This window comes from Bacteroidetes bacterium SB0662_bin_6 (assembly GCA_009839485.1).
Taxonomy (GTDB): domain Bacteria; phylum Bacteroidota; class Rhodothermia; order Rhodothermales; family VXPQ01; genus VXPQ01.
Window position 1 is genome coordinate 17,696 of the sequence record VXPQ01000047.1, and the last position, 57,671, is coordinate 75,366.

Annotated in this window: 57 protein-coding genes and 1 pseudogene (1 of these 58 cut by a window edge); 47 read left to right on the top strand and 11 right to left on the bottom strand. The window is 57.5% G+C overall.

What is annotated here, in order from left to right; translation table 11 throughout:
* Positions 1-112, bottom strand: a pseudogene (locus F4Y00_09220) (single-stranded DNA-binding protein).
* Between the two features lie 31 nt (positions 113-143).
* Here F4Y00_09220 and F4Y00_09225 point away from each other — a divergent pair.
* The 5 genes from F4Y00_09225 (at position 144) to F4Y00_09245 (ending at position 4,659) form a co-directional block, all read left to right on the top strand.
* A complete protein-coding gene (locus F4Y00_09225; protein ID MYE05134.1) occupies positions 144-806 on the top strand; it encodes an SCO family protein in 663 nt (220 codons plus the stop codon).
* A gap of 102 nt (positions 807-908) precedes the next feature.
* A complete protein-coding gene (gene coxB / locus F4Y00_09230; protein ID MYE05135.1) occupies positions 909-1,841 on the top strand; it encodes a cytochrome c oxidase subunit II in 933 nt (310 codons plus the stop codon).
* 48 nt (positions 1,842-1,889) lie between these two features.
* Positions 1,890-3,608, top strand: coding sequence for a cytochrome c oxidase subunit I (gene ctaD / locus F4Y00_09235; protein ID MYE05136.1), 1,719 nt, complete (start codon positions 1,890-1,892; stop codon positions 3,606-3,608).
* Between the two features lie 5 nt (positions 3,609-3,613).
* The gene (locus F4Y00_09240) at positions 3,614-4,285 is read left to right on the top strand and encodes a cytochrome c oxidase subunit 3 family protein (GenBank protein MYE05137.1); all 672 of its coding nucleotides are present in this window, start codon (positions 3,614-3,616) and stop codon (positions 4,283-4,285) included.
* Positions 4,286-4,317: 32 nt separating this feature from the next.
* Positions 4,318-4,659 carry an oxidase gene (locus F4Y00_09245; GenBank protein ID MYE05138.1) on the top strand — a complete coding sequence of 114 codons (342 nt, stop codon included), beginning with the start codon at positions 4,318-4,320 and terminating at the stop codon, positions 4,657-4,659.
* A 43-nt stretch (positions 4,660-4,702) separates the two neighbouring features.
* On the opposite strand, the gene F4Y00_09250 is transcribed toward F4Y00_09245, so the two are convergent.
* Positions 4,703-6,643 carry a T9SS type A sorting domain-containing protein gene (locus tag F4Y00_09250; GenBank protein ID MYE05139.1) on the bottom strand — a complete coding sequence of 647 codons (1,941 nt, stop codon included), beginning with the start codon at positions 6,641-6,643 and terminating at the stop codon, positions 4,703-4,705.
* Between the two features lie 32 nt (positions 6,644-6,675).
* On the opposite strand from F4Y00_09250, the gene F4Y00_09255 reads away from it, so the two are divergent.
* The 13 genes from F4Y00_09255 to F4Y00_09315 are packed head-to-tail and all read left to right on the top strand — an operon-like array spanning position 6,676 to position 19,000.
* The gene (locus F4Y00_09255) at positions 6,676-8,529 is read left to right on the top strand and encodes a hypothetical protein (GenBank protein MYE05140.1); all 1,854 of its coding nucleotides are present in this window, start codon (positions 6,676-6,678) and stop codon (positions 8,527-8,529) included.
* Positions 8,526-9,350, top strand: a complete 825-nt coding sequence (locus F4Y00_09260) for a cytochrome c (GenBank protein MYE05141.1) — start codon at positions 8,526-8,528, stop codon at positions 9,348-9,350. Before F4Y00_09255 ends, F4Y00_09260 begins: the two co-directional genes overlap by 4 nt.
* Positions 9,347-10,177: a cytochrome c gene (locus F4Y00_09265; GenBank protein ID MYE05142.1), complete on the top strand. Its 831-nt coding sequence runs from the start codon at positions 9,347-9,349 to the stop codon at positions 10,175-10,177. The genes F4Y00_09260 and F4Y00_09265 overlap by 4 nt, the downstream gene beginning before the upstream one ends.
* Positions 10,155-11,771, top strand: coding sequence for a c-type cytochrome (locus F4Y00_09270; protein MYE05143.1), 1,617 nt, complete (start codon positions 10,155-10,157; stop codon positions 11,769-11,771). The genes F4Y00_09265 and F4Y00_09270 overlap by 23 nt, the downstream gene beginning before the upstream one ends.
* A gap of 27 nt (positions 11,772-11,798) precedes the next feature.
* Positions 11,799-13,103, top strand: coding sequence for a radical SAM protein (locus tag F4Y00_09275; protein ID MYE05144.1), 1,305 nt, complete (start codon positions 11,799-11,801; stop codon positions 13,101-13,103).
* A gap of 32 nt (positions 13,104-13,135) precedes the next feature.
* Positions 13,136-13,930 (top strand): hypothetical protein, encoded by a 795-nt coding sequence (locus F4Y00_09280; protein ID MYE05145.1) that lies wholly within the window; start codon positions 13,136-13,138, stop codon positions 13,928-13,930.
* Between the two features lie 52 nt (positions 13,931-13,982).
* A complete protein-coding gene (locus tag F4Y00_09285; GenBank protein ID MYE05146.1) occupies positions 13,983-14,198 on the top strand; it encodes a ferredoxin in 216 nt (71 codons plus the stop codon).
* Entirely contained in the window at positions 14,195-14,791 is a 597-nt protein-coding gene (locus F4Y00_09290) for a hypothetical protein (GenBank protein MYE05147.1), read from the top strand. The genes F4Y00_09285 and F4Y00_09290 overlap by 4 nt, the downstream gene beginning before the upstream one ends.
* A gap of 14 nt (positions 14,792-14,805) precedes the next feature.
* A complete protein-coding gene (locus F4Y00_09295; GenBank protein MYE05148.1) occupies positions 14,806-15,210 on the top strand; it encodes a hypothetical protein in 405 nt (134 codons plus the stop codon).
* Positions 15,211-15,215: 5 nt separating this feature from the next.
* The gene (locus F4Y00_09300) at positions 15,216-17,150 is read left to right on the top strand and encodes a universal stress protein UspA (protein MYE05149.1); all 1,935 of its coding nucleotides are present in this window, start codon (positions 15,216-15,218) and stop codon (positions 17,148-17,150) included.
* A gap of 21 nt (positions 17,151-17,171) precedes the next feature.
* Complete coding sequence (locus tag F4Y00_09305) at positions 17,172-18,065, top strand: Mrp/NBP35 family ATP-binding protein (GenBank protein ID MYE05150.1); 894 nt, start codon at positions 17,172-17,174, stop codon at positions 18,063-18,065.
* Positions 18,062-18,541 (top strand): hypothetical protein, encoded by a 480-nt coding sequence (locus tag F4Y00_09310; GenBank protein ID MYE05151.1) that lies wholly within the window; start codon positions 18,062-18,064, stop codon positions 18,539-18,541. Before F4Y00_09305 ends, F4Y00_09310 begins: the two co-directional genes overlap by 4 nt.
* A gap of 6 nt (positions 18,542-18,547) precedes the next feature.
* On the top strand, positions 18,548-19,000 hold the full coding sequence (locus F4Y00_09315) for a hypothetical protein (protein MYE05152.1): 453 nt from the start codon (positions 18,548-18,550) through the stop codon (positions 18,998-19,000).
* 61 nt (positions 19,001-19,061) lie between these two features.
* Here the strand turns inward: F4Y00_09315 and F4Y00_09320 are convergent, their stop codons facing one another.
* Positions 19,062-19,544: a hypothetical protein gene (locus F4Y00_09320; GenBank protein ID MYE05153.1), complete on the bottom strand. Its 483-nt coding sequence runs from the start codon at positions 19,542-19,544 to the stop codon at positions 19,062-19,064.
* Between the two features lie 159 nt (positions 19,545-19,703).
* Between F4Y00_09320 and F4Y00_09325 the strand changes: the two genes are divergently transcribed.
* A complete protein-coding gene (locus F4Y00_09325) occupies positions 19,704-20,549 on the top strand; it encodes a GLPGLI family protein (GenBank protein ID MYE05154.1) in 846 nt (281 codons plus the stop codon).
* Between the two features lie 54 nt (positions 20,550-20,603).
* Complete coding sequence (locus F4Y00_09330) at positions 20,604-23,438, top strand: TonB-dependent receptor (GenBank protein ID MYE05155.1); 2,835 nt, start codon at positions 20,604-20,606, stop codon at positions 23,436-23,438.
* A 205-nt stretch (positions 23,439-23,643) separates the two neighbouring features.
* Here the strand turns inward: F4Y00_09330 and F4Y00_09335 are convergent, their stop codons facing one another.
* Positions 23,644-24,003, bottom strand: coding sequence for a hypothetical protein (locus F4Y00_09335; protein MYE05156.1), 360 nt, complete (start codon positions 24,001-24,003; stop codon positions 23,644-23,646).
* Positions 24,004-24,103: 100 nt separating this feature from the next.
* On the opposite strand from F4Y00_09335, the gene F4Y00_09340 reads away from it, so the two are divergent.
* From F4Y00_09340 to F4Y00_09435, 20 genes are all read left to right on the top strand, one after another.
* Positions 24,104-24,898 (top strand): hypothetical protein, encoded by a 795-nt coding sequence (locus F4Y00_09340; GenBank protein MYE05157.1) that lies wholly within the window; start codon positions 24,104-24,106, stop codon positions 24,896-24,898.
* Positions 24,899-25,006: 108 nt separating this feature from the next.
* On the top strand, positions 25,007-26,785 hold the full coding sequence (locus F4Y00_09345) for a cytochrome C oxidase subunit I (GenBank protein ID MYE05158.1): 1,779 nt from the start codon (positions 25,007-25,009) through the stop codon (positions 26,783-26,785).
* A 56-nt stretch (positions 26,786-26,841) separates the two neighbouring features.
* Positions 26,842-27,459 (top strand): heme-copper oxidase subunit III, encoded by a 618-nt coding sequence (locus F4Y00_09350; protein ID MYE05159.1) that lies wholly within the window; start codon positions 26,842-26,844, stop codon positions 27,457-27,459.
* Between the two features lie 39 nt (positions 27,460-27,498).
* Positions 27,499-27,816: a cytochrome-c oxidase gene (locus tag F4Y00_09355; GenBank protein ID MYE05160.1), complete on the top strand. Its 318-nt coding sequence runs from the start codon at positions 27,499-27,501 to the stop codon at positions 27,814-27,816.
* A gap of 2 nt (positions 27,817-27,818) precedes the next feature.
* Positions 27,819-28,028, top strand: a complete 210-nt coding sequence (locus F4Y00_09360) for a hypothetical protein (protein MYE05161.1) — start codon at positions 27,819-27,821, stop codon at positions 28,026-28,028.
* On the top strand, positions 28,025-28,315 hold the full coding sequence (locus F4Y00_09365) for a hypothetical protein (GenBank protein MYE05162.1): 291 nt from the start codon (positions 28,025-28,027) through the stop codon (positions 28,313-28,315). The genes F4Y00_09360 and F4Y00_09365 overlap by 4 nt, the downstream gene beginning before the upstream one ends.
* A gap of 80 nt (positions 28,316-28,395) precedes the next feature.
* Entirely contained in the window at positions 28,396-29,166 is a 771-nt protein-coding gene (locus tag F4Y00_09370) for a cytochrome c oxidase subunit II (GenBank protein MYE05163.1), read from the top strand.
* A 105-nt stretch (positions 29,167-29,271) separates the two neighbouring features.
* Positions 29,272-32,145: a DUF2723 domain-containing protein gene (locus tag F4Y00_09375; protein MYE05164.1), complete on the top strand. Its 2,874-nt coding sequence runs from the start codon at positions 29,272-29,274 to the stop codon at positions 32,143-32,145.
* A 205-nt stretch (positions 32,146-32,350) separates the two neighbouring features.
* Positions 32,351-32,647: a cold-shock protein gene (locus tag F4Y00_09380; protein MYE05165.1), complete on the top strand. Its 297-nt coding sequence runs from the start codon at positions 32,351-32,353 to the stop codon at positions 32,645-32,647.
* A 56-nt stretch (positions 32,648-32,703) separates the two neighbouring features.
* Complete coding sequence (locus F4Y00_09385; GenBank protein ID MYE05166.1) at positions 32,704-33,159, top strand: hypothetical protein; 456 nt, start codon at positions 32,704-32,706, stop codon at positions 33,157-33,159.
* The gene (ybeY, locus tag F4Y00_09390; protein ID MYE05167.1) at positions 33,033-33,629 is read left to right on the top strand and encodes an rRNA maturation RNase YbeY; all 597 of its coding nucleotides are present in this window, start codon (positions 33,033-33,035) and stop codon (positions 33,627-33,629) included. The genes F4Y00_09385 and ybeY overlap by 127 nt, the downstream gene beginning before the upstream one ends.
* A 120-nt stretch (positions 33,630-33,749) precedes the next feature.
* Positions 33,750-34,064, top strand: coding sequence for a ribosome-associated translation inhibitor RaiA (gene raiA / locus F4Y00_09395; GenBank protein MYE05168.1), 315 nt, complete (start codon positions 33,750-33,752; stop codon positions 34,062-34,064).
* Positions 34,065-34,067: 3 nt separating this feature from the next.
* Complete coding sequence (locus F4Y00_09400; GenBank protein MYE05169.1) at positions 34,068-35,228, top strand: DoxX family membrane protein; 1,161 nt, start codon at positions 34,068-34,070, stop codon at positions 35,226-35,228.
* 27 nt (positions 35,229-35,255) lie between these two features.
* A complete protein-coding gene (locus F4Y00_09405; protein MYE05170.1) occupies positions 35,256-37,694 on the top strand; it encodes an SAM-dependent DNA methyltransferase in 2,439 nt (812 codons plus the stop codon).
* Positions 37,695-37,738: 44 nt separating this feature from the next.
* Positions 37,739-38,908: a restriction endonuclease subunit S gene (locus F4Y00_09410; protein MYE05171.1), complete on the top strand. Its 1,170-nt coding sequence runs from the start codon at positions 37,739-37,741 to the stop codon at positions 38,906-38,908.
* Between the two features lie 525 nt (positions 38,909-39,433).
* Entirely contained in the window at positions 39,434-40,315 is an 882-nt protein-coding gene (locus tag F4Y00_09415; protein MYE05172.1) for a hypothetical protein, read from the top strand.
* Between the two features lie 20 nt (positions 40,316-40,335).
* Positions 40,336-40,854, top strand: a complete 519-nt coding sequence (locus F4Y00_09420; GenBank protein MYE05173.1) for a winged helix-turn-helix transcriptional regulator — start codon at positions 40,336-40,338, stop codon at positions 40,852-40,854.
* Positions 40,847-43,978: a type I restriction endonuclease subunit R gene (locus F4Y00_09425; GenBank protein ID MYE05174.1), complete on the top strand. Its 3,132-nt coding sequence runs from the start codon at positions 40,847-40,849 to the stop codon at positions 43,976-43,978. Before F4Y00_09420 ends, F4Y00_09425 begins: the two co-directional genes overlap by 8 nt.
* A 16-nt stretch (positions 43,979-43,994) precedes the next feature.
* A complete protein-coding gene (locus F4Y00_09430) occupies positions 43,995-44,702 on the top strand; it encodes a M48 family metallopeptidase (protein MYE05175.1) in 708 nt (235 codons plus the stop codon).
* A gap of 228 nt (positions 44,703-44,930) precedes the next feature.
* Complete coding sequence (locus F4Y00_09435; protein MYE05176.1) at positions 44,931-45,713, top strand: hypothetical protein; 783 nt, start codon at positions 44,931-44,933, stop codon at positions 45,711-45,713.
* Between the two features lie 166 nt (positions 45,714-45,879).
* Here F4Y00_09435 and rsmI read toward each other — a convergent pair whose 3' ends face one another.
* From rsmI to bshA, 5 genes are all read right to left on the bottom strand, one after another.
* A complete protein-coding gene (gene rsmI / locus F4Y00_09440; GenBank protein MYE05177.1) occupies positions 45,880-46,569 on the bottom strand; it encodes a 16S rRNA (cytidine(1402)-2'-O)-methyltransferase in 690 nt (229 codons plus the stop codon).
* A 33-nt stretch (positions 46,570-46,602) separates the two neighbouring features.
* Positions 46,603-48,036 carry a YjgP/YjgQ family permease gene (locus F4Y00_09445; GenBank protein MYE05178.1) on the bottom strand — a complete coding sequence of 478 codons (1,434 nt, stop codon included), beginning with the start codon at positions 48,034-48,036 and terminating at the stop codon, positions 46,603-46,605.
* Positions 48,033-48,674, bottom strand: coding sequence for an MBL fold metallo-hydrolase (locus tag F4Y00_09450; GenBank protein MYE05179.1), 642 nt, complete (start codon positions 48,672-48,674; stop codon positions 48,033-48,035). The genes F4Y00_09445 and F4Y00_09450 overlap by 4 nt, the downstream gene beginning before the upstream one ends.
* 223 nt (positions 48,675-48,897) lie before the next feature.
* Positions 48,898-49,707 (bottom strand): energy transducer TonB, encoded by an 810-nt coding sequence (locus F4Y00_09455; protein MYE05180.1) that lies wholly within the window; start codon positions 49,705-49,707, stop codon positions 48,898-48,900.
* 217 nt (positions 49,708-49,924) lie between these two features.
* A complete protein-coding gene (gene bshA, locus F4Y00_09460) occupies positions 49,925-51,058 on the bottom strand; it encodes an N-acetyl-alpha-D-glucosaminyl L-malate synthase BshA (GenBank protein MYE05181.1) in 1,134 nt (377 codons plus the stop codon).
* Between the two features lie 219 nt (positions 51,059-51,277).
* Between bshA and F4Y00_09465 the strand changes: the two genes are divergently transcribed.
* Together F4Y00_09465 and F4Y00_09470 are read left to right on the top strand one after the other, a co-directional pair.
* Entirely contained in the window at positions 51,278-51,883 is a 606-nt protein-coding gene (locus F4Y00_09465; GenBank protein MYE05182.1) for a PorT family protein, read from the top strand.
* Between the two features lie 42 nt (positions 51,884-51,925).
* On the top strand, positions 51,926-53,113 hold the full coding sequence (locus F4Y00_09470) for a 4-phosphoerythronate dehydrogenase (GenBank protein ID MYE05183.1): 1,188 nt from the start codon (positions 51,926-51,928) through the stop codon (positions 53,111-53,113).
* Positions 53,114-53,133: 20 nt separating this feature from the next.
* Here F4Y00_09470 and F4Y00_09475 read toward each other — a convergent pair whose 3' ends face one another.
* Together F4Y00_09475 and F4Y00_09480 are read right to left on the bottom strand one after the other, a co-directional pair.
* A complete protein-coding gene (locus F4Y00_09475) occupies positions 53,134-54,045 on the bottom strand; it encodes a GTPase Era (GenBank protein ID MYE05184.1) in 912 nt (303 codons plus the stop codon).
* Between the two features lie 38 nt (positions 54,046-54,083).
* On the bottom strand, positions 54,084-54,809 hold the full coding sequence (locus tag F4Y00_09480; GenBank protein ID MYE05185.1) for a pyridoxine 5'-phosphate synthase: 726 nt from the start codon (positions 54,807-54,809) through the stop codon (positions 54,084-54,086).
* A 225-nt stretch (positions 54,810-55,034) separates the two neighbouring features.
* Here F4Y00_09480 and F4Y00_09485 point away from each other — a divergent pair, with 225 nt between their 5' ends.
* The 5 genes in view from F4Y00_09485 to F4Y00_09505 are tightly spaced (at most 47 nt apart) and all read left to right on the top strand, a layout consistent with a single transcriptional unit that may run on beyond the window.
* The gene (locus tag F4Y00_09485) at positions 55,035-55,496 is read left to right on the top strand and encodes a hypothetical protein (GenBank protein MYE05186.1); all 462 of its coding nucleotides are present in this window, start codon (positions 55,035-55,037) and stop codon (positions 55,494-55,496) included.
* 47 nt (positions 55,497-55,543) lie between these two features.
* Complete coding sequence (locus F4Y00_09490) at positions 55,544-56,506, top strand: hypothetical protein (protein ID MYE05187.1); 963 nt, start codon at positions 55,544-55,546, stop codon at positions 56,504-56,506.
* Between the two features lie 20 nt (positions 56,507-56,526).
* The gene (locus F4Y00_09495) at positions 56,527-57,129 is read left to right on the top strand and encodes a methyltransferase domain-containing protein (GenBank protein MYE05188.1); all 603 of its coding nucleotides are present in this window, start codon (positions 56,527-56,529) and stop codon (positions 57,127-57,129) included.
* 12 nt (positions 57,130-57,141) lie between these two features.
* Positions 57,142-57,621, top strand: a complete 480-nt coding sequence (gene coaD, locus F4Y00_09500) for a pantetheine-phosphate adenylyltransferase (GenBank protein MYE05189.1) — start codon at positions 57,142-57,144, stop codon at positions 57,619-57,621.
* 35 nt (positions 57,622-57,656) lie between these two features.
* Positions 57,657-57,671, top strand: partial view of a pyridoxal phosphate-dependent aminotransferase gene (locus F4Y00_09505; GenBank protein ID MYE05190.1) — the beginning only. Its footprint extends 1,182 nt past the window's final position; only the first 15 of its 1,197 coding nucleotides appear in the window; it begins with the start codon at positions 57,657-57,659; its stop codon lies off the right edge, out of view.

Genomic DNA, 57,671 nt, shown 5'->3' on the forward strand with positions numbered 1-57,671 from the left:
GCCGGGGGCTGCGGCCGGCGCCCCGGCCCGGGCCCGGCCGGGGGGCCCCGGGCGCCGCCGCCGGCCGGCGCGCCCGGGGCGCCCCGCCGCCCCCCCCCCCCCCCCCCCGCGATCTTGTTTTTCGAAACGAAGAGGGGGACGAGGTGGCTCTCGGTCAATACTTCGACGGGAAACGCCCCGTATTGTTGACGCTGATTTATCACGAGTGTCCCACCATGTGCAACATGGTGCTGCACGGGCTGACCGAAACGCTGAAGGAGATGCCTTGGACGCCCGGCGATCAATTCGATGTGGTGACGGTGAGTTTCAATCCGCGCGAGACGCCGGCGCTGGCTGCGGAGAAGAAGGCCATGTACCTGAATATGCTGGGCAAGCCCGAAGCCGCGGACGGATGGCATTTTCTTACGGGAGAGGACGCTTCGATTGCGGCGCTTACGGAAGCAGTGGGGTTCCGGTATAACTGGATCGAGGACGAGCAGATATACGCGCACCCGTTCACGCTCATTTTTCTGAGCGGAGAGGGGACCGTGATGCGGTACATGCCCGGTATACAGTTCGCTCCCTCGGACGTGCGGGCTGCGCTCATCGAGGTGTCGGAAGGGCGTGCGGGCTCGCCGCTCAACCGGGTTCTGCTGTATTGTCTGCAGTATGACCCGAACGCGAATTCGTATGTGATCCATGCCGTCAATCTGATGAAGTTCAGCGGCGGCCTGGCTGTTGTCCTGCTGGGCGTATTCTTTGTTGCGATACGGCGCCGGGGGGCGCATCGCACATGGCCTACAACCACGCCCACACCCACGGCATAAATCCCCGGCCGGTTTTTCGCGCTCATACGGCGCTGCTCTTATTCAACGCATGAACATGTCCGCAGCAGGAGGCCCCGGCTCGGGAAACAGGAATCGGCAACCATGACCGGATCGTTTTGGCTGCCCGATGGCGCGTCGACCCTGTCGTCCGAAATCGACAGCCTGTTCTACTTCGTAAACTGGGCAAGCATCATCCTTTTCGTGGGGGTGGTGGTAGCTATAGCATACCTTGCGTATCGCTACCGGCGGCGGCGCGGCGGTCCCGCTCCGGTGCGTGTGAAGCCGAACAAGATGGTGGAAATCTCGTGGGTAGTGTTGCCTACGATCCTTGTGCTGATCGTTTTCAATTGGGGGTTCCGGTTGTTCATCGAGCAGAGCGTGGCGCCGCCGAACGCCTACGAGGTCTATGTGCGCAGCGCCATGTGGAGATGGGATTTCGAATATCCGACCGGCACCATCACGACCAACGAATTGCATGTGCCCGTAGACCGTCCCGTGCGCCTTGTCATGAGCAGCGACGACGTGCTGCACAGTTTTTTCGTGCCGGCCTTTCGCGTCAAGCAGGATGTATTGCCGGGCCGCTATTCTTCGGTCTGGTTCGAAGCCACGCGCGTGGATACGTTTCAGGTATTCTGTACGGAATACTGCGGATCGGGGCATTCCGTGATGCTGGCCTCGGTCATTACCCATTCGCAGGGGGATTTCGAGGCATGGCTGGCCTCGGCGGGCGTGGACGAGAACACCCCGCTTCCCGAACTGGGTGCGCAATTGTACCAGCAACAGGCTTGCTTCGCATGCCACAGCCTGGATGGGAGGCCGGGCGCTGGTCCGACCTTCACAGGATTGTACGGGAAGACCGAAACGCTCGATGACGGATCCACTGTGGTGGTCGACGACGACTACCTGCGCGAATCCATCGTCGAACCCGGCGCCAAGGTGGTGCAAGGGTATGTGGAAGGAGGAATGGCCCCCTACTTACATCTCAGCGAGCGGGAATTGTCCGCGCTGATCGCCTTTATCCGGGAGCAACAATAACGGGCGCACTCGGACGCCGCCGTGTACGAAGACGGATCGACGGAATCTATGACGGAAGACATTGATCGGAGCGAAGCAGCGCAGAGCGGGGATGCCGAAGAGCATTCCGGGCACGGCGACTACATTACCCATGCGAAGAGCATCGGGTCATGGATGTTTTCCGTGGACCACAAGCGCATCGGTATTCTCTATGCCGTTACCGTAGCGATCGCCTTTCTTGCGGGAGGCGTCTTCGCATTGCTGGTGCGCGCCGAACTGCTGCTGCCCGGCGAGACGTTTCTGTCCGCCCAGAGCTACAACCAGTTGTTCTCGCTCCATGGCATCGTCATGGTGTTCGGGTTCATCATCCCCGCCATCCCCGGTTTTCTGGGCAATTTTCTGTTGCCCCTTCATCTGGGCGCAAAAGACGTAGCGTTTCCCCGGCTTAATCTGTTCAGCTACTATCTGTATCTGCTGGGCGTGATTCTCATCATCGTGGCGATGGTGGTCGGCAGCGTGGATACGGGATGGACCTTCTACACGCCCTATTCGGCGCGCACGGGTCCCGCCGTGCTGTTTCTGGCCATGGCCGTGTTCATTGCGGGATTCGCCTCGATTTTCACGGGGATCAATTTCATCGTGACGGTGCACAAGATGCGTGCGCCGGGCATGACGTGGAACCGCCTTCCGCTTTTTGTCTGGAGTATCTATTCGACGAGCATCGTGCAGGTGCTCGCGACTCCCGTGCTCGGCATCACCGTATTGCTGCTGTTCCTGGAGCGTCTCCTCCAGATCGGCATTTTCGACCCGGCTCTTGGCGGAGACCCGATCCTTTTCCAGCATTTCTTCTGGTTCTACTCGCATCCGGCGGTGTACATCATGATTCTGCCGGGCTTCGGGATCATTTCCGAATTGATCGCGACGTTTTCGAGGCAGCGCATTTACGGATACATGGCCATTGCGTTGTCTTCCGTGGCCATTGCGATGCTTGGCTTTCTGGTCTGGGGGCATCATATGTTCGTCTCCGGGCAATCCGTTATCTCCTCGGTCATTTTCTCGCTGATTACGTACCTGATCGGCATTCCGTCAGGGATCAAGGTGTTCAACTGGATCGCCACCATGTACAAAGGGTCCATCTCATTCAAGACCCCGATGCTGTATGCGCTTTCGTTTCTGGTGCTGTTCACGATCGGGGGCGTGACCGGCATCATGGTGGGTGTGCTGGCCGTGGACATTCACCTGCACGACACCTACTACGTGGTAGGACATTTTCATTATGTGATGATGGGCGGCACGGTCATTGCACTCCTCGGCGGATTGCATTACTGGTGGCCGAAAATCACGGGACGCATGTACAACGAGGTGTGCGGGCAGATCGCTGTGTTCCTGATCTTCGTGGGGCTGAACCTGGCCTTTTTCACGCAGCTCGTGCTGGGATCGCGGGGCATGCCCCGGCGCTATAACGACTATCTGCCCGAGTTCACATCCCTGCATCAGCTTTCCACGATAGGTTCGTGGATCATGGGGCTCGGTCTTTTTCTGGTGCTGGGATATTTGCTGTTTTCCCTTTTCCGGGGAAAGAAGGCCGGCGCGAATCCATGGGGGGGCGCTACGCTGGAATGGACTCATACGGGACCGCGTCCGGATCCTCATAATTTCCATCGGACGCCGTTTGTCACCCGGGGTCCCTACGAGTTTGACCGGATCGGAATATCCCGTTCCGAAACCGCCGAAGCAGATCAGGGCGAGGATCCGCCGGATGACGTTCTGAACCAGGACCGGACGTAAGTATCATGGCTACTAATACGGGCACGGCAGAACAGACCGCACAGGAGCGCCCTATGGCGCATCTGAAGCATTACTTCGTTTCGTCCGATCAACAGTTCGATGCGGCGAAACTCGGGATGTGGCTTTTCCTCATCACGGAGATCCTCCTTTTCAGCGGGATGTTCGTAGCCTACGCCGTGTATCGGGTCTGGTACCCGGAGGTGTTTGCGGTCGCTTCCACCGAACTGAATCCCTGGCTGGGCGGCCTGAACACCGTGGTATTACTGGCCTCTTCTCTCACGGTGGCGCTGGCCATTCATGCGGCGCAGACCGACAACCGCAGGGCGCTGGTTACCAACCTGTTCATCACGGTGGCGCTGGCCGGTGTCTTCATGGTGGTGAAGTACTTCGAGTACACCCACAAATTTCATCTGGGCATCTTTCCCGGCGGCCATTTTGCGTATGCAGAGATGGACCAGCCCATCGTTCCGATCTTCTTCAGCATCTATTATGTGATGACCGGCATTCATGGGGTGCATGTGCTGGTCGGTATGGGCGTATTAAGCTGGCTGGGCGTGCGGGCGATGCGGGGGGATTTTCACAGCGGGTATTATACGCCTGTGGAGCTTTCCGGCCTGTACTGGCACCTTGTAGACATCATCTGGATATTTCTTTTCCCATTGCTTTATCTCATTTAGGTGCGAACCGGGCGCCGGTTCGTCTCGCGAGCATGAAAGGGCATCATATCACTCCACGAAAAACGCTGTTGAAGGTATTCGTCGCCCTGGTGGCGCTGACTGCTCTGACGGCCCTCACGGCGCAAATCGATATAGGGGCGTTCAACATACCGCTGGCCCTGGCGATCGCCGGGACCAAGGCCCTGCTCGTGGTGCTTTTCTTCATGGCCCTCAAGTACGACAAACCGGTCAATGCGCTGTTTTTCGGGCTGGGGATTCTTTTCGTGGTCGTATTCCTCACATTTACCTTGTTCGACACCGCCTTCCGGGGCGATCTCGGCAATGTAGGGGAGGAAGCGATTTTGAACACGGAGGGGACGGAACAGGGCGAGTGAACCGGAAACGTCTTGCGAAACGCCGCCCCGCCGATACGTCGTATTACTTGAGCAGGGTCATCTTCTTCACAGAAACGTGTTGTTCGGTACGCAGCACGTAGAGGTACGTACCGCCAGCCAGACCCGCTCCATCGAACAAGACACTGTAACGGCCCGCCGCCTGCATGCCGTCCACCAGCACGCGGACCTCGCGACCGAGCACGTCATAGACCGTAAGCGTGGTGGCCTGCGCCCGCTGGAGCGAAAACTCGATCGCCGTGGACGGATTGAACGGGTTCGGATAGTTCTGTTCCAGCGCGAAGGCCGCAGGAATTTCTCCATCCAAAGGCTCGACCGACGTCACCCCTGTCTCATATATACCGGCGCCCATGATGGCTATAAACGATGCTGCGGTGTTATCGGGGAGGGTGAACGTAAACTCATACTGGCGGGCGAAAGTCACCTTGGGTATGTCGGCGCTGTCGGTATCGTCGTCGGGATTGTCGAAATGATACTCGACGAAACCTCCCTCTTCGTTGCTCGCCGCCGCCGCGATAATCTGCGGGAGAATGAGTTCTCCAGTAACGGCGTCCCTGAGGGTTTGCGTGGGAGCCTGGAGCTCGTACTTCTCCGGAAACGCCCCGTGGAAGAACGTGTAGCCGGTGCCGTCCATGACAAAGAGGTAGGTGGGGCCGTGTCTCCAGTATCCGGTCGTGTCACGAAATACCCTCTTTACTTTAAGAAGAGCATCATAGCCTTCTGTATCATACAGTCCGAAAAGGTAATCCGCTGCCTCGTTCACGAACGCCTTCAGGCTCTCGCGATCCATCACCTCGCGGGCCGTTACCGCAGGACGGGGACCGGGGGCGAGCGTTTCTTCCGTGAGATGTTCTTCCCGAATATCGAGGCCGGCAGTCAGGAAGGCCGCACTGCCGTCGGGGTTAAAGTAAGACAGCGCGTAGCCGTCGTCGCCCTCGAACGTGAAAGTACTGCCAGTTACCGCCGCAGAAGCTGCCTGGCTGATCGCATCAAGCATAGTAGAATCGACCACTCCACCCGACAAAAGCAGATACTTGCCGTGCAGAGCCAGTGTGCCTCTGGGAGTCATCGTAGTAATGTAGGTGGAACCGTAATTCCAGGGTCCCTCATGCGTCAAAGCACATCCGAGATACCCGGCCGCCAGCGGGGAGGCGCTGATTTGCAGTATGTACGCAAAATAATCGTTCACGAATTCTGTCAGGGTGGCCTCGGCGTTCTCCACCTGTTCAGCCGTGGTCGCGTTCGGGTCTACGGCCGGGAATTCATCCGGCCGCGGGCAGACATCATCCAATGCTTCCCCGGGCGGAAAATTCGGCGCCCCGGGAGTACCGTTCATCTGCGCCGATGCACTCCAGCATTCGGGCATATGGTTGTCGCATGTCGGATCGGTGAGCGCCAGGGTATAGCCGTCGCCGTCCGCTTCTTCGGGCCAGGGCGCCGAGTCGTCGTACGTGAGCGAGTCCACTATGGCGCCCGATGCGTCGAAGATGCGCACGAGCTCCCCACTGCCGGCCAGCCCGAAATCATCCGCATCTCCGACTACATTGGATACATCAGGATGTATGGCGGAAAAACTGGCTGTATCCTGGGCGGCGACAAGGTATTCTCCACTGTTCAGGATCGTGCCGTCCGGAAACGCAAATACATGATCGTCTTCCGAGTCAGAGTAGGTCCATCCGGTCAGGTCCACATCGGTGGTGCCGGCATTGTACAATTCCACCCAGTCCTTACTATCATAATCGTCGTGCGAGTTGTAGTTGATCTCGTTGATGACGACGGTGTCGGCGGCTACTACCCTGCCGATGTCATTCCCGGAAGGCGAAGTTGCCGATACCGGTCGGCAGAATAACGAAAACATTCCCGCAACGATCAGGGCACAGCCTATACGTTGGAGGAGACGCGCGCTGTGGCGTGTGGGAGTCGCCCGAAAGGTTTTGGTTGTGTGACGAACTGTATCGAAGAGCATGTGGATGCCGTGAGGTTGGAAAGGAATGCATAATGTTGCATCAATATCGCAAAATCCCGTCGAAATTTTTGCACTCTCGCCGCCGGTTACGTATTCTTTTCCCGCGAAACATCCTTTTACCACGAAGACCAGGGACGCGGATGAAACTGCTTGCGAGGAGATTGCCCTCCGGGGTTCTCCTGTTTTTGATGCTTGCGGGTATAGCTTTTGTTGCGTTCTGGACGCCCGAAGCGTGGGCTCAGGAAGCCGCCGGGCAAGTCGAGTATCGCACCTTTCCCGTCGTAGGAAGCCGCGTGATAGTTTGGGTGATCGCCCAGTTGCACCTCATGTTCGGGGCGTTCGTGCTCGCCGTCCCGATGTTCGCGCTTACGATCGAGTTCATCGGCTTCCGCAACGGCGACAAGCGCTACGACGATCTGGCGTATGAATTCACGCGCCTTTTGTCCGTCTCTTTTTCCTTTACGGCCAGTCTCGGCGCGCTTCTGACCTTTTTCCTGTTCATTCTGTATCCGCGGTTGATGGAGTATCTGGTCTCCATCTTCAGCTGGACATTCATGCTGTACGCAGCCGTCTTCTTCCTCGAAGCCGTCTTCCTGTACAGTTATTATTACGGATGGGGCAAGATGCCGAAGTGGTTGCATCTTGTCATCGGTCTTTGTCTGAACCTGGTAGGCATCGCCATCATTTTCATTGCCGACTCCTGGCTTACCTTCATGAATTCTCCCAACGGCATCGACGTCGAAGGGAATCTGCTCAGCACCTGGGACGCCATCAACAACTTCACATGGATGCCCATCAACATCCACCGGCTCATTGCGAATATCTGCTTCGGCGGGTCGATTGCGGCGGCGTACGGGGCCTACAAGTTTCTTGGCGCGAAGACCGACGAAGAGCGGGCGCACTACGACTGGATGGGCTACATGGGCAATTTCATTGCGATCGCCGCGCTGCTCCCGCTGCCGTTCGCGGGCTACTGGCTGGGCCGTGAAATCTACGCCTTTTCCCAGAGCCTTGGTATTGCGCTCATGGGCGGCACGTTCTCCTGGTTGTTCATCATTCAGGCTGTGCTTATCGGCAACCTGTTTCTTGCAGCCAACTATTACCTGTGGTTGAGCATGGAGCGTATTCACGGGGCGGAGCGCTACCGCAAGTTCATCAAATGGTTGCTTGCTTCCATTACCGTCTGTTTCATCGTATGGGCGACGCCGCACTCCCTGGTCGCCACAGTCGAGGAAGCCCGCGCCATGGGCGGTTCCCATCACCCGATTCTGAATGTGCTGGGCGTGATGTCGGCCAAAAACACCGCCGTCAACGTGCTCATTCTCACCACGTACCTGAGCTTCCTGTTTTACCGGCGGGCCAACAAGGAGGCGACCGTTTCGTGGGCGAAAACCGGCAATATCGTGCAGTTCGGCATCCTGGCGGTGGTCGTGGGTGTCGTCATTTTCCTCGGGGTGTACGGCTACTTCGTAGAGGCGTCCGTGCGGATCGGTTTGTCGATCCCGCAGGTGAGTCTCGTGCTCTTCGCCATGATTTCGATCACGATTATCGACGTCTTCATGTTCAGGAAGGCGAAGATTCTGGGACCGATCGAGTGGGGCAAGATTCCCAACCGGGCGCAGTACGCGCTCTTTTTCATTGCCATCACGTTTGCGTGGACGATGGGACTTATGGGCTACGTCCGCTCGGGTATTCGCCAGCACTGGCACGTCTATGGGGTTATGCGCGACACATCGGTGGATGCGTTTACACCCACGCTTGGCTACGCCGCCAATGTGGTGTCTGTGACGGTGCTGATTTTCTTTGCGTTTATCGCGGTCGTGTTTTTCCTTTCCAGTCTTGCGGGTAAGAAAAAACTCGATGCCGGGGAGGGCACATCGTCATGATGAACGCTGTCAAGATATGTGTCTTCACCGTCCTCGTGGCCGCATTCTATAGCTACGTTAGTCAGATGGTGCCGCAGACGGTGACGTATCCGCCCGAGGATACGGAACTCGGAGCCGACATGACCACGGAGGATCTGGTAGCTGCCGGCGAAGAAATCGCTTCGGGCAAGGGAACGTGTCTTACGTGTCATACCGTATCCGGGGAAACCGGGGGGCGTTTCCCCGATCTGGCGAACATTGGCCTGATTGCCGCGGAGCGCAAGGAAGGTTTAAGCGACGTGGAGTATCTGGCCGAGTCGCTCTACGAACCGAATGAATACATTGTCGAGGGCTTTTTGCCCGGCATGACTCCTATTTCCGACCCGCCCATCGATCTGAACGACCAGGAGATTCTTGCGGTGATTGCGTACCTCCAGAGTCTTGGCGGCGCCGCCACGGTTACGCTGGACACGGAGTTGCGCTGGCAGAGCGAAGAGAATGCCGCCGGTGCATCGACTGCTTCGCAAGCAAGTGCGTCTGCTGCGCCCTCTTCGGAAAACCTCTCCGGGGAAGAGTTATTCACCATGTACGCCTGTGGCGTCTGTCACAGCCTCACCGATCCCACACCCTTGCTGGGTCCCAGTTTGTACGATGTGGGAAACAATCTATCGACCGCCGAGATCTACGAGGCGATCATGGATCCGGACGCCGTGCTGAATGAGGCATATCCGGCGGGTTTGATGACGGCGCAACTGAACGCTGTCGGATTCTACGACAAGATATCGTCCGGGCAGCTCAAAACGCTGGTTGATTACCTGGCGTCACAAAAGGGAGGATCATGAATATCATTATCCTGCTTGTGGTGTGTGCAGGGCTTGTAGCGCTGCGCTTCGTGCCGAAGATAAATATCCTCGGCTGGCTGGCGGGGTGGTTGATCGCTGCATTCGTTTTTCTGCGCTGGGGCATCGATCCGCCGCTGCCTACCTCGATCCAGGGGATGTTCATTGCCATCCTCACGCTTGCGTTGCTGGCGTATTTATCGGCGGATTCGTCACATTTCCGGTTTGTGCTGGACCGGTTCGTGGCATTCACGACCCAGAGAAAGTATACGATTCCGCTGTTGGCGGTCATTGTGCTGTTGCCTTGTCTTGCGGCGCTCCGCGTGTATTTCGACGTGACGGAAGGACCGGCGCCTCCTCTCAGAAGCCGCACGATTCACCCGCCGCCGCCTGTGAGTATCGAAGTGGCCGGCAATACGATCGACCTTGTCAACGACGACAACCCGTACCGCGCTCTTGAAACGGAAGACCCGGCGGCGTTCGAGGAGCATGTGGAAAACGGGCGCCGCGTGTACTACGAAAACTGTGTGTACTGCCACGGGGACGATATGGCGGGAGACGGCCTTTTTGCCCATGGGTTCGACCCCATTCCCGCGAATTTCCAGGACGCCACGACCATCGCCATGCTTCAGGAAGGCTACATTTTCTGGCGCATCGCCAAGGGCGGCCCGGGGCTGCCGAGCGAATCCACGCCCTGGCTTTCGGCCATGCCTGCCTGGGAAGACTTCCTCTCCGAAGAGGATATGTGGGATGTGACGCTTTTCCTGTACGATTTCACCGGACACCGGCCGCGGGCGCGGGAGGATCATGGTGGAGGCGGGGACCATTAGGAATAAAACCGACATAGCGATTCGTTCGTCTGCTTGCCGGGCAGGACGCGCCGTTGTGCGTTTTTCCCGATCGAGCCTCATATCATGCGTTCTGGGGGTGTGTTTGCCTGTCGTATTGCTTCCCCTGATCGTCTCGGCGCAACCCGCGCCGGACCTTGGCACCGACGAACAGCGCGAGGCCGGCCGCCTGCTGTACATGGATAAATGTGCGCAGTGCCATGGAGACACCGGTCAAGGGGATGGCGTGGCGGCGCCCTTCATGCGCCCGATGCCCCGCGACTTTACGGCAGGTATCTACAAGGTACGCACCACGCCGAGCGGACAGTTGCCTACGGATGACGACATCGCGCGGGTGATTCGCGACGGCATGCCTTATACCGGTATGCCCCCCTGGCCGCAGTTGAGCGATGATGAAATTCGCAACCTTGTCTACTACCTGAAAACTTTCAACGACGATTTCTCCGGACCCTACGGCGTTCCCGATGTAATCGAGATTCCTGATCCTCCATCGTTCAGCGAATCGTCTGCCGAACGGGGGCGCGTGGTCTACGAAGAGAACCAGTGTTTCGATTGCCATGGCATGGCCGCGCGCGGCGACGGGCCTTCCGCTGTGACATTGCAAGAGCAGTGGGGCAATCATATCCGCCCTGCCGACCTTACGAAGCGCTGGACCTTCATAGGGGGCAACACGCGCGAGGACATCTATCGCACGTTCACCACCGGCCTCGACGGTTCGCCCATGCCGTCCTACAGCATTACCCCGATCGAAGACAGCTGGGCCCTTGTCGATTACGTCTATTCGCTGTCGCAGGACGACCCGGACTATGCGATCTCCGCGACCGCGCAGTATGCGAACGATCCCGTCGACCCGGTGCAGGGAAAGGCGGCTTTCGGCGAGGAACGCGGCGCCTATTTCCCCGTGGTCGGACAGGTCATTGAACCCGGAAGATCATTTATGCCCGGCGTAGACGGCATCGAGGTGAAAGCGCGCTACAATGCGGATGAGATCGCCATTCTTCTTTCATGGCACGACATGTCCGCAGAGACAATGGGGAGCAATGCCCCGGACATGGAGGTTCCCCTTACGGAGCAGGTCGTTCGGGATACCGTGACAAGCATCTGGTCCGATGCGGTCGCCATACAGTTTCCTCAGGAACTTGTACCGGAAGGCCTGCCCTACTTCCTGTTCGGGGACGCAAGACAACCGGTCGATCTGTGGTTCGCCGATCTGGCTTCGGGAGAAGGCCGTTCGTACATCGGACGCGGGAGTGGTAACCTGCTCGCCGGCGAAACCTCCCCGTCCGTTCATGCGACCTACGAGGACGGTGCATGGACCGCCGTCTTCACCATGCCGCGCGACGGGCGTTTTGCGGAAGACACCTTCGTTCCGATCGCTTTCTCGGTGTGGGACGGTTTCAACGACGAGCGGGGTAATCGCCGGGGTCTCACGGGATGGTATTATCTCTATCTCGAGCCCTCCGAGCGTCCGTCGCCCGTGATGCCCATGCTGCGCGCCGCCGGGCTCACGCTTCTCGTGTTGCTGAGCATCGTCGGACTGGTGCGTTTCCGGCATCGTGCCTCCGTTACCGCCTGATTCCCCCGAGGTCTTTCCCTCGTATCCATGGAAGCCGCCCGTTCCCTGTCCTTTCTGTCTTCCCCCGGGGGGTATCGCCCCTCGCTCGTTTCCTGGAATCTGACCCGGAAATGCAATCTCAAGTGCCCCCATTGCTATATGGAAGGGGGTACCGCCGAAGAAAACGAATTGACTACGGAAGAATGTCTCGCGCTGCTCGACGAGATGGAGGCGCTCGGCACGGAGATGCTCATTCTTACCGGTGGAGAGCCGCTCTTGCGCCGTGATATCTACGAGATTGCGCAGACGGCCTCTGCAAAGGGAATGTGGGTGGTAATGGGTACAAATGGGGTCATGGTCAATGATTTCGTTGCCCGCAAGATGGTGGAATGCGGCGTCAAGGGGGTGGGCATCAGCATTGATTCCATTGATCCTGAGAAGCACAATGCCTTTCGCGGTGGACCGAATGCCTGGGAGCATTCGGTTCGCGCCCTCGAGATTTGCCGCCGGCATGGCCTCGAAGTGCTTGTGCAAACGACCGTTATGGACATGAACCGGGATGAAATTCCGGAACTCATGGCGTTTGCACGGGAGAAAGGCGCCTGGTCCTTTAACCTGTATTTTCTGGTGCAGACGGGCCGGGGACAGGAAATGAACGATCTTCCCGCCGCCGCCACGGATACGATGCTTCGGGAAATGGTGAAGGTGCAGGACGAGTACCGTCCTATGCTGGTCCGGTCGAAATGTGCACCGCAGTTCAAACAGATCGCGTATGACGAGGGCCTTGGCGGTCTGGAAAGCGGGGGATGCATGGCGGGTACGCAGTACTGCCGCATTACGCCGGGCGGGGATGTCACGCCGTGCCCGTACATGACGGTGGTAGCCGGAAATGTCCGCGAACAGTCTTTCGCCGAGATATGGACTTCTTCTCCCGTGCTGACGGATTTACGCGATCCTTCCCGGCTCAAGGGCAAATGCGGCGCATGCGAATTCAACGAACTCTGCGGCGGATGCCGCTGCCGCGCCCAGGCCGCTTTTGAAGACTATCTCGCCGAAGATCCGGCCTGCCTTTATCAGCCGACCGGCAGGACCCTCGAACGATACGATATAGAGTGGTCTCCCGAAGCACAGCGGCGACTTGATCGCATACCGATCTCTTTCATCCGTGAAAAGGTTCGCAAGGGTCTCGAAACCTATGCGGACCGACACGGCGTGCGCCGCATCTCCGCAGGCCTCATGCAGGAGGCCCTTGCAGGCATGGATCGCTCGGCGCCGTCCTTTTCGGCGGCCTCTGCGAAACCGCCGGACTCCGGGGTTATTAAAGAACCCGTTACTCCGGAACGACTTGTATAACCAACCATACCCTTTCATTTACCAACTTATTCATGGAAAAGCTTGACGCAAAAACGCTCACGGAGCAGGTGCAGGTAATCAACGGGGTCGCCCGTCTCAAAAAGAACGGCGCCGACCAGAACCTTGATGTCATTGAGCTCCCGGAGAAATTCATCCGGTGGCAGCTCGACTACAAGCACAGCATTTACGACGCCATCGAGCAGGATCAGTACATCGCGTTCAACGCGGGGCATCTGCCTGTTGTGGCCACATGGGCTGACGATGCGCTCGTTCCCAATCTGGCCAACAAGGGCGTAGGGTTCACCCCTAAGGATGAATATATCGACTATTATCTCGAACTGGTGGAGGATGCCGTCGCTCAGATCCAGGAATTGCCGCCCCATGCCGTCAACGAGACGCGCGATCTGCGCATCCGCACGGCCCGCGAGTTGTATTCCCATCCCGAACATATCGACTGGCGGCGCGTCGGGCTCCTCGAGATTTTCGAGGGATCCACGCTCAAAAATCTTGTCGAAAACCCCTTTGCATCCGTGCTGTGGACCGGCAACTCCCCGGTATTCGTCAGTTTTCAGGCGGACTGTGTGGTGGAAATCATCGAGCCGGAGGACAAGCGGTATCGTTTCCCCTGGGCGATGCGCCGCCTGTTCGAATACGAACCGTTCCACGTGGTCCAGACCATTTACCCCTATTCGTACTGCTTCTGGATCTATCGCTGGAAGGACAAGACGCCCAAGCGCCGTTATCCCGGCAAGCGGAGCGACAACACCGTCAACGAGGCGGGCGGCGTGATCGACAAACAGGCCTTCAACGGACAAGGGCGCGCATAGAAGGTCCTTTCCGGATCGCGTCGTATCCATTTTCACACATTGCTTTGCGACCATGCCTCACATGATCACAGATGCCTGTGCGCAATGCGGCCTGTGCGTGGATGTGTGCCCGATCGGTGCGATTTCACCCGGAGATCCAATCTACGTCATCAACGATACCTGTTGCGATTTTATGGAATGTGTCGTCGAGTGTCCCGAGGAAGCCATTGTCCCGATCCCGGATTGGGAGGAACCCGTCGCCGTGTCCGATAGGGAGGTGGCGTCATGACCGGATCGCTGGTAACCCGTTTTGTACTGGAGGATTTTTTGGCTGCAGCAGCCCACAGCTATGCTGCTTCGGTCCCTGAGCAGGGACGTGCCGGGCGGCTGTTTCTGCTTGGAGAGACCTCACAAGTTCTGGAGGGATGGCGGTCATGGACGGATGCGGTGCGCCTGTATGCCGATGTGGAATACCGGCCCGAATGGGATGCGGCCGCGGCGCGCACCGCTGCACAGTTCGGCGTGGCGGTCGAGCAGGAATTTCCGGGGGATCTGATTCCTTTGCCAGCCGGCTTCGAACAACGACATCGGTCTGTCCGGGACTTGTCGGACTCCGGATTGAGTTTGTGGCATTTCGATCCGTACTCGGTGGCGTTTCGGCACGTGGCCCGCGGCGACGAGCCGGATTACCACATTGTGCTGGCCTATGTGAAATATGGCTGGATCGGGAAGGAAGAAATGGAGGAGCGCCTTGAGGCGCTCCTGCCCGAATTTTCCATGGAAACGATTGCGCAGGACCCGGCGGAGTTTCGCCGTAAGTACAAGGGGCTGCTTCAAATGGGAGAGCGTCTCGAACCCGGCACGGTACACCGTCCTTTCTGATTCCACCTGTCATCATGGAGGCATCCCGGGACATAGCACCGACTGATGCACTCGAAGCGCGTGCTGCCGAATTGGCCGCAAGGCGCCTTGACTGGAACGAGCTGGATTTTGTAGGCTGGAAGGAATTCCGCCGTATGGCGCCGGCCATTGTACGCATGGAAACGGGGCGGCTGGAGCGGATCATGGAAGAGACCGGACCGGGCAGCGATGCGTACAACGCGATGGTGCGGGTGCGTTTCGAGATGAATGCGTTCGCCGAGGGAATGGAGCAGGCGGAACGCGCATCCCTCGCGGGTCGTGCTGACCATCTCCAGCGCGCCCTGCTTGCCGTTTCGCTCCTTGCAGAAGATTCCGAAACGCTGCGCTATGTGATGTACCGCCTTACCTACATTTACGACCGCCTCAAACTGATCTATTAGCCGTTATGTACAAGACCATATTCGTTCCGGTCGATAATTCGGATCATTCGATGGCAAGCATCGACGTTGCCGTCGAACTGGCGAAGCGGTTCGATTCGGAGCTCGTGGGCAGCCATGCCTACGCAGCCCGTATGCACGATTACCGCTTCAAGCAGATGGAGTTTACGCTGCCCGAGGAATATCTCGTCGAAGAGGAAATGGAGAAGCAGCGGAAGGTGCACGACACGCTCATCACGATGGGTCTCGAACTGATTTCGGATTCGTACCTGACCGTGATGGACAAGCGGTGCCGCGAGGAAAAATTGCCCTTCCAGCCGAAGATGTATGACGGGAAGAACTGGAAGATTATCGTGCAGGATATCGAGGAGAGCGACTACGACCTGGTCGTGATGGGGGCGCTCGGCCTCGGCGCTGTTCGTGACAGCGTGCTGGGCAGCGTATGCTCGCGGGTTGTCCGGCGGGCGCGTACCGACATGTTCATTGTCAAGGATACCGATTCATTTGAGCGCCAGATGAACGGGCATGCCGTGGGCGAGGCCGACGGCGGCCATATCGTCGTGGGTATCGATGGCAGTCCCGAATCCTTCGCCGGCCTGAAAACGGCGCTCGAACTGGGCCGGAAGCTGGACAAGCGCGTGGAGGCGGTGTCGGTTTACGATCCCTATCTGCATTACGCGATGTTCAACAGCATCGTGAATGTGCTTACCGAAAAGGCCTCGAAAGTATTCCGGTTCAAGGAGCAGGAGCAACTCCACGAAGAGGTCATCGACACGGGGCTTGCGAAGATATACCAGTCGCATCTCGAAGTGGCGCATCGCATTGCCGCCGAAGAGGGCGTGGATCTCAAGATTACGCTGCTCGATGGCAAGGCCTTCGACAAGATTCTTCAGTATATGCGGCGCGAGAAGCCTTGGTTGCTGGTCCTGGGCCGTATCGGAGTGCATAGCGATGAGGACATGGACATCGGCAGCAACACCGAAAACCTGCTGCGAATGGCTTCCTGCAATGTGTTGTTGTCAAGCAGGCGGTATACCCCCCCGCTTGATGTGCAGGCCGAGGAATCCATGATCTGGACGGACGAGGCCACGGCGCTCGTCAATACGGCGCCCGACTTTGCCCGCAACATTGCGCGTACGACGATCCATCGATGGGCCATGGAGCGTGGCCACTCCGTGATTACGCTAAAGGTGGTCGAACAGGCCATGGCGACCATTCTCCCTGAATCCGCCATGCGGTCCATGGGCATCATTGCCGAAACCGTGGCCCGCGACAAAATCGCCGCGGTCGATGAAGTGACGTACGTATGCAGCCGGTGCGGCTACGCGGCGCGCGGATTCAAGCCCGCCGTGTGTGCTGTCTGCGGAGCTGCCCCCGAGCAGTTCCAGGAAATCGACAAGGAGGCGCTTCGCAAACTGGCGCCGCTCGAAGGCGCCGTTGAAGAGGTTGAAACCTTCGACAAGAAGAAGATCAAGTGGACTCGGGATGCGCGCGAACTGCTCAGGAAGGTTCCTGACGGATACCAGATGCGCCGCGCCCGCGCGCAGATCGAAAAGAGCGCCCGGGTCAAGGGGCTCGATACGATCACCCGCGACATGGTGGCCGAGGCAGTCAGCGATTTGCTCGAAGACACTTCCGTGCTTTCTGCGCCCGGTTCCGGGTTGAAGGAAAATCCGGCAGGGCAGGCTCCGGCCCGGGAAGCCGTTTCCGTCGAATTGATCGACAAGGGAGCGTACAAGTGGACACCGGAGGCCTGGGCTCGCCTCGAACGGGTGCCCGAAGGCTTCATGCGCGACAAGGCGAAAGAGCGGATGGAAGCGGCCGCAGACGGGCGTAACGCCACGATCATTACGATGGAGATTGTCGAAGAAGGCCTTGAGGTGTCCCGGAAAGCCATGGAAGAGGCCATTCGCAAGCAGCAGGAGGAAAAGGCCGCGTCGTGATGGGGCCATGGGGGTGCGGGGATGAAAACCTGGCATGATATAGCAACCGATGGGGGTTCCGATGTGGCGGGCCAGGTGGCGGTGCAGGCTGACCGGCTTGCGGAACGTCTCAGCGACATTCGCCATATCGTCGCGGTAATGAGTGGTAAGGGAGGGGTTGGAAAGAGCACTGTGGCGGTGAATCTTGCAGCGGCGCTGGCTCGCAATGGCGCGCGCATCGGTCTCGTGGATGGAGATATCAATGGCCCGTCGCTCGGGCGGATGACCGGTGTGCAGGCTGTGGGCCTGTCGCAGCGCACAAAAGGGACCGTTTCCCCTCCCGAAACAACCCTGGGCGTGCAGGTCATGTCCATGGCTCTGTTTTTGCACGACGAAACGACGCCCGTAGCGTGGGACGCTCCCTCGCAATCCGGCGGAGCCGCCTGGCGCGGGCTCCGTGAGGCAGGCGCCCTGCGGGAGCTCATTACCGATACCGCATGGGGCGCGCTCGATATGCTCCTTGTCGATCTGCCGCCGGGATCGGATCGCCTGCCAACCCTTGTTGATGTCACCCCGCGCATTGATGCGGTCGTCGTAGTTACTATTCCTTCGGTGGTGGCTCTGGATGCGGTGGGGCGCTCCGTGCGTATGATCCGGGAACACCTCGATGTGTCGTCGCTGGGGCTTGTCGAAAACATGGCGTCGCACACTTGTCCGCATTGCGGACAGGCGGATCCGCTGTATTCGCCGGGCCGTACGGACCGGTTGGCCGAGGCCCTCGATGTGCCTGTGCTGGCTCGTATCCCCTTTGATCCTGCGCTCGGCATGGCTGCCGACGAAGGCCATTCATACCTGTGCGCACATCCGGATCGCCCGGCGGCGCGCGCCTTCACTGAACTGGCCGATCGCCTTCAACTTCTTCTCGATGCCTCATGAAATTTCTTTGTGTGGAATGTGACGAGGCCATGAGCCTCGCTGAAACGCGTGGGCCTGACCGCGGCTCCATGACGGTTGTATTCGGTTGCCCTGCATGCGGCAGGCAAACCGCCATGCTGACCAATTCGAGCGAGACGCAGGTGGTACGCTCTCTTGGCGTGAAGATCGGCGGACAATCTGTACCTGCCGAGCCTATGGAAGGTATACGGGCCGGGCTGGCTGCCTCGTCGGTCGGGGTTTCCGATCCTGCTGCGGGCGGCGGCGCTTCGAAGTGCCCCTTTACGGGTATGGTCAACGAGGCTTTCGGGCGCAGTGACATGCCCTGGACGGACGGCGCGCGCCAGCGCATGGAGAATATTCCCGCTTCCGCCCGCGGCATGGTTATGCAGAGTGTGGAGCGCTATGCCGAAGCCGAGGGACTCGCCGAGGTGACCGAGGCCGTCCTGGACCGTGCGCGCAGCGGCATGGGCATGTAACAAGCCATGTTCACCTTTCGCGCCGTCGTTCTATGGATTCACCTGGCGGCGATCATCGTCTGGGTGGGCGGGATGATCGTCGTACCGTTTGTGGCGATGCCGGCCGTGCGTCGGTTTGCGGGCGAACACCTTGCCCCTGAACGCGCCGCTGCGCTTATCGAGACGCTGGTGCGCCGGTTTCAGCGGTTCAGCAGGGAGCTTTTCTTCACGATCCTGCTGACAGGGATTTTCAATCTCATCAATGCGGGGTGGCTGACGAACTTCAGCTACCCGTCCGCCTATCTCCAACTGGTCGGCGCCAAATTCATCCTGTTCCTTACGATGGGCGTCAATCAGGCATGGTACAGTCTGAAGCTTGTGCCTCAAGGGAAAACGCGGACTGCCCTGTGGTCTGCGCTTGTCAATGCCCTGCTTGCTGCGGTCGTGCTGTACCTGGGGTTGAAGTTGCGGTTCGGATAGCCGTGACGATCATAACTTACCCATTAAAACCTAAAAAATATAACACAAAATATTTACAACATTATTTTTTAAACTTGATTATTGCGGTGATTTCCTCGGAAGCCTTTCCGCCCGTTGCAAGCCTTCGCCGCAAATCCTCCACATTACCACCGATGTCTTCCAGCAGATAGCCTGCGTCCTTCATCAGGCTTCGCCAGCGGTCGTCCATGGGGATGCACCGCGAGGCGATCATCGCATCCGGCAGCATATCGATGCGCAGTTCGAAAAAACGGTGGAACCGCTCCATGGCAGCCAGTTCCACAGGATCGAAAGCGTCTTTGAAGGTCTCCGCCGCCTCAGGCGCCAGATCGCCCTTCAGGCCATCCATATACCGCTCGCTCGGGACATACACGTCATCGAACCAGGCGCAAGCCAGTTCATAGGCCAACCTCGGACGTCCAAGGCGCTGCGACAGCGTTTCCTGTGCTTCCTCGCTTGTCAGTAGGCCCAGCAGGGTGGCGATGCGCTGGCGATGATCAGGGGTTGTTGTCGGCGTATCCCCCATGTTATTTGACCGGTATCATAGTGGTAACAGGCCCTAAACTACTTCACGCCGACAAACAATATATCCCTGCCGACGTTCGTTGTATTCGTGTTCCCTCGAGCTTGTCCGGGATGATCTCCGAACCGTTCATGTTTGTTACTGTACACACGCACCAGGTATATGCCTCTTGATACTGCGGTATTTCTCACAATGCGTTCCGCCTTGAAGGCCATGGCGCCGATTCTGTTGGGATGCGCGGCTCTGTATGCTCTGCTCCCGACGACGGGGCTTGCCCAGACGTCGGGAACGATTCATTACCAGCGAACCGTAAAGCCGGAAATTCCCGAGGGGGTGGAACTCCCGCCAGAACTGCCCCAGGAAATCAGGGAGCAGTTACTGGCTTCGATGTCTGCGGTGGACACCACGGCCTGGGGTCTTCATTTTACGGAAAAGGCCTCGTTGATGACGCCTGCCTCCGATTCGGCGGCAATAGCCGATCGATCGGCGAGTCATTCCCGGGGCGATACGTTTGTACGTGTACGGATGAGGCGTTCGCAGGACCGTAGCGTAACGTACACCGATCTCGAGGCCTGGACGGTTACCGAGCAAAAAGATTTTCTTGGGCGCACTTTCCTGATCCGGGGGGACCGTCCCGAATATGCCTGGCGCCTCACGGGGGAGCAAAGCGAATACCTCGGTTTTGCATGCCAGAAGGCGGTTACGGAAGCGGACAGCGCCATGGTGGAAGCCTGGTTTGCTCCGGAACTTCCCGTATCGATCGGTCCCGCCTCGTTCGGAGGGCTGCCCGGCGCGATTCTGGTGTTGTCCATCGACGACGGGAATCTCACGACCTGGAACGCCACGCATGTTTCGCCCGGGATGCCTCAGGAGGCATTGATGGCGGCTCCGGAAAAAGGCAGGGAGGTTACGCAGGAGGAGTTCGCCGCTATCGTGAAGGAGAAAACGGAAGAGATGCAAAATCAGGGTGATAATGGACGCGTTGTTATTCGTCGGGTTGATCGCTGACGCGACCATACCATGCGTTGCTTGCGACCATCCTGATCTGTTTTCTTCCCGGTTATGAAATCTGATGCCGTCCCTGTTATGAAACACGCGTACATTGGTTGGCGAGCGGTGGGCCTCGGAGTAGTTGTTTGTTTGCTCCCTTTTGTGTTCCGGCCGGAAACGGCTGCGGCGCAGGCCGGCCGTTTCGAAGTCACCGGCGTGGTGGTGGATTCGACGGGTGCGGGACTTTCGGGCGCAACCGTGGTGGCGCTCACTCGCGAGGATTCGGTACTGACCCGGTTCTCGACGACCAATCGGGACGGAGCGTTTACGCTGCGGCGCGTTCCTGAAGGGGCGTATATCCTGCAGGTCACCTATGTCGGGTTTCGGACGCACCGGCAGGACATGGATCTGTCGGGCGGCGACTACGATGCGGGAACCATCGTGCTCGAATCCTCGACCGTCGAACTGGACGAACTGGTCGTCGGCGCCGAGCATATTCCCATTGTGGTCAAAATGGATACGCTCGAATACAATGCCGCTGCCTTCGCGGTGCGCCCCAATGACATGGTGGAAGACCTGCTCCGGCGATTGCCCGGCGTAGAGGTGGAGGACGATGGCACGATCCGGGCGCAAGGCGAGGAAGTGCAGAAAGTGCTGGTAGAGGACAAGGAGTTTTTCGGGGACGATCCCACCATCGCTACCAGAAATCTGCCCGCGAATGTGGTCGAAAAGGTGCAGGTATACGATAAGGCGTCGGATATGGAGGAGTTTACCGGTATCGAGGATGGAGAAGACGTCAAAACCATCAATCTGGACCTGAAGGAGGAAGCGGAGAAAGGGTATTTCGGCCATGTGACCGGAGGGTACGGGAGCGAGGAACGCTACGACGGCGACGTTTCCGTAAACCGGTTCGACCCGTCCACCCAGTTGTCTCTCATCGGGAACGTCAACAACGTCAACCGGCAGAATTTTTCGTTCGGCGATATCGCTACGCTGCTGGGAGGTCTGGAGGCCATGGGGGGGAGATTAATCCTTCAGGACGGCGGCGGTTTGTTCAATAACCGGGACGGGTTGTCCGAGACGTTTTCGGTCGGGTTGAATGCGAACAGGGATTTCGGGGCAAACACCTCGGCGCATGCCAGCTATTTTCTGTCGAACGTGGATAACCGGCAGGATCGCGTGGCGCAGCAGCAACAATTGCTTGGTCCCGTGCAGTCCTCTTTCGTCAACGAGACCGGAGGACGGACCACCGATAACCTGACCCACCGGCTGACGGTGAACGCCTTGCATGAATTTGGGGAAGGGCATGACCTGCGGCTGCGTGGCAACCTGAGGGCGGGTACTTCCTCCCTGACGAATATCTCGGAAACCGCTACGCTGGCGAGGGGAGCGAGCGTGAACGAGGCCGTGATTGATTACCGATCGGAAAGCGATAATCTGGGCGGGAACGGCTCCCTTACATGGCGCCGCCGGCTGGACGAAAAAGGCCGGAGCCTCGTCGGGGAAGTGCGGGGCAGTCTGAACGACAATGAGATGTCCGGTAATCTCCATTCGATCACGAAATTCCTCGAGGAAGGGAACGTGCTTTCGAGTGACGAGATCATGCAGTTGCAAACCCGTCCCGGGAATTCATTCAGTTCGACACAGAGGCTTTCGTACATCGAGCCGGTGGGGACAGGCGGGAGACTGGAATTTCAGGTCGAGAGCCGGCAGTTGGAGGAAGAGCGCAGGCAGTCGGTGTTCGATATGGCATCCGGTGCGTCCATCTTCAACGACCGGCTTTCTTCCGGATACGACCGCAGCTATTCCTACGTACAGGGGGGTGTTCGATATCAGGCAAGCGGAGAAAGATTCAAGGCCGGCATAGGCGCCAATCTCCAAAGATCGTCGCTGGAAGGAATGATCGCGGATGCGGTAGGCGCGGCTTCCCGTCCGCGCATAGAAAACGCCTATACGCATGTGTTGCCCCGAGCGCACTTCGACTATGATTTGGGCGAGCGTATGGATTTCTCCCTGGAGTATTCCGCGCGTGCGCGCGAGCCGTCCGTTACGGACCTGCAACCCCTTACAAACAACACGAACCCGCTGCTTGTGCGTGCGGGAAATCCTGCGCTGAAGCCGGAATATCGCCACAATATGAATCTGCGCTTTTCGTTCTACGATCCGTTCACGTTTATGAAGCTGTTTGTATTTGCCCGGAGTGAATACGTAAACAACGACATTGTACAGTCGAGAATGGTGGACGAGCGGCTCCGGCAGGTCATTACCCCGGTCAATGCGGAGGGCGCCTGGATGTTTTCCGGAAGCACCCATTTCGGCATGCCTGTTCGTCCTCTTGGCGTGGAAGTCAATGTCGCCAACAATCCGTTCTTCGAACGCAGCCTCGAATACGTCAACGAAGCCGAGAACAGAGCGCGCATTTTTCGCCATACCATCGATGTCAGCCTGAATAACAGGAATACAGACCTGTTCGACATACGGGCAGGCGCCCGGTACACGTTCAATGCGGTGAGCTATTCGCTGAATGCAGCACAGAACCAGCAGTACGTCAACCGTACGTACTACGCCGATGCAACCCTGTATCTCACCGAAAAATGGCGTGTAACCGGTTCGCTCGATTACCGGCTGTATTCCCGGGAAGTGTTTGGCGACGTGGACAGCGTACCCATTCTGGGGGCTTCCATTGCGCGGTCCGTGATGAACGAACGCGCCGATATCGAACTGGCGGGATTCGATCTGCTTGGACGGAACGAGGATGTCCGGTTTTCCAACACGAACACCTACATCCGGGAGGAGCGGATCGCTTCGCTGGGGCGCCACATTCTGCTGAAATTTTCCTACCGGCTTTCTCCGGCGTCAGGCGCCGGATTGAAGGGTAAGGGGCGCGACATACGAATAGATCTGTAGCCAGCGATCGACAGGGTCCGGCGCCTGTCCCGAAAGAAGTACGCTGGATCGAAAACGCGGGTCCGGGACGCCCCTTTCCGCAAAACATAAGGGTACGACAAACCGCAGGCTGGCGGACGAATCCGGGGCCCGATGTTTTGCTTCAAGGCGCGTCCCGGACCCACAGAACCATGTTCCAATCTCTGGATTCCTGCGCATCCCGCCGTCATGTCCCCAGATCAGGCAAATCCGTCCACTTCGGTTCGCCTTCGGGCTTGAAGTTCTGGGTCGCCACGAAATTCCATCCCTCGTGGAAATTGAGTTTGTATTTTCCGCCCCCGAAGCGTTCGAACAGATATGCCTCGGGATCCCGGAACAGGTCCATGCATTCCGCTGCCGGGAGGCGGTCCAGTCCCTTGAAGCGGACCGAGCCGCGCCAGGGTTCCTGCACCAGAATGGTGACCGTGGCGGATCCCAGGAGGCGCAGGAAAGCGGTATCCAGATCGGACATGTCCGGGTCGTCTATTCCCCGGCGCTCGAAACGCTTGCGCACGTAAGGTTCGAACAGCGGCCAAAGCCATTCCATCTTTTCACACAAATTTATTTTTAGTATTGCTATACTATCGACGATAATCGTGCATAGATACGCACATACCGCTTCTTAACCAAACGCAGGAACGCACCCCATGAACAGAATTACATTTTCCATGCTGCCGATCGCTCTGGTCGCGATGCTTATCGCGGGCTGCGGCGGCGGTGGCTCCGACGCCGGCAGTGACTCCGCGGAGGGCGGCGATACGGTTGCAGAGGAATATACGCCGGCGGGAAGTGCTGTGGTGTCGGGATCCATTCAGTTTACGGGCACGGCCCCCGAGCAACAAGAGCTAAATATCGACCGCGAGTGTATGGATATCCGCAGCGAGAGCGGCATGGCCGCTGCGCTCAGCGAAAAGGTGGTCGTGAACGACAACGGCACGTTGCGCTGGGTCTTCGTGTATGTGAAGGACGGCCTCGGAGATATGACGTTCCCGGCTTCTTCCGAACCGGTGGTGCTGGATCAGGTGGGATGCACGTATACCCCCCATGTGTTCGGCGTACAGGCCGGACAGCCCATCCTGATTCGCAACAGCGACGCCTTGCTGCACAACATTCATGCGCAGCCGAATGAGAATCGTTCGTTCAATTTCGGGATGCCTCTGGCGGGACAGGAGCGCACGGAAACGTTCCGGGTTCCCGAAATCGGGGCCCGCATCAAATGCGACGTGCATCCGTGGATGGAATCGTTCGCGGGCGTCACGGCGCATCCCTATTTCAGCACATCCGATGAGTCGGGTGCGTACTCCATAGACGGTCTGCCTGCAGGCGACTATGTCATCGAAGCCTGGCACGAAGAATACGGCGTGACGGAGCAGAGCGTGAGCGTGGCCGACGGCGAATCCGTTACGCTCGATTTTACCTTCGGCGACGGAGCAGAGGCATAAACGCCGGCAACGACACGCGTCCGGCGCAGTGAGGCGGTTTTCCTCGCTGCGCCGGGCGTATGCCGCCCCCCCTCCATTTTTCCTGACGAATAAGTCCGATCGATCATTATGGCTGATCACGCAGCCGTCCCGGAAGGCCACCACGGGGAAGACGTTCACCACGACTCCTTCTGGAGGAAATACATTTTCTCGACCGACCACAAGGTCATCGGGATTCAGTACGGCATTACGGCGCTTCTTTTTCTGCTGTTCGGGTTCTCGCTCGTGATGCTCATGCGGTGGCAACTCGCCTATCCCGGAGAACCTGTCCCGCTCATCGGCTGGCTTTTCACCGACGACACGATGCCCGGGGGGGTGATGCTCCCCGAATTCTACAACCAATTGGGCGCCATGCACGGCACCATTATGGTGTTTCTCGGTATCGTGCCGCTGGCGGTGGGGGCGTTCGGCAACTACATTGTTCCGCTGCAGATCGGTGCGCCGGACATGGCGTTCCCGAAACTCAACATGGCCAGCTACTGGGCCTTTTTCGTGGGCGGCGTGATCATGCTGGGCAGTTTCTTTGTGCCCGCCGGCGCCGCCAAGGCCGGCTGGACCTCGTATGCCCCCTTGTCTGTCATCGAGTCGATGGGGCAGACGATGTGGCTTCTCGGCATGGTTTTTCTCATCACGTCGTCTCTGCTGGGCGCCGTCAATTTTCTGACGACCATCGTGCAGCTTCGGGCCGAGGGGATGACCTTCATGCGGATGCCCTTCTTCGTGTGGGCGCAGTTTATCACGTCTTTTCTGTTGCTGCTGGCGTTTCCTCCCCTGGAGGCTGCTTCCTTTCTGATGCTGGCCGACCGCTTGCTCGACACCAGTTTCTTTATGCCGTCGGGGCTTGTCGTCAGCGGCGAGGTGGTCGATGTGGCGGGCGGAGGAAGCCCATTGCTCTGGCAGCATCTGTTCTGGTTCCTGGCTCACCCGGAGGTGTATGTGCTGGTGCTGCCGGCCATGGGGATCGTCGCGGAGATTATCGCCAACAACTCGCGAAGGCCGCTACGGGGATTCAAGGCGATGGTGTACTCCCTGATTTTCCTTGGCTTCATGTCGTTCATCGTCTGGGCGCATCACATGTTCATTACCGGAATGGGGCAGGTGATGAGCGTGTTTTTCCAGACCACCACGATGATCATTTCGATCCCGTCGGTGATTATTCTTACGGCGCTTGTCTTGTCGCTGTGGGGCGGTTCCATCCGGTTTACGACACCCATGCTCTTTGCACTGGGCTTTCTGCCCATGTTCGGCATCGGCGGGCTTACGGGGTTGCCGCTGGGACTGGCGGCCACCGATATTCCTCTGCACGATACCTATTACGTGATAGGGCACTTTCATTATGTGGTGGCGCCGGGCACTATTCTCGCGCTCATGGCCGGCATTTATTACTGGTTCCCGAAGATGACCGGGCGGACCCTGAACGACACGCTCGGCAAGATTCACTTCTGGGGCACGATCGTCAGCATGAATTTCATCTTCTTTCCCATGCTTATCCAGGGGTTAGCCGGCGTTTCGAGGCGGTTGTACGACGGAGGAGAGATTTACGCCCATGCACAGGATGTGATCGTCTACAACGAAGTGATGTCGATCGCCTCATGGGTGCTGTTCGTTTTCCAGATTCCGTTTATCGTGAATCTTCTTATCAGCCTGAAGAAGGGGAAAGCTGCCACAGACAACCACTGGGACGCCACGACCATCGAATGGTCGGCGGCCCCGTCTCCACCTGTCGGGCACGGCAACTTCCACGATTTGCCGCAGGTGTACCGGGATCCGTACGAATACAGTCACCCGGACCATGACGAAGATTACTGGCCGCAAAATGCTCCGCCTGCCGAGGCATCGGAAGATTAATGCGAGACCGGACTGCCTGCCGTATGTATGAAACCCGTTTGTGAACCCTGACCGCCATGCAAATTCCATTCACCGTTGCGCCCCGGCCTGATACGGGCGTGAACAATGCAAAGATCGGAGTGTGGCTTTTTCTCGCCTCCGAAGTCATGCTGTTCGGCGGGCTGTTCTCGGCATATATCTTCCTGCGCATCGGCGCGCCCGAATGGCCCGGCGAGATCGGGGGACATATGTACGAACGGGCTTCGGACATTCTGAACGTTCCGCTGGCCACCCTCAATACGATCATACTTATCGGGTCGAGCGTCACGATGGTGATGTCCTGGGCGTCCCTTGCGATGCAACGGTTCGACCGGTACCGGTTGTATATGGGCGCCACCATTGCGCTCGGCTTCGCCTTCCTGGTGGTAAAGGCTTTCGAGTACGGCGAAAAGTTCAGCCACGGGTACCTGCCCGCCGAGAACAATTTCCTTGCCATCTACTTCGTGCTGACCGGCCTGCACGGCCTCCACGTGATCGGCGGCATTATCGTCAACATGTACTTCATGTGGCCGGGCGCCCGCATGTGGAAGACGAACCCGAAACAATTTACGAACCGGATCGAGATCGCAGGACTTTACTGGCACTTTGTCGATCTCGTGTGGATATTCCTCTTTCCGACGATTTATCTGCTTTAACACGCCAGGCGCGCAGGCCTGGCCAACGTACAGCGCATTATGAGCGAGCATTCTGTTGAGGAAATAAAAAAGCATGTCCGCGTGTACATGCTTGTTTTTGGATCGCTGGCTGTCCTTACGGTGGTCACGGTAGTCGTGGGCTATCTTGAACTTCCCTTTGTGCCGGCGCTCATTGTCGCCTTGCTGATCGCGACCGTCAAGGCGGGGCTGGTGGCGGCCTATTTCATGCACCTCGTTTCGGAGGAGCAGGTTATCCGGTGGCTCGTCTGGTTGAGCCTCGCGTTATTGCTGGTTATGTTCCTTCTGTTCAGCGTGTATTACGTGGATCAGGGAGGCACGGAGATTTTCGGATTCTGACCATGTCGTTGAAGGCCTTCCATATCGTGTTCATCGTGGCCTCTGCGCTGTTGTCCCTGGGCTTCGGGGTATGGGCGCTTACGGACAATGGCGCGTTGTCGGCTGCGGCTGCGGGAGTTGCGTTTCTCGTGGGCGCCGCCCTGGTTGTCTACGGTGTGCGTTTTCTGAAGAAGGTGACGCGTACGGGCTATATCGCCGGAGGAAAATTATGACAGGCGCCGTTCGTCGTATCGCTGTTTCCGCCGCAGTGCTTGGCTCTGCATGGCTGGTGCTGCTTCCTTATACGGCCGCCGCTTGCGAGGTGTGCTGGGGCGCCAACGCTGTGGAAAATTCGACGACCCAAGGCATCAGCATGGCCATGCTGCTTCTGATAGGCGTAACGGGTTTCGTGGGCGGGGGCGTGAGTGCGTTTTTTATTCGCCTGCGCCGCCGGGCCCGGTTGCTTGCCCGGGGCGAGGCCGTGATGACGGAAGAGGGCGAATTGCGCCCTGTGAAGTGAGACTTCGCTCGATGTAACGATGCATATGACAGCGCACCGAATCATACCATGAATGTCCATCCATCCGCCCGGCAATTCACATGTTAAAGTGGCTTGACCTCACGAATTATCTTGGACTGCCTGAGGCGGCGTCGGCGCACAGTGCGGAAATCGACGCCATGATGGGGCTGGTGCACTGGCTGATGCTGGTGATGTTCCTCATCTGGGCGCCCTTCTTTGTATATACGTTGTACCGATTCCGGGCTTCCAGAAATCCCAAAGCCGACTACTACGGTACAAAGTCGCACTTCTCGACCTACCATGAAGTGGGCGTGATCGTTGCGGAACTGGTGCTGCTTTTCGCGTTTGCGATTCCGACCTGGGCGACGCTCCGCGCGGAGGACAACTACCCGTCCGAGGAGGAGTCCACCGTCGTACATGTGATTGCCGAGCAGTTCGCCTGGAACATCCATTATCCGGGGCCCGATGGCGTGTTCGGGCAGCGGGACGTTCATTTGGTGGACCTGCTAACCAATCCGATCGGTCTGCAACCGGACGATCCGGCCGCTGCGGACGACATCGTGACCGTCAATGAACTGCATGTGCCGGTGAACAAGCCGGTGATCGTGCACCTCACGTCCAAGGATGTGATTCACAGTTTCACGCTGACCGAAATGCGGGTCAAGCAGGACGCTATTCCCGGATTGTCCATTCCCCTTTATTTCACGCCCATCCGCACGGGCGACTGGGAAATCGCTTGTGCGCAACTCTGTGGCCTGGGCCACTATCGGATGCGCGGCTACTTCACGGTGCACACCGCGGAGGGGTATGCCGCATGGCTGGCGGAGCAGTCCGAACGGGCCGGGGTATAGCGGTCTTCTCGGGGGGCCTGTTCCGGCCCCGCACCCACTCCATGAAACGCCCGGTACCGGTCGGCGTTAGCAGAGGTATCGTTTTCCCGTACATGCCATGCATCCATGACCACACATAGAATCGTTGCGGGCGCCGTTTTTCTGTTCGCGCTCGTGCTGTACGGGCTCACTGTAGCGCCGACCGCCTCTTTCTGGGATGCCGGCGAGTTCATCGCCATCGCCAATCTGCTCGAGGTATCCCACCCCCCCGGAGCGCCGTTTTACATGCTCGTCGGGCGCCTCTTCTCCATGTTCGCGCCGACCGCGTACGTGGCTCTTTCCGTAAACTTCGTGTCCGTGCTCGCCAGCGCCGTGACGGTGCTGCTCACGCACCTGATCATCGTGCGGCTCGTGCGCGAATGGCAGGTTCAGGAAAGGGGTCAGGAGGACCCGTCCCCGGAACACCGCATTGCCGCCCTGTCCGGTGGCGTCGTAGGCGCTATCACGTTCGCCGCCACGGATTCGTTCTGGTTCAATGCCGTCGAGGCTGAAGTCTACGGTCTCTCGATGTGTTTCACGGCCCTGGTCGTCTGGCTGGTTATGAAGTGGAGTGAGGAGGCCCGCAAAGAAGAAAAGACGTTTGCCGGGAACCAACTCCCGACAGGGCGACATGCTCACCGGCACCTTGTCCTCATCTCCTATCTGGTAGGCCTTGCTATCGGCGTACATCTGCTCAATCTGCTTGCCGTATTCTTCATTGCCCTGATCGTTTATTTCACGGAAATCGAAAAACCTTCCTGGGGATCGGGGAAACGATGGCGCGGCATACTGTGGACCGGATGCGCCTCCGTAGTCATTTTCCTGGTCGTGTACCCCGGCGTGGTGCAGTATCTGCCCACCATCGCCGGACAAACCGGGAGTCCCCTTTTCTTTATGCTGTTCGTGATTGCCGCCGCAACATTCGGCGTATGGTACACGCACAAAAAAAAGTGGGCTACGGCGAATCTCGTCGCTCTGAGCCTGGCCGTCGTGCTTATCGGGTATTCGAGTTATGCGCTGATCTTCATCCGCAGCGCTGCAGATCCTCCCATCGACGAGAACGATCCGGAAACGACCGAGGCGATCGTTTCCTACCTGAAACGCGAACAATACGGCGAATTGCCGCTCCTGAAGGGGTACACGTTCGACAACCGGATCCGCAACATCGACTATGCGAACGAGAAATTCTTTCCTCGCAGATATTCGCCGGAACCGGCGCACCATCCCCATTATGCGCTGTACGATTCGGATTGGCAATTTTTCCTGAGATACCAGATCGGACACATGTATATCCGCTATTTCCTGTGGCAATTCATGGGCAGGGCAAGCGATGTGCAGGATGCGCCGCCGGCCACCGGCTTCGGGTTTATCGATGAGCGTATCGGGGCGAACGACTACCTCATGACGACTCCCTCGACAAGGGCGTCCCGGAACGTGTACTATGCGCTGCCATTGCTTCTGGGCCTGATCGGCGCCGGTTTTCACTTCAACAGGGACTGGCGTCGGGCGCTGAGCGTGCTTACGCTATTTCTCATCACGGGCATCGGCATTATCGTATATCTGAACCAGACGCCGTTGCAACCTCGCGAGCGGGACTACGCCTATGTGGCCAGCTTCTTCGCATTTTCCTTGTGGATCGGGTTGGGGGCTACCGGCATCCTGTACTCTCTGCGTGAAATGATCCATACTGCGTGGGACCAGCGAAAGGTGCGCAGCGCCATGCTCGCGCTGGGGGTGGTCCTGTTCCTTGCAGCGCCTGCCTGGATGGTACGGGAGAACTGGTTCGATCACGACCGATCCGGCAATTACATCGCGACGGATTACGCCTGGAACATGCTGAACGGTCTGGAAGAGGAAGCCATCCTCTTCACCAACGGGGACAACGATACGTTCCCCCTCTGGTATCTGCAGGAGGTTGAGGGCCAGCGGACGGATGTGCGCGTCGTCAACCTGTCGCTGCTCAATACCTCATGGTATATCCGGCAACTCAAGAACCAGTGGTCGCGGGAATCGTCGCCGCTCCCCCTCTCCATGTCCGACGACATGATCGACCAGATCAGTGTGGCAGCGTGGATTCCGCGCGACATCGAACTGCCGGTGAATACCGACCGGTTCGCACCGGAATCCGAGATATTCCTTCCGGGAATCGCCGACACCAATCTGATCATGAACCCGATGCGCTGGCGATTGGAGGGACGGCCTTACAACGACGAACACAACATCGTATATGTCGCCGATCAGGCCTCGCTGGATATCGTGGCCACGAACGCGCGGCAGGGGTGGCAGCGTCCCGTGTACTTTGCCGTGACGGTAAGCCCGGACGGCCAGCTCGATCTGCAGGATTTCTTTCACCTTGAGGGGCAGGCGTTCAAGATCGTGCCTATCCGGCACGGGGAACGTTTCGGCCGGGTCGCGCCTTCCGTAGCGCCCGGCATTCTGGGCAATTTCCGGTTCCGCAACCTGAACAACCCGAAGGTCTATTACGACGAGACCATCCGCGGTATGGCGGACAACTACCGCAACATCTTCGCGCATACCGCCCAATCGATTGCCTTCGCCGGGGAAACGCAGCAGGCAACGGCGCTGCTCGATACCCTTATGGTAAAGGTGCCGTTCGATACGATCCCGGGCGACGAGCAATCCTACCTGTTGCTGGCGCGGGCTTATTTCGAAGCCGGGGAGATCGAGAAAGCCACCGAGGTTGCAAAGGGCGCCGAACCACTGGTCCTGCGGCGCATCGAACATGGAGAGACGAACCGCGATCTGGAACTTGCCGCATCGTATGTGCAAGTACTTCGGGGCATTTATCTCCAGGCAAGCGATTATGAAGCCGCGTCGGCGCTCAACGGACGCCTTGCGGACATTCTTGGAGACTCCACGATCAGGATGTCGGCGGAAGATTACCGGCGTATGAACGAGGAATACGAACAATCGCTCGAACAGGAAACCCCTCCCGAATAAGCCCTGCAGACCGGCGGAAGCTCCGGCACGATTCTTCGTCCGAGAGTGTGAATTTTCGACGGAAGCGGGCTTTGCCTGTATATTTTTTTTCGTATATTCATTATGCGCCCGATTTTTTCCATAAACTCGGTGCAGACTCCACGAAAAACCTCGTGCCAAACAGACTGCCTGCCACCAACCGATCCCGAATTTCAGAGGCATTGTCATGAGCACGCACCGAAGCATCGTAAAATGGTTCGATGCCAAAAGAGGGTACGGCTTCATCGTGCATCCCGACGGAGAGGCGGACATTTTTGTGCATTATTCCTCGATTCAGACGGAGGAACGGTTCAAAACGTTGCGTAAGGAACAGGCTGTTACGTTCGATCTGGAGGAAGGCGACAAGGGGTTGCATGCCGTCAATGTCGTGCCCGACGAAGAACCGGAGGACTTTGGCAGTCCCTTGTCGGAAGACGATGAGGTTCCCCCGGAAACAGAGGAATATCCCGAGGAGACGTACTGAGGCGCAGTCCGGCCCCTTCCTCAAACAATCCTTCGTTTTTCGCAGGCGCTCCTGTTATGCCCTTCGCATTTTCCGACAAGGATTTTGATCGTATTGCCAGCGTGCTGGGAGTACCGGCCCGGCGCGAACCCGCATTGGTCCGCTACGAACTTCTGGACAAAGCAAGCGGTCGACGGCTCTCGCTGGAAATCACGCCCGAACTGGATCTGCCCGAGGACGTGCGGCACGATCAGGCCGCAAATCTCATTTCCGTATACGCTATCGGCTCTTTCCTGCAGCTCCAGGGATGCACAGGGTTTATCGCCAGTGAAGAACTGGGTGAAGTTCTTTTTTTCGCACGCCGTGCAGGCGCCGCCCATGGGCTCGTGATAGAACGGGAAGCGGGATGCTCCCTGTATTCCAACGTGGACGAACGCCTGCTCTCCGCCGACTTCACGCAGTTGGCCCCGGAACTCGTAATGAGCAGCGTTGCGCTCTCGATGACCGAGACGCTCTTCGACGACCTCCGTTGATGCGCGGGGATAAAACCCATCCGGAAGGCGATTTTACGGTCGCGTTGCAGCATCCTTCCTGCAAGCTTCCGGCAGATCGTTGTCGCCGGGTACTGACGCATGTACTGTCTGCCGAGGGTGTAACGGCCCGGCACCTTGTGCTGGTGGTGGCCGGCCGCGAGACAGTACAGGATCTGCACCGGCGCTACCGGGCATGCGATGAGCCTACAGACGTACTGGCCTTCGATTATCATCCCGAAGAAGAGAAAGCAGGGAAACGGGTCGTGGATGGGGAAATCTATATTGATTTCGATACGGCGCGTGAACGTTGTCGCGAATTCGGGGTGGACGCAGAGGAGGAAGCCATGCGCTATGCCATCCATGGCCTCTTGCACCTGATCGGTTATCTCGACAAAACCCCGGCGGAGAAAGCAAAAATGCATGCGCTCGAAGACCGTTACCTGCACGCAACAAGACATTCGTCGTCATGATTGGCGGGAATCTTCTGTTTTACCGTCGTATCCGTTGATAATTTCGTGCCGATTCCGTAATACGAAGAGGGGCGCATCTGCGCTGCATCATAAGGTTGTTCGACCTAAAGAGGTATCCTAATGCAAACACAGATTACGGCTCGTCATTTCGATGCTCCTTCCACGCTCAGAGAATATGCCGAAACCCGACTGGCGAAACTCGAACGGGTGTATGACGGCATTACGGAAGCGCGCATCGTATTATCGGAGAATGGGCATCCGGACAAGATCAAAACCGCTGAAATGATTGTGCATGTGTACCATCAGACACTCACGGCTGCGAGCGACGGCGCCACCCATGAGGAGGCGGTCGACGAATGCGCGAAGATACTTCGCCGCCGGCTCAAGAAATACAAGGCGCGGCTGCGCTCCACAAATCGGAACTACCAGAAGTAGATTATGCATACGTCCATGACTCTGCCCGAGCGCATCGAGGCGAACCGCGATCTGGCCTTCGATCTGCTTCGCATCTATCTCGGGGTCGGGCTCTTTGTCCGCGGCCTGTTTTTTTTGATTCGCCCGGACGCCTTTACCGCGCTCGTAGCGGGAAGCGAGGCGTCCCTGCTTGCATCGTCCGGTGTGATGTATATCGTGGTGTGCGCGCACCTTCTGGGAGGCGCCATGATTACGGTCGGTCTGTTTACGCGTCTGGCTGTGCTGCTGCAAGTACCTATTCTATTGGGCGCCGTCTTTCTCGTCCATCTCAGGGGCGGCGTATTCACGGCAGGACAGTCGCTGGAATTCTCGGCGCTCGTACTGTTTCTGCTGATCCCGATTTTTCTGCACGGATCCGGCCGGTGGTCCGTCGATGCATCATGGAGTACGCGGCGATTCGTCCCGTTCCGTTCGATTGGCGAACAATTCGAGCGCCTCGGAAACATCGCGTTCGAACTACTGAGAATCTATCTTGGGATCGGACTCTTTGCGCGAGGAGTCCTGTTTATCTCGAACTCTTCCGCGTTCATCGATCTGCTCGGTCCCTCCTCGTCGGCCTGGCTTACCTCCGTGGTGCTGATCCACTATGTCGCGCTGTCCCATCTCGTCGGCGGAGTCATGATCGCCGTCGGCCTTTTCACGCGCGTGGCTGCGCTGGTCCAGTTACCGATTCTCATCGGGGCCGTTTTCGTCGTGCATATGCAGAGCGGGTTCCTCGCTGCCACGCAGTCGCTGGAGTTCTCGGCGCTCGTCCTGTTCCTGCTGATCCTGCTCGTGCTGTGGGGATCCGGAAGATTATCGGTAGACAAGTACATCGTGGAACGGCCTGCAGATGCAGAGCACTACCGTCATGCACAGGCGCTGGACAAAGAGGCTACCGAGGCGGAACCCCTCCTGCCTTCAGAATATTCCCCACCGCCCGCCGCTGCCTGTTCCTGCGGACATGGCAGGGATCATCCGCGCGTTTCGCCCCATGTCCGCTACGGCATGTTCAGCGCGGTGTTCTTTCTGGCCGGCGCTACGGGCCCACCCAAGGAGATCGTGTTTCGATGCGGGAATTGCGGGGAGGTCGTGACCCGATCACGAGAACCGGAGGTGTTGCGGCGGCATCGGTATCAGCGGTAGGGGGTTGCAAATCCTGAGTACGCGCGCATGGCCCTGAAGAAGTCTCAACTTTATTCCTCGCTCTGGCAAAGCTGCGACGAGTTGCGCGGCGGTATGGACGCTTCGCAGTACAAGGACTATGTCCTGACGCTGCTGTTCATGAAGTACGTCTCAGACAAGCCCGACACGCTCATCGAAGTGCCCGACGGCGGCGGCTTCGCCGACATGGCGAGACTCAAAGGCGACAAGGAAATCGGGGATAAGATCAACAAGATCATAGGAAAGCTCGCCGAGGAAAATGCCCTCAAGGGTGTCATTGACCAAGCCGATTTCAACGACGAAAGCAAACTCGGCAAGGGCAAGGAGATGCAGGACCGGCTCTCGAAACTGGTCGCCATATTCGAGGATCTCGATTTTCGCACCAATCGCGCCGGGGGTGACGACCTTTTGGGCGACGCGTACGAGTATCTGATGATGCACTTCGCCACCGAGTCCGGCAAAAGTAAAGGGCAGTTCTATACGCCTGCCGAAGTCTCGCGCATTATGGCGAAGGTCATTGGTATTGAGCGCGCTGGCGAACTGAGGGAACCCACTGTCTACGACCCCACGTGTGGCTCAGGCTCGCTCTTGATCAAGGCGTATGACGAAGCCGCCACGCCGAAACTTGCCATCTACGGTCAGGAGATGGACAATGCTACCTGGGCGCTGGCGCGGATGAACATGGTTCTGCACGGTCATCCGACTGCCGAGTTGTGGAATGGAAACACTTTGGCTGCTCCATACTTCACGAATCGGAACGATGGCCTCAAGACATTCGATTTTGCTGTCGCTAATCCGCCCTTCTCCGCCAAAGCTTGGACGAACGGGCTCGATCCGGACCACGACCAATTCAGGCGCTTCGAATACGGCATTCCCCCACCAAAAAACGGGGACTACGCTTTCCTTCTGCATCTCATCGCATCGCTCAATAACAAGGGCAAGGGCGCGATCATTCTGCCTCATGGCGTATTGTTTCGCGGGAACAAGGAGGCCGATATTCGCAAAAAGCTGATCCTGCACCGCTTCATCAAGGGCGTCATCGGTTTGCCCGCCAACCTGTTTTACGGTACCGGCATACCCGCTTGCATTCTGATTATCGACAAGGAGCATGCCCGTGCCCGCGCCGGCATTTTCATGATTGACGCAAGCAAGGGCTTTCTCAAGGACGGTAACAAGAACCGCCTGCGCGCGCAGGACATCTACAAGATTGTGGATGTGTTCAACAAGCAGGAAGAATTGCCCGGCTATGCCCGTATGGTTCCGGTATCGGAGATTGCCGACCCGACCAACGACTTCAATCTCAATATCCCGCGCTATATCGACTCCAGTGAGCCTGAGGACCTGCACGATCTCAATGCTCACTTGAAAGGCGGCATTCCCGATCGCGATATCGATGCGCTTGAAGAATATTGGAGTGTTTTCCCCTCGCTGCGTCAGGCATTATTTGCGGGCAACGGTCGGTTGGGCTACAGCGATGCCCGAATCGAGGCAAGGCAAGTAAAAAACACGATCCTCGACCACAACGAATTCAAGAACTACAGCGAGAAGATTACGGCTGTCTTCGACGTTTGGCGCGAGACGCACGAACCGCTCCTGAAGGGACTTGCACTGGGAGCCAAGCCTAAGGATGTCATCCGTACCCTGTCGAAAGACCTGCTGGCGCGTTTCATCGATCTGCCGCTGCTCGATCAGTACGATGTCTACCAGCGGTTGATGAACTACTGGGACGAGATCATGCAGGACGATGTGTATCTGATCGTAGCAGATGGTTGGGCCGATGCCGTCAGGCCGCGCGGGATCATTGAGGACAAGGAAAAGAAAATCAAGGAGACGCCGGATCTGACTGTCAAGCGCAAGAAATACAAGATGGATCTGGTTCCTCCGGAATTGATCGTCGCGCGTTACTTTGCCGATGAGCAGACTGAGATCGAGGGGCTACAGGCCATGCAGGAGGCTGCGGCTCGCGAACTGGAGGAATTTGTCGAAGAACACTCAGGGGAGGAAGGCTTGCTGGCAGAGGTGCTTAACGACAAGGGCAAGGTCACTAAAACTGCGGTGGCAGCAAGGCTCAAGGCCATGCGGAACGAGCCGGAGAGTAATGAGGAACAGCTCATACTCATGCGCTGCCTGACATTGATCGAAGCCGAGTCGAAGGCGGGGAAAGCCGTTAAGGACCATCAGAGTGTGCTGAACGAGTGGGTGCTGGCCCGCTATGCCTCGCTTACCGAAACCGCAATCAAGTTGCTGGTCGTAGAGGATAAATGGTTTGCAGGCATCCGGGCTGCTATCGAGAGCGAGGTCGAACGGCTCACACAACGGCTCGCCGGTCGGGTTAAGGAATTGGAGGAACGCTATACTCAGACGCTGCCGGAGTTGGAGCAGGAGGTGGAGGCATTCGGTATGAAAGTCGAGGGGCACTTGAGGCGGATGGGGTTGAAGTGGAAATGAACAGGCTATTACAAGTAGCTTGAAAAGCCGATAAGAAAGAATCTATGGGTGCCTTACAGAATTTCAACAAAGAGTGGTGCAAAACGACACTGGGTAAAGTGTCTACAATTAAAAATGGAGCTACCCCGAATACGCAAATCCCAAGATTCTGGAACGGAACGATCCCTTGGTGCACGCCAACGGATATAACACGTACGCCAGGAAAGTATCTGACCGTTACAGAACGGTATATCACCGAAGCCGGCTTGCAAAGTTGCGGTGCAAGTCTCTTGCCTCGTGGCTCCATACTGTTATGTAGTCGCGCCACGATCGGTGAGGTGAAAATCGCCGCAAGCGAGATATGCACGAATCAGGGTTTTAAGTCACTCGTAGTACCAACAGGTACCTCGAATGAATTTCTCTATTATCTCCTATCTACCCTGAAGTCACAAATGTTGGGGCGTGCGGCTGGTTCCACATTCCTTGAAATTGGGAAACGGGACCTCGAGTCAATCGCGATCTCAATGCCCAGAGAAGATGAGCAACGCGCCATCGCCGAGGCGTTATCGGATGTGGATGGGTTGCTTGCGGCGTTGGAGGCGTTGATCGCCAAGAAGCGGGCCATTAAGCAGGCCGTCATGCAGCAACTCCTCACTGGGAAGAGCCGCCTGCCGGGGTTTAGTGGGGAGTGGGAGAGGAAGCAGCTCGGAAGTGCCTTAACAGTTAGGCATGGACGAAGCCAACGGTATATAACCGGTCCTGACGGCAAATATCCGATTCTCGCAAGTGGAGGCGAGATAGGTCGTACGGATGTGTCCCTGTACGACAAGCCGTCCGTACTGATTGGGCGAAAGGGTACAATCGACGATCCGCAGTACGTATCCTCACCATTCTGGACAGTTGACACCTTATTCTACACGGAAATCGCCGATGGGATGTCTGTCAAGTTTCTCTATTACAAGTTTTGCATGATTCCTTGGCGAAGTTATAACGAGGCGTCTGGAGTCCCTAGTCTAAATTCTCGTACTATCGAGAATATCGAAGTCAACTTGCCGAAATCGGACGAGCAACACGCCATTGCTGCTGTTCTTTCTGACATGGATGCCGAGATCACTGCACTGGAAGGACGCAGGGATAAGACCCATGCTTTCAAGCAAGGCATGATGCAGCAGCTTCTAACGGGCCGGGTGCGGCTGGTCCAACCAACATACACTACGGAGGACATTGTATGCTGAATATCTTCGCCAAGTGTCTCTTGGTATCAACATCTCTTTCACCCGTGCTCATTGCGGTAGCTATAAATCAGTTCGAGCACGGGGAACCATGTACGACCTGGATATGGTGGCTTGTAGCGGCTTTTGTTCTCGCGTTACTCTGCTGGGCTCTTTTGAGATATGCTGAGAGAAAAGTACAAGAATGTTTGCTCTTTATCAAGGAGTTTGAACGCAAAGATCAGGAAGTGCTCACATTTCTTTTTATCTATCTTCTGCCTTTCCTTCGATCAGAACAATCAATATTTGCTACTGGCTGGCTCACAAGTGGGTACATTTTGGCGATTATTATCCTTGCCATCGCATATGCCGACGCCTTTCATTTCAATCCTGTGATGCGTATATTATTTCGCTATCGTTTTTATGCTATAAAGAACGATCATGGAATATCCAATCTTCTGATTAGCAAAACAGATCTTCAACAGTCTGGCCAAAAAATAAAAACTGTTAGGCTCGCACGGAACGTACACTTACATACAGGCAACACACATGCTTGAAAATTTACATCTTGCGGCTATTGTAAAAAAGACCGGAACAATTCGCCTCCTGCGAATTCCACTGCACCAAAGGTTACAGGGCAAGCTCGCGGAGAGTTGGCATGAACAGTACACTACCTTCACGGGTGATGTTCAGGAGATCGATTTCGATGCTGGTTACAAACCTGAACAACATGAGCGTTTCCGAATACAGGATTATGAACTTCCCGAATGGTTGGTAGGGAAAGACAGTCTCTCGGTGCCGTATCTTGACACCATAAATAACAACGATGTGGTTCTTGATGCCATCCAGGGAATCATTGCGTTCGCCCGAGATAGCCAAGGTGCGGAATTGATGCTGTTCCAGAACTTCAGTCGCTCTCATGTGATCAAGCCTGGATACATCCTGCTTCTTGAAAAGGATACCTATACAACTATGAAGAAACCTGCCTTGACTCTTGATACAAAATTGAGCGCTGTTTACCTGGCAGCTGATAAAAAATTGCTCTTTCACAGTTTTCGGACGGTCAACACGTTCCTACCTCTCACGGATTTCTACGAAGAGGCATCCGAGCGTGAGATTCGGAGCATCCTACAACACGAGCGTCTGTATCCAGAGGATGCAGATGCCCTTGCTACTGGTGCTAATCAATGGTCCCGTAAGCGTTTTGCTATGCTACGGGATTCAAGGGTTCTTGATGAATACACTGCGCAACAGATTGCTGATCAGTCTAAGGGGTACGCAGTCAATATTCGTCTGAAAGGCGACCAGATTGTCTTTCCGGCTGATCGGGCTGAAGCTAAACGTCTTCTCCAGTTCCTCAATGAAGAGTTGTTTCGAGGCGCCATCACGGAAACCCTCTACGAGACCAATTCGAAGCGAGAGGCCGACTAAAATTGCACTTATCCATTACAATGCCCTCGCGCGACATCAGATACTATATCCCCCTCCGTATCTTTATCAGCAGCGTACAGAAGGAGTTCGCAGGCGAACGGGAGATGCTTGCCGACTATTTGTGCAATGATCCGTTGATCCGGCGCTGTGTGGCGGCCAGCTTACGGGAACCGGAGTTTGTTGCCAGCGGGGGCTTCGTGACAACGATTCGGCGACCGGATTATGCGACGCAACTGGCAAGGGTCCAAGCCGGGGTCCAGGAAGGGGTGCAAGCAGGTGGGCAGCCAGAGTTGCAGCCAGACCGGGAGGAAGCCAGGAGAAAAACTAGGGGGAAAACTAGGAGGAAAACTAGGGAGAAAATTCTGGCCCTGATTGCAGCTGATTCTTCAATTACTATAAAAGAACTGGCGAACCGACTCGAAATCACGCCCAAGGGAATCGAATGGCAGATTCGTGAGATGAAACGAATGGGTATCTTTGAGCGGATCGGGCCCGCCAGAGGCGGTTATTGGAAAATAATGGAAACGGACAATGAGTAAGGTCGGCGAACGAGAACGGCTCACACAGCAGCGAGTAATCGAGTTCTTTCTGGACGCGCTGGGCTATGCCTATCTCGGTAACTGGGAAGACCGTGCTCACAACCGGAACATTGAGGATGAACTGCTCGCCGACTGGCTGAAGAAGCGGGGCCACAGTGACAAGATTGCCGACAAGGCGCACTCCGAATTGAGCAAAGCGGTAGCGCTCGGCGGTAGTAAAACGCTGTACGACGCCAATCGCGAGGTCTACGGCCTACTCCGCTACGGTGTAAAGGTGCAACCGGGTGTGGGCGAGCGGAACGTTACGGTCTGGCTGATCGACTGGGAGAACCCTGCCAACAACCACTTCGCCATCGCCGAGGAAGTAACCGTCACCCACAGGGGTACCAAGCGGCCGGACCTCGTGCTGTATGTCAACGGCATTGCCTTGGGTGTACTCGAGTTGAAGCGTTCGATCGTGTCGGTGACCAAGGGTATTCGCCAGAATCTCGACAACCAGAAAAAAGAATTCATCCAGCCGTTTTTCGCCACCATGCAGCTCGTGATGGCGGGCAACGAAACCGAGGGGCTGCGCTACGGCGTGATCGAAACGCCGGAGAAGTACTGGTTGCGCTGGAAAGAGGCCAATGCCCACCCGGATGCCGGAGACAATCCGTTGCTCCGGGAATTGAGCCAACTCTGCGACAAGGAGCGATTCCTTGAGATCATGCATGATTTTATGGTCTTTGATGCGGGCGTAAAGAAGGTCTGCCGCCACAACCAGTGCTTTGGCGTGCGAGCAGCGCAGACCCGCGTGAAGCGCCGGGAGGGCGGCATCATCTGGCACACCCAGGGCAGCGGCAAGAGTCTGACCATGGTCTGGCTGGCCAAGTGGATTCGCGAGAACGTCACCGACCCCCGGGTATTGATCATCACCGATCGCACCGAACTCGACGAACAGATTGAGAAAGTCTTCAAAGGGGTCAGTGAGGACATCCACCGCACAAGCAGCGGCGCCGATCTGGTGCGCGTACTAAATACCAATGACGAATGGCTGATGGGCTCGCTGATTCAGAAGTTCGGTACATCGGAGGAAGGCGACGTAGACACATTCATCGAAGAAATACAGAGCCAGTTGCCCAAGGACTTCCACCCCAAGGGCAATATCTTCGTCTTTGTAGACGAGTGCCATCGCACCCAGTCCGGCAAGTTGCACAATGCAATGAAGGAGTTGCTTCCGGGCGCCATGCTGATCGGCTTCACAGGGACGCCGCTGCTCAAAAACGACAAGCGGCGAAGCATCGAGACCTTCGGGCCGTACATCCACACCTACAAGTACGACGAAGCGGTCAGCGACGGCGTGGTGCTGGACCTCCGGTACGAAGCGCGCGATATCGACCAGAATATCACGTCGCAGGCAAAGATCGACCAGTGGTTCGAAGCAAAAACGCGGGGACTGACCGATTTGGCGAGAGCGCAACTTAAGAAGCGTTGGGGTACGATGCGGAGCGTGTTGAGTGCACAGGATCGCTTGGAGAAGATCGTAGCCGACATCCTGCTCGACATGGAGACGGAAGACCGGCTGAAAAGCGGTCACGGCAATGCGATGCTCGTTTCCAGCAGCATCTACTCCGCTTGCCGCTTCTTCGAAATGTTTCAGCAGCGTGGTCTGGCGGGCAAGTGTGCTATCGTCACTTCCTACAAACCGGCCCCGGCCGACATCAAGGGCGAGGAAACGGGCGAGGGACTCACCGAAAAGCTGCGCCAGTACGAAATCTACCGCAAGATGCTCGCGGCGTATTTCAACGAGCCGGAAGACAAGGCGATGAAAAAGGTCGGGCAGTTTGAAAAGGAGGTAAAGAAGCGTTTCGTTGACGAACCGGGTCAAATGAAACTGCTGATTGTGGTGGACAAGTTACTCACAGGCTTCGACGCTCCGCCTGCAACGTACCTTTACATCGACAAGCAGATGCAGGATCACGGCTTGTTCCAGGCGATTTGCCGGGTCAACCGTCTCGACGGCGAGGACAAGGAATACGGCTACATCATCGACTACAAGGACTTGTTTCGCTCGCTGGAAAAATCCGTCAAGGACTATACCGGCGAGGCGTTCGACGGCTACGACGCCGCCGACGTAGAAGGTCTGTTGCAGGACCGCCTGGAGCAAGGCCGGAAGCGTCTTGACGAAACGCGCGAGGCCATCAAGGCGCTCTGCGAACCGGTTGCGCCGCCATGCGATACCCCGGCGTATCTGCATTACTTCTGCGCCCGCGATAGCGGCGACGCCGCGCAACTTAAAGGCAACGAACCGAAGCGGTTGTCTCTTTACAAACAAACGGCGGCATTTCTCCGGGCCTACGCCAATCTGGCCAACGAGATGCGCGACGCCGGCTATTCCGAGGCCGAGGCGCAAGAGATCAAAGAAGAGGTAAACCATTACGAGAAAGTACGTCAGGAGGTCAAACTGGCCAGCGGCGACTACATCGACCTGAAGGTCTACGAGCCCGCCATGCGACACCTGCTTGACACATACATCCGGGCGGAAGAAAGCGAGACGCTTTCAACGTTCGACGACAAGACGCTCGTCCAATTGATCGTCGAGCGCGGAGAGGAAGCGGTCGATGAGTTGCCCGGAAGCATCCGGGGGAATCGCGAAGCGATCGCCGAGACGATCGAAAACAATGTCCGACGGTTGATCATCGATGAAATGGCGGTCAATCCCAGATACTACGAGAAGATGTCGGAACTGCTGGACAACCTGATCCGGCAGCGTAAGCAGGAAGCCATCGACTACAAGGAGTATCTCAAGCGAATTGTCGATATGGCGAAGGATGTCAGCAAGCCGGAGAACCGGACTTCGTATCCCCCCGGTATCAATACGTCTTCATTGAGAGCTCTGTACGATAACTTGGCTAATAACCAATCCGGAGGAGGATATGCAGCGGTACACGAGCCATCTTCATCCGTTAGAAAGGAAACCGCGATTGCTCTGGACAGCGCGATCCGCGACGTTAAAAAGGCCGACTGGCGGGGAAACGTAATGAAAGAACGAGAAGTCCGGCACGCCATCAGGTCGGCGCTCAACGGCAACGACGCTCTCGTAGACCACATATTCGAACTCGTAAAGAATCAGCCGGATTACTGAGGTGGCGGGTCATTTCATCAACATACGAGGAACGACGGTTGAAATCGTCCGCAAGGACATCAAGAACCTTCATGTGGGCGTATATCCGCCGAACGGCCGGGTTCGGGTGGCGGCCCCGCTGTATCTGGATGACGACGCCGTAAGACTGGCTGTCATCTCGCGACTCGGATGGATTCGTAGAAAACAAGCGGATTTCGAGCAGCAACACCGCCAGTCCCGGCGGGAATTCGTGACCGGCGAAAGCCATTACTTCCAGGGGCGTCGCTACCGGCTCGACGTAACCGAGCACAATAGCCTGCCAACGGTTCGCCTGCTCAATAACACGACGATGGGGTTAAGCGTTCGCCCGGGAACCGACCGGGATATGCGGGAGGCCGTGCTGTACCGATGGTATCGCCGCGAACTCCGCGATCAGTTATCGGCGCTTGTCGCCAAGTGGGAGCCGCGAGTCGGCGTCACCGTCGCTGACGTGCGTATCAGGAAAATGAAAACGCTTTGGGGATCGTGCAATATCGAAGCGGGACGCATCTGGCTGAATCTCGAACTGGTCAAGAAGCCGGCGTCATGTCTGGAATATGTGTTCGTGCACGAAATGGTCCATTTGATAGAACGTAAACACAATGCCCGGTTTCAAGCATTGATGGACCGGTTCATGCCCCAGTGGCGCATGCATAGGGACGAACTCAACCGGGCGCCTCTCGCGCACGCGGACTGGCGTTACTGATTCGTTTGTGCATTTTAACCCTCTCTTGTTATCGGCAGCGGGAGTTATTCGGAATTTCCGAACAACCGGATTAGCGTGGCGCAATAACCCGAACCCATCGAAACTTATCAAGGCACCTTGAGTTTGGGAAAGTTGCCGTCCGAGAACGAGGGAGCTCTCGATAGAACTGCTTCACGAAATTTTGTTGTCTTCGGCAACATGACTTCAACAAACCATAAGGCGTGAAAAATGCCAGAATGCTTCGTAATCCGACCGTTCGACCCCAAGTTTGACAAGAGATTCGATGACATCTACGAGCCAGCTTTACAACAAGCGGGCTTTGAAGCATATCGAGTTGATCGAGACCCTGCCGTTGACGTACCGATTGCTGCAATAGAGGAGGGTATTCGTAACGCAAGCATCTGTCTGGCAGATATCACGATGGATAATCCCAATGTGTGGTATGAATTGGGCTATGCGTATGCTACGGGCTGTCCTGTGATCTTAATTTGTTCGGACGAGCGAACGCAAAAGAGATATCCATTTGATATTCAGCATCGTAACATAACTAAATACAAAACTGATTCCAAGAGAGATTTTGACCTCCTTGGTGATAAGATAAAGAAACGAGCTGTCGCGATATTCAAAAAGGGTATTAGGGCGAAAAAAATTATCGAAAACAAGCAGGTGGTTGGGCAAGAGACATTATCTGAGAAAGAAATACGAGTGCTTTCTATCATAGCGGGACAGACGATTCTTCCAGAAAATTCGGTAAGCATACATGATCTGCAACAAGCTGTAGAGCATAAAGGCTTGATGCGGGTTGATTTAGGTGTGGCACTTCGAAGACTTGAAAAAAGAGAATTTATAGAAATTGAATTAGAAGAAGATGTTGATACTTTTGGCAGGGAATACGAAGAGCAGGTTATTTTTCTTACCGAAGAAGGTTGGAATTGGGTCGATGACAATGATCATGTTTTATATAAAGCAGACAATGATGAAAGTAACCTCGATAACGATCTTCCTTTCTAAGATAATCCCTTCCAAACCAAACTGATATTTGATCGAGGTGGATTTTCGCTTGAGCGAATGCTGCTTGGTTCGGTATGCGGGAAGTTAATGTCTAGCACTGGCATGCGCGGATACCGCACACTGAACCGGTCCGACACTCATTAACTACACATTACTTGCTTTCCACTCACCTCCACACCTCCATCGTAACCCCGGCTCCCGCCACAACCAGCACAATCTCCCCCCGGACCCTGGATTTTTCGTCGAGAAAAGCCGCCAGTTCCCTTACCGTTCCCCGCCGGACTTCTTCGAATTTTTTGGTCATTTCCCGCGCGACCGCTGCCGGACGATCGGGTCCGAAGATCTCTGCAAACTGGTTCATCGTGGCGGCGGCCCGGTGCGGCGATTCGTAAAACACCATGGTTCGCGGTTCGTCCCGGAGTGCTTCGAGCCGGGAGCGGCGCCCCTTTTTTGCGGGCAGGAAGCCTTCGAAAACGAAGCGCTCCGCGGGCAGCGCCGAGACGGTGAGCGCAGGGATGATAGCAGTAGCCCCGGGCAGTGCTTCCACGGGGATATCGTGTTGCCTGCATGCCCGCACCAGATAGAATCCCGGATCTGAAATTCCCGGCGATCCCGCGTCGCTTATCAGGGCGATGCGTTGCCCCGCCTGCATGCGTTCGACGAGCTCCGGCGCCCGGTGCCGCTCGTTGTGTTCATGGTAGCTGACGGTGGGCGTGCGAATCTCGTAGCGGGCAAGAAGTATGCCCGAGGTGCGCGTGTCCTCGCAGGCGATCAGATCCACTTCCTTCAGAATACGGAGGGCGCGGAGCGTAATGTCTTCGAGGTTGCCGATCGGCGTGGGGACGAGATACAGCATCGGGCAGGTAGAGAGATCGTGCGGCGTGCGCCGTCAGGATTTATGTCTTTGCAACAGGCGCAGAAGCCGGGTGCGGAGAGGTGGCGTGGCGCGCAGATCCAGCGTGACGTAGACCATCAGCCATAGTCCTGCCGCGATCATCACAAGGTTGGCGATCCACATACCGATCCAGGGCTCCAGAAAGCCGCGGTCGGCCAGCTTTTCACCCTGCACGAGCGTCACCCAGTAAAAAAGGAAGATGCCCGCTGCCGGAATGCCTGCCGAGCTGAGCCCGCTGCGCCGGGTGCTCAGTCCCAAGGGGGCGCCGATGAGCATGAAAATAAGACACGCGATAGCGATTGAGTACTTCTTGTGGATCTCCACGAGAAACCGGTCGGCGCGCTGCAATTCCCAGGCGATGCCGCGCTGCGTATCGTCCATGACCATACGGATATTCCGGGCATCCTCTATGGCTCTGGTAAGGATCTGTTCGTCACTCGGAGGAGCGCGTCCGGCCGATGCGGCTATCCCGGTTTCTTCGGTCGGGAGCGCTGCAAGGAAGGGCTCTCTTGTACCCGGCATTCGGGTCTCCGGCGCATTGCTCCCGAAGCTCCCCGGTTTGAAATATGCGGCAAGGCGGACAAGAGACGAATCGACGCTCTGCTGGAGGGAATCCACGAAGCCGATCATGTCCCGGGTGGGCATGGTGCGATCCGAACGATTTGTCCGGCTTTCCTCCGAACGCTCGAAAGCGAATTCGGAAGCGTCCAGCGTCATGCGGTACCTGTCGAAGGTGAGCCGCTCGTAGCGCTCTTCGCTTCGGTAAAACTGCTGCCCCTCCGGCATGCGATGTATTTCGCCATCGAACAGGGTGAGCGCCAGTTCCGGCCGATCCGGCAGGGGGAGCAGCCGTCCCTCGCGCGCCTTGATCACGGCCTGGGCATTGTCCGTGTAGTCATAGATGAGAATATCCTCAAGCGTTCCGGAGCCGGCGGCAACATGCTGCACGAGGATGCTGTAGTCTCGTACTCCTTCGTAGAACATGCCGGGGCGCAACTCGAAGTCCGGGCGCTTCTTGCGTATGTCGTACCACAGGTTGCGGGCGCGGAAGTTTGCTTCCGGCAACACACGGTTATTGAAGTATGTCATGCCGGTCGCGACAAATACCCCAATCAGGAGCGTGGGCCAGATAAGCCGGACAGGTGAGACGCCGGACGCCTTGATCACGACCCAGGCCCTGGATTCGGCGATGCGTCCGAACGTCATCATGGTGCCGATAAGGAGGGACATCGGCACGGCGAGGACCACCATATACGCCAGGTTGTAGGCGATCAGTTCAAGCAGGACCCCAAGAGGCAGCCCCTTACCCGCCAGATCGGGTAGATACTTGATCAGAAACTGCATCACCAGCAGGAACATGAGCGTTCCCAACCATCCGAGAACGCGTCCCGGGAGCATACGCAGAATGAGTCCGTGAAGCCGTTTCATGAGGGGAATAGAAGGAACGGGTTCGTTTGCCGTTCCTCTCCAATGGTCGTGACAGGGCCGTGACCAGGATAGACATGCACCGTGTCCCCGAGGGGAACGAGCTTTTCGAAAATGGACCGCATCAGTTCGGGCAGGTCGCCGCGCCACAGATCCGTCCGCCCGATGGAGCCCTGGAACAGCACATCTCCGGAAATCAGTGCCTGCGAGGCGGCGTCGTAGAAGGAGATCGATCCCGGAGAATGTCCCGGCGTATGCAGCACATCGAGCGATGTGTTGCCGAAATGCACCTGGTCTTCTTCGTTCAGAAAGCCCTCCGGTTCAGGCGGGGTTTCGATGGAGTCCCCGAAAAATTGAGCTTGTGCCTCGGCCTGGACAATAAAAGCCCGATCTTCGCGGTGCATCAGAAAGCCCATCCCGAATGTCCGCGCAAAGTGGGCGCATCCGAAGATATGGTCGATGTGTCCATGCGTTAGCAGCAGGCGGCGGACGGTCAGTTTCCGGTCGGCGATGTAGCGTTCGACCTGTGCGCATTCTTCCGGGGTCGAGCAGGACGGATCGATCAGCACCGCCTCGCCTTCGTCATGGCAGACATAACAATTCGTCTCGAACGGATTGCAGGTAAATCCCTGTATCTGCATGGCGCGGCGCACTGAGTCGATCGATTCGGACAAAACTCTTGCTACATACGCCGCCTGTTCGCGTTCCGCTCTATGTGCCCGGGTTGGCCCCGGAGCGAATACGAGAACGGCCCCGCCTGCTATGCAGGCGGGGCCGTTTTAAAGCAGTGCTTGCCGGATCAAACGACAGGAAAAGAGGATCGAAAGGTGCTTCCCGACCTGATCCTGTATACGTCCTGTATCCTTATGTCTGCGGAAGCTTGAAGGTAATCGGGATGGCCATCCGCACCTTGACGGGTTTGCCGTCCTGCATGCCGGGCGTGAACTTTACTCCCTTCAGTACGCGTACCGCTTCCTCGTCAAGGCCGGAACCCACACCCTGGGCAACCACCACGTCCTGTACGTCGCCTTGTTCGTTGACCACGAAGTGTACGAATACGCGTCCTTCCACACCCGCCTCGCGGGCGCTTTCAGGGTACATCACCTTGCTTTGGATAGCAGCCATCCCCCCGACAAGTTCAGGCATATCGTCGACAACCACGTATATGCCATCTTGCGGCGTTCGGAGAGCTTCCTCAGAGAGCGCGTCCGGTTTGAGCTTGAAAGTAATCGGTATCGACATCCGCACCTTGACGGGTTTGCCCTCCTGCATGCCGGGCGTGAATTTCGCTTCGCTCACGACACGCATGGCCTCCTCGTCAAGGTCGGAGCTAACACCCCGGCTAATCACGACGTCCTGTACGCCGCCTTCTTCGTTGACCACGAATTGCACGAATACGCGTCCTTCCACGCCCGCCTTGACGGCGCTTTCAGGGTACATCACCTTGCTTTGGATAGCAGCCATCCCCCCGACAAGTTCAGGCATATCGTCGACAACCACGTGTACGCCATCTTTCGGCTCTAAAAAGGAAGCAGGTATGTCGCCCTCCAACAGATCAGAAACGTCTGCAGGGGTCAAAGCAGATCGGGGTAAAACGAGATACGCCAGTACGAATCCGGCGCAAAGCGCCACCGAGGCGATAACGATCCTGTTTTTCATGAGCGCAGTCAGCATGGCTTCTTCCGTGGTGTTTGTGGGTGAATCCGTGGGGGGTTAAAAGAATAATGAATAAAGTTTTTCAGGTAAAATTGCAACGGGGAGCGTGATAAACCCGCCGATTCGCTCCTGGAGCGCGCAACAAGACCACCCAATGCCCTCGCCCATGCGGATTTAATCAGAGGCTCCTTAAATGATGCTTTCTCCACCAGTGGGCAAGCCCGGCGTCATGGCGTCAGGCCGCTTGCAGAGCCTGCTCGTAATAGGCCTCGTACATGGGCACGATCCGGTCCTGGTCGAACATCTCCACGGCCCGGCGGCGGGCGCCCTCCGCAAGACGCTGCTGCAGCGCATCGTCGCTTAGAATGGCGCGGGTTTTTTCCGTCAGCGCATCGATGTCGCCCAGCGGGCACAGGAAGCCCGTTTCGCCGTCCACATTCAGTTCCGGCAGCCCCCCGATATTGCTCGACACGATCGGCACATTGCACGCCATGGCTTCCAGCGCAGCCAGGCCGAACGTTTCCGAGCCGCTGGGAATGAGAAACACATCGGCGATCGATAGCAACTCCTCGATCGGCTCCTGTTTGCCAAGAAAGCGGATCTGTCCCCATACGCCCAGTTCGCGGGCCAGCCGTTCGGCGGACATCCGGTCCGGTCCGTCTCCTGCGAGCAGGAGATTCACTGCCATGCCCTCCTGCACGAGGCGGTGGAAGACCCGAATCACGTCCTCCACGCGTTTCACGGGGCGAAAATTCGAGACGTGCACGATGACTTTCCCGCCGTCAGGGCACACCGCCTGCTTGAAGGCTTTGTTTTCGCAGCGGCGGAAGCGCGTCGTGTCGATGAAATTGGGAATGACTTCGATTGGCGCATCGACCTGAAAATGCCGCTTCGTTTCGCTGCGGAGATATTCGGAGACAGCCGTTACGCCGTCGGAGTGGTTGATCGCATGATTCACCACCGGAGCAAAGCCCGGGTCCTGTCCCACCAGCGTAATGTCTGTGCCGTGGAGCGTAGTGAATACCGGAACGTACAGCCCCTGTTCACGCAGGATTTCCCGGGCCAGTACGGCGCTTGTGGCATGGGGAATGGCGTAATGCACATGCAGGATATCGAGGTGCTCGAACCGGGCCACGTCAACCATCTTGCCCGTAAGGGCCAGCGAATAGGGGGGATATTCGAAGAGGGGGTATGTGTTGACAGCTACCTCATGGAAGGAAATGTTTTCCGTCACATGCGCCAGCCGGAACGGCATGGAGTAGGCGATGAAATGAATCTGATGTCCTCTGAGCGCAAGAGCCTTGCCCAATTCCGTGGCAACGACCCCGCTTCCCCCGTACACGGGGTAACATGTAATGCCGATATTCACAGGCGTGTGTCTGTTTGTCCGGCTCGCGGAGCAATGAATCTGTTCGATATACGTAAGGCAGAAACTTGCGTTTGCGGTTAAGGTTGCAGTGTATGGTCCTTATGCATGCCGGGTTGCAAACTATCTTTGCGGGGCGTTTTTATGCAAAAAGCATTCTTCGGTACGATCGGTTTGGTCCTGATACTTTGCGGGGTCGCGGCGATACCCGCAAACGCCCAGATGGGTATCGCTGGAGGAGTGGTATTTTCCGAACTGGGAGACATCACGGCGGGTGACCATACGGCGTCCCTCAAGCGGGTTCCCGGATGGCACGTTCATCTGTGGGTCAATCTGCCGCTGGGGTCGTTCTCGCTGCGTCCCGGATTGCGGTATATGGATGCAGGCCGGCTTTTCGATCCGTCCAATGCGACGGGATTTATCACGACGCCGGATCCGGTGGATCCTGGCGGTGCTCCGGATACCGGGTTTCCGGATGCTACCGGCTCCGTCAGCGATGACCACTTCGTCACCTACATTGAAATCCCGGTAGACGTGCGGTACCAGTACGACCGTTCTTTCATTTCTCCGTATGTACTGGTCGGGCCTGTTCTGCGATTCGCCACGGATACCACCAACCAGGACCGTTTGCGTACGCTCAGCATGGCCGCCGCCGTAGGGGTGGGTCTGGAAATTCGATTGGCCGGCTTGCGGTTTTACCCTGAGGTCAAGCGCGCCTTCGGCATATCGGGATTCACCAACGACGAGTATGAGTTTGCCGATGTGGTCATACGTCCCGACGAGCAGCGTCTTGACGCCACCATGGTCAGTATCGGCATCGGTTTTTGACGTTTCCGGTCGGCTCCTGGTCTTGGTACATTTCGGTGCGTCATGCTGCCCCTGAATATCGTAGCTGACGAGAACATTCCGCTGGTGAGCGACCTGTTTGGTTCGCTTGGGTCGATACACACCCTGTCCGGGAGGGATATGACTCCGGAGACGGTCCGGCATGCGGATGTGCTGCTTGTGCGCAGCGTCACCCGCGTCGATGCGGCGTTGCTCGAAGGCAGCGCGGTCCGGTTCGTGGGATCGGCGACATCCGGCCTGGATCATATCGACGCCGCGTATCTGCGACAGCGCGGGATTCCGTTCGCCTACGCGCCGGGCTCAAACGCGGATTCCGTGGTTGAGTACGTACTGGCGACGCTTCTTTATCTGGCGGTAAACCGGGGGGAGCCCCTCGAGAACAAGACGCTGGGCGTTGTGGGATGCGGGCGCATCGGGAGCCGGATGGCCATGCGGGCCGCCGCGCTGGGCATGAGGGTGCTGTTGTGCGATCCGCCGCTTGCGGAGGCGGACGACCCGTCGGGAACGGCCCGGAACTATCTTCCGCTGGATACCCTGATCGAGCAGGCGGATGCGCTCACGTTTCATGTACCGCTTGTCCGGGAAGGACCGCATCCTACATGGCATATGATCGGTCGCGGCGAACTGACCGCACTGCGTCCCGGAACCTGGTTGATTAATACGTCGCGCGGAGCCGTTTTCGACAACGAGGCGCTTCTTGAGGCCTTGCAGCACGCTGAAAGACGACTTGCTGTGGCGCTTGATGTGTGGGAAGGCGAGCCCGTTCCGTCTGCGGCGCTGGTGAACTCCGTGGACATCGCCACGCCCCATATCGCCGGGTACTCGTACGACGGCAAGGTGGCGGGCACGTACATGCTGCGCGACGCCATTGCGTCGCTGCCGGGCATGAATATGCCTGGAGCAGAGGGCGTTGCCGGCGAAGGGTACGGGAGCGCGGAGACGCTCCCGGTATGTGCCCCGGATCCTGTCTTGCCGGCAACGGATTGGTTATGCCATCTGGCGCAAAGCATGTACGATATATGGCGCGATGACCTTCGCATGAGGCGGTCATGGCCCGACTCGGATGAGGAGGCGGCGCTGCACTTCAGACAACTCCGGCGAACGTACCCCCGGCGACGCGCCTTTTCGCTGCGGCGATTGCCTGAAGGGCATGCGCCGGAAGCGTTGCGCAAGGCGGCGCGGGACGGGCTGGGGATACAGATCAACTCGTGATCCGGCGCGGCGTTTTCCCGTCAGGCCCGGTAACCGAACGAGCGCAGAAAGGCAGGTCGATTGCGCCAGTCGCTTCGGACTTTCACATGCAGATCCAGGTATACGGATCGGCCCAGAAAAACCTCGATATCCTTCCTCGCCGCCGTGCCCAGCCGCTTGAGGGCATGGCCCCTTTTCCCGATCAGGATTCCCTTCTGCGTATCCGCCGTGAGCACGATTTCGGCGGATACGAAGTCCTTTTCGTGCTCTCGTTCCTCAAAGTGCACAATGCGTACTTCGGTGGAGTATGGAATCTCCTGCCGGTACAACCGGAATACTTTCTCCCTGATGATCTCGGCCACGAAGAAGCGTTCCGGGCGGTCGCTGATCATGTCCTTCGGGTAGAGAGGCGGCCCGATCGGGAGGCGTTGCAGGATGGCAGCCAGCAGAATGTCCAGGTTCGTACCCTTTCGGGCCGAAATCGGCACGACCTCGTTGAAATCGCCCAGCGCGAGCCAGGCCTCTGCGAGAGGCAGGGCGTCTTCCTGCCGGATAAGGTCCATTTTGTTCAGGGCGAGTATGGCGGGTCGGCCCTGGACGATATCCATCCCGGGTGTGTCGGGTACGCCGCGAGAGGCGTCGGCTATGAATACCAGCAGGTCTGCATCGGCCACCGCGTCCCGCACAGCGTGCATCATCGCCCTGTGCAGTCCGTACCGAGGAACCACGATGCCGGGGGTGTCGAGGAAAATGATCTGATGATCGTCCGCAGACAACATGGCGGGGATCCGGTGGCGCGTGGTTTGCGGTTTCCGGGTAACAATGGAAAGTTTTTGCCCGATGAGGGCATTCAGCAGGGTGCTCTTCCCCACATTCGGTTGTCCCGCCAGGGCGACATAGCCGCATCGGTGGCCTTCAGGGGCGTCTTCCGGCATCAGGAGCGGCGAATCCATGGATTTTTTCGATGCGTGGACGTGTGCCGGGCGGTGCGTCACGATTTTACGAGCTCTCGCATTTCCCGAACCGCCTGTTCCATACCGACAAGCATGGCCCTGGCCATCACGGCAAAGCCAATGGAAACTTCCCGAACATGGGGGACTGCGGCTCGAAACGCGGGGTAGTTGCAGTAGTCGAGCCCATGGCCGGCGTGTACGATCAGGCCGGCGGCGTGGGCGTGTTCAGCAGCCCGGGCCAGATCATCCGTACATCGTTTGCGTTCGTTTGCGTTGCCGGCATTGGCGAAGTCCCCGGTGTGCAGTTCGATGCCGTCGGCCCCGGTTTCCACGGTTGCCTCGATCTGGTTGCACACGGGATCGACGAAGAGCGCCACTTCTTTTATGCCTGCCTCCCGCAATTGCGTAACGACGTCGCGGAGACGCTCCTTGCGGGCGATCACGTCCAGTCCGTGTTCCGTGGTTACTTCCTCCCGCCGTTCCGGCACGAGGGTAGCCAGATCCGGTTGCACCTCGCAGCAGATACGCACCACATCGGGATCCGTGGACAGCTCAAAATCAAATTTTGTGCGGAGCATTTCCTTCAGGAGGCGCACATCGCGTTCGGTGATATGGCGGCGGTCTTCCCGTAAATGGACCACGATGCCGTCGGCCCCCGCGGCTTCGGCGGCGGCGGCGGCATGGACCGGATCAGGCAGCGTTTCCTTGCGGGCGTTGCGCAGCGTGGCCACATGATCTATGTTGATGAGCAGGTCGGTTGCCATGGAAATGATCGGTATGGGGCGGAAAGGCAGGCCCGCTTACCACAATATCGCAATCTGCGGGAGAAATTCCGTTCTCTGTGCAGATAGCCTTTGCATGGTTGCTTTTCGGGGGATGTTCATGTATTTTTTCGCAGAGGCGGGCGTCGTCGTGCGTATGTACCGTGAAGTAAGGTTCCCGTTTCTTATTCGTCAGACAATCAGACACTGCGGGAACAGGAGCGCACTATGGCGTCAGGCAGTCAGAACAAACGTGTTCTTATTCAGGTGGCCCTGGGGGTACTTATCCTCTTCATGGGGTATTTCCTTTATGTTTCGATTACCGAACCCTGGGCGGCCGTGGAGCGCCAAGAGGAACTCACGGACCGTACGCGCCTGCGCATGAGTAATATCCGGGCGGCGCTCATCCGGTTCGACGAACGAAACGGGCGTTTCCCGGGTTCTCTGGACAGCCTGCATATCTGGGTGCAAACCGATTCGACGATACAGGCGCACAGCGACAGTCTGTTCGGTAGCGGTACGAATATCGATTCCTTTATTGTTTCGCCTCGTACAGGGAAGCAATTCGAATACGCAATCAACGATACGTCGCGCGTCATGGTGTATCTGCTCAGCGATCCGGATTCCGGTGATGAGATCGGAACCCTTGAACCGGATCCTACCCGGTTGAACGCCGCAAGCTGGGAGTAGTCTCGCAGGCGGCGGCGGAACGCCGCTGCATAGTGCTAACCTGATCCATGGACGCGTACGTACGGGCGGGGGTCGATATAACAGGCCGTGCGGTCCGCTACGCCGAGGTATCGCAATCTGCGTCGGAGCGCCGGCTATCGCGGCTCGGGCGCATTGACGTGGACGAGGATCTTCTCAACAGCGTGCTTTCCGGCGGGGACGATGAGCGCGTTCATGCGGTTTCAGAGGCGCTTGCAGAGGCGTTTTCCGGACCGGAGGACAGCCGCGGGATTGACGATCTGCGTATCGCGATTTCTCCCCGGGAAGGTCATTCCTTTCGTGTGCCGGTTTCTTCGGAAGCCGGACCGGATGCCCGGCGGAGTTGTCTCAGGCAAGCAACCGATCTGCTCGTAGCGCCGGAAAAGCCGCTGCGCATCACTGCCGATGTGGTTTGCCATGGAGCAATGCCTCGGGGCGCTGAAGAGGCATGGATGCATGTGCTGGCGGTTGAAGAACGTCTTGACGAACGCCTGCGGCGTCTTGTTCGGGACGTACCGGCGAAGCACACGCGGCTCATGTCCGGCGCCCACGCGGCGGTCAGTATGATCGGATGCGCGGAGGCTGCAAGGGAAGACGCCGGTGAAAATTCCTGTGTTCTGGGGATCGGCTGGTATGCCGACCGGCTCGACTATATTTTTTGCACCGGAAAGGTCTGGCGTTTTGGCGGGTTTGCGGAAGGCATAGAACCGATCGATGCGGCATACCTCGGTGTACACACGGCGTCCCGGTTCGGAATCCCCCCGTCGGGCGTAAAAACAGTCTACATGTACGGGGAGACTGCTCCCGACGCCTTGTTTTCCGAACTTCGGGCCGTGTTCGGCGGGGATATCCGGGTGCTGCATCCTGCGGCGCTTCAGGACGTTCCTGTTACCTCTCCGCCGTCGGACGTGGACGTTCCGGCATATGCCGGGTGCATCGGCGGCGCCCTGTATGAAGGCGAGGAATTTTTTTATAGTGTGAGCAGACCCTAACTCATTTACATCGTTGCGTCGTGAGAATTATTGCGGGAAAATTCGCTCGCAGAAAACTTTTCGCTCCGAAAGGTCTTCTGACCCGACCGACCACGAACCGGACGCGGGAATCGCTTTTTCACCTTGCGGAAAACCGGAGAGGATTCGCCGACGCATCCGTGCTTGATCTGTTCGCCGGCGCCGGCACCATAGGCTTCGAGGCGCTTTCCCGCGGGGCCCGCTCGGTCGTTTTTGTGGAAAAAGAAGGACGCGTGCTTCAGGTGGCCCGGCGGAATGCGCGCAAACTGGATGTGGAGGATCAATGCATCTTTTTACGGGCGGATGCCGTACGCTACCTGCGCCGCTACAAGGGACCGGCGTTCGATTTCATTTTTGCCGATCCACCGTATAGCCTCGAAGCCATGCCGGAAATGCCTTCCTTGGCGCTGCCGCATACCGCGGAAGGGGGCCTGTTTATCCTCGAACATGACCGGCGTATCTTTTTCGACCGGGAACCGGCGCATCCCGACCTGGACGTTTCCCGGTCATACGGGCGTACCGTGGTGTCGGTGTTTCGGCGTGCGCAGGCTGTGGTCCCGGACCCTGCCGCCGCCGAGCATGCTTCCCGCCCTGTTTTTTCCTGATCGCCGCCGCATATGAAACTGGCGCTTTATCCCGGCACATTCGATCCGTTTACATTCGGACATCTCGATATCCTCGAACGCGCAGTGGCGTTGTTCGACAGGGTGGAGGTGACGGTGGCTGTCAATGCCGAAAAGGAAACGGTTTTCCCCATCGAGGAGCGGTGCGAGCTGATCCGCCAGTGCATACGGCATTTGACCGGCGTCGAAGTGGTAGCCCATGAGGGGCTGATTGCGGACCGCGCCCGGGAGACCGGCGCTACTGTGCTGATTCGGGGGCTTCGGCAGTCCCGCGATTTCGATTACGAACTGCCCATGGCGCTGGCGAACCGGGCGCTACAGGAAGATCTCGAAACCGTCTTTTTACCTGCTTCGGGCCGGCATGCCCTGGTAAGCGGCACGCTGGTGCGTGACATTCTTCGCTGGAACGGCGATGTCTCGGCCTTCGTGCCTGAGCCTGTGCTGAATGCGCTTGTGCGGCGTACCCGTCCCTAGTGTCAACAGGCCCTAATCTTTTGTGATTCCTGATTATGATCCGTTTCAAT

Excerpts from the sequence above, each read along its gene's own strand:
- coxB (MYE05135.1), top strand. The coding sequence starts at position 909 with ATGACCGGATCGTTTTGGCTGCCCGATGGCGCGTCGACCCTGTCGTCC.
- ctaD (MYE05136.1), top strand. The coding sequence starts at position 1,890 with ATGACGGAAGACATTGATCGGAGCGAAGCAGCGCAGAGCGGGGATGCC.
- F4Y00_09240 (MYE05137.1), top strand. The coding sequence starts at position 3,614 with ATGGCTACTAATACGGGCACGGCAGAACAGACCGCACAGGAGCGCCCT.
- F4Y00_09245 (MYE05138.1), top strand. The coding sequence starts at position 4,318 with ATGAAAGGGCATCATATCACTCCACGAAAAACGCTGTTGAAGGTATTC.
- F4Y00_09250 (MYE05139.1), bottom strand. The coding sequence starts at position 6,643 with ATGCTCTTCGATACAGTTCGTCACACAACCAAAACCTTTCGGGCGACT.
- F4Y00_09255 (MYE05140.1), top strand. The coding sequence starts at position 6,676 with ATGTTGCATCAATATCGCAAAATCCCGTCGAAATTTTTGCACTCTCGC.
- F4Y00_09260 (MYE05141.1), top strand. The coding sequence starts at position 8,526 with ATGATGAACGCTGTCAAGATATGTGTCTTCACCGTCCTCGTGGCCGCA.
- F4Y00_09265 (MYE05142.1), top strand. The coding sequence starts at position 9,347 with ATGAATATCATTATCCTGCTTGTGGTGTGTGCAGGGCTTGTAGCGCTG.
- F4Y00_09270 (MYE05143.1), top strand. The coding sequence starts at position 10,155 with ATGGTGGAGGCGGGGACCATTAGGAATAAAACCGACATAGCGATTCGT.
- F4Y00_09275 (MYE05144.1), top strand. The coding sequence starts at position 11,799 with ATGGAAGCCGCCCGTTCCCTGTCCTTTCTGTCTTCCCCCGGGGGGTAT.
- F4Y00_09280 (MYE05145.1), top strand. The coding sequence starts at position 13,136 with ATGGAAAAGCTTGACGCAAAAACGCTCACGGAGCAGGTGCAGGTAATC.
- F4Y00_09285 (MYE05146.1), top strand. The coding sequence starts at position 13,983 with ATGCCTCACATGATCACAGATGCCTGTGCGCAATGCGGCCTGTGCGTG.
- F4Y00_09290 (MYE05147.1), top strand. The coding sequence starts at position 14,195 with ATGACCGGATCGCTGGTAACCCGTTTTGTACTGGAGGATTTTTTGGCT.
- F4Y00_09295 (MYE05148.1), top strand. The coding sequence starts at position 14,806 with ATGGAGGCATCCCGGGACATAGCACCGACTGATGCACTCGAAGCGCGT.
- F4Y00_09300 (MYE05149.1), top strand. The coding sequence starts at position 15,216 with ATGTACAAGACCATATTCGTTCCGGTCGATAATTCGGATCATTCGATG.
- F4Y00_09305 (MYE05150.1), top strand. The coding sequence starts at position 17,172 with ATGAAAACCTGGCATGATATAGCAACCGATGGGGGTTCCGATGTGGCG.
- F4Y00_09310 (MYE05151.1), top strand. The coding sequence starts at position 18,062 with ATGAAATTTCTTTGTGTGGAATGTGACGAGGCCATGAGCCTCGCTGAA.
- F4Y00_09315 (MYE05152.1), top strand. The coding sequence starts at position 18,548 with ATGTTCACCTTTCGCGCCGTCGTTCTATGGATTCACCTGGCGGCGATC.
- F4Y00_09320 (MYE05153.1), bottom strand. The coding sequence starts at position 19,544 with ATGGGGGATACGCCGACAACAACCCCTGATCATCGCCAGCGCATCGCC.
- F4Y00_09325 (MYE05154.1), top strand. The coding sequence starts at position 19,704 with ATGCCTCTTGATACTGCGGTATTTCTCACAATGCGTTCCGCCTTGAAG.
- F4Y00_09330 (MYE05155.1), top strand. The coding sequence starts at position 20,604 with ATGAAATCTGATGCCGTCCCTGTTATGAAACACGCGTACATTGGTTGG.
- F4Y00_09335 (MYE05156.1), bottom strand. The coding sequence starts at position 24,003 with ATGGAATGGCTTTGGCCGCTGTTCGAACCTTACGTGCGCAAGCGTTTC.
- F4Y00_09340 (MYE05157.1), top strand. The coding sequence starts at position 24,104 with ATGAACAGAATTACATTTTCCATGCTGCCGATCGCTCTGGTCGCGATG.
- F4Y00_09345 (MYE05158.1), top strand. The coding sequence starts at position 25,007 with ATGGCTGATCACGCAGCCGTCCCGGAAGGCCACCACGGGGAAGACGTT.
- F4Y00_09350 (MYE05159.1), top strand. The coding sequence starts at position 26,842 with ATGCAAATTCCATTCACCGTTGCGCCCCGGCCTGATACGGGCGTGAAC.
- F4Y00_09355 (MYE05160.1), top strand. The coding sequence starts at position 27,499 with ATGAGCGAGCATTCTGTTGAGGAAATAAAAAAGCATGTCCGCGTGTAC.
- F4Y00_09360 (MYE05161.1), top strand. The coding sequence starts at position 27,819 with ATGTCGTTGAAGGCCTTCCATATCGTGTTCATCGTGGCCTCTGCGCTG.
- F4Y00_09365 (MYE05162.1), top strand. The coding sequence starts at position 28,025 with ATGACAGGCGCCGTTCGTCGTATCGCTGTTTCCGCCGCAGTGCTTGGC.
- F4Y00_09370 (MYE05163.1), top strand. The coding sequence starts at position 28,396 with ATGTTAAAGTGGCTTGACCTCACGAATTATCTTGGACTGCCTGAGGCG.
- F4Y00_09375 (MYE05164.1), top strand. The coding sequence starts at position 29,272 with ATGACCACACATAGAATCGTTGCGGGCGCCGTTTTTCTGTTCGCGCTC.
- F4Y00_09380 (MYE05165.1), top strand. The coding sequence starts at position 32,351 with ATGAGCACGCACCGAAGCATCGTAAAATGGTTCGATGCCAAAAGAGGG.
- F4Y00_09385 (MYE05166.1), top strand. The coding sequence starts at position 32,704 with ATGCCCTTCGCATTTTCCGACAAGGATTTTGATCGTATTGCCAGCGTG.
- ybeY (MYE05167.1), top strand. The coding sequence starts at position 33,033 with ATGCTCCCTGTATTCCAACGTGGACGAACGCCTGCTCTCCGCCGACTT.
- raiA (MYE05168.1), top strand. The coding sequence starts at position 33,750 with ATGCAAACACAGATTACGGCTCGTCATTTCGATGCTCCTTCCACGCTC.
- F4Y00_09400 (MYE05169.1), top strand. The coding sequence starts at position 34,068 with ATGCATACGTCCATGACTCTGCCCGAGCGCATCGAGGCGAACCGCGAT.
- F4Y00_09405 (MYE05170.1), top strand. The coding sequence starts at position 35,256 with ATGGCCCTGAAGAAGTCTCAACTTTATTCCTCGCTCTGGCAAAGCTGC.
- F4Y00_09410 (MYE05171.1), top strand. The coding sequence starts at position 37,739 with ATGGGTGCCTTACAGAATTTCAACAAAGAGTGGTGCAAAACGACACTG.
- F4Y00_09415 (MYE05172.1), top strand. The coding sequence starts at position 39,434 with ATGCTTGAAAATTTACATCTTGCGGCTATTGTAAAAAAGACCGGAACA.
- F4Y00_09420 (MYE05173.1), top strand. The coding sequence starts at position 40,336 with ATGCCCTCGCGCGACATCAGATACTATATCCCCCTCCGTATCTTTATC.
- F4Y00_09425 (MYE05174.1), top strand. The coding sequence starts at position 40,847 with ATGAGTAAGGTCGGCGAACGAGAACGGCTCACACAGCAGCGAGTAATC.
- F4Y00_09435 (MYE05176.1), top strand. The coding sequence starts at position 44,931 with ATGCCAGAATGCTTCGTAATCCGACCGTTCGACCCCAAGTTTGACAAG.
- rsmI (MYE05177.1), bottom strand. The coding sequence starts at position 46,569 with ATGCTGTATCTCGTCCCCACGCCGATCGGCAACCTCGAAGACATTACG.
- F4Y00_09445 (MYE05178.1), bottom strand. The coding sequence starts at position 48,036 with ATGAAACGGCTTCACGGACTCATTCTGCGTATGCTCCCGGGACGCGTT.
- F4Y00_09450 (MYE05179.1), bottom strand. The coding sequence starts at position 48,674 with ATGCAGATACAGGGATTTACCTGCAATCCGTTCGAGACGAATTGTTAT.
- F4Y00_09455 (MYE05180.1), bottom strand. The coding sequence starts at position 49,707 with ATGCTGACTGCGCTCATGAAAAACAGGATCGTTATCGCCTCGGTGGCG.
- F4Y00_09465 (MYE05182.1), top strand. The coding sequence starts at position 51,278 with ATGGGTATCGCTGGAGGAGTGGTATTTTCCGAACTGGGAGACATCACG.
- F4Y00_09470 (MYE05183.1), top strand. The coding sequence starts at position 51,926 with ATGCTGCCCCTGAATATCGTAGCTGACGAGAACATTCCGCTGGTGAGC.
- F4Y00_09475 (MYE05184.1), bottom strand. The coding sequence starts at position 54,045 with ATGGATTCGCCGCTCCTGATGCCGGAAGACGCCCCTGAAGGCCACCGA.
- F4Y00_09480 (MYE05185.1), bottom strand. The coding sequence starts at position 54,809 with ATGGCAACCGACCTGCTCATCAACATAGATCATGTGGCCACGCTGCGC.
- F4Y00_09485 (MYE05186.1), top strand. The coding sequence starts at position 55,035 with ATGGCGTCAGGCAGTCAGAACAAACGTGTTCTTATTCAGGTGGCCCTG.
- F4Y00_09490 (MYE05187.1), top strand. The coding sequence starts at position 55,544 with ATGGACGCGTACGTACGGGCGGGGGTCGATATAACAGGCCGTGCGGTC.
- coaD (MYE05189.1), top strand. The coding sequence starts at position 57,142 with ATGAAACTGGCGCTTTATCCCGGCACATTCGATCCGTTTACATTCGGA.